The sequence below is a fragment of the Pseudomonas sp. Xaverov 83 genome (genome assembly GCF_019352905.1).
In the GTDB taxonomy this organism is placed as follows: domain Bacteria; phylum Pseudomonadota; class Gammaproteobacteria; order Pseudomonadales; family Pseudomonadaceae; genus Aquipseudomonas; species Aquipseudomonas yamanorum.
In genome coordinates this window covers 109,753-166,393 of sequence record NZ_JAAAFU010000081.1, presented here as the reverse complement: position 1 = coordinate 166,393, position 56,641 = coordinate 109,753, and the positions used below count along the sequence as shown (strand labels likewise).

Below are 56,641 nucleotides of genomic sequence, written 5' to 3'. Positions count from 1 at the left end.
CGGTACCCGCGTCCTATGCCAGCAACCTGTTGCTGGAAAGCGAGAGCGTGAATACCCAGCCTGGGCGGTTTTTCCAGACCTATACCCTGCACTCGTCCGGCAGCCTGCCCAACCACGCCATCCTGATGAATGGCGTGGCCTACCATGTGCGCTTTGAGACCGCGATAAACGGGCCAGGTCACCTGGCGATTGTCGACCCGCTCAACCCCGACGGTTTCAACACCTCGCTGCAAGTGCGCTTGAACGCCCGCAACGAATGGGAACTCGTCGACAGCCCCGGCCTCAAGGGCGGTGGGGAAAACCAGAGCAAGCCGGCGGTCTCGATCGCCCCTCCTGCGGCAACCGCTGGGTCGTCCTCCTCCGTGCGCCCACAGCCATTCAGCGCGTACGGCATCTCGCCGGAAGTCCTGGCGGACCACCGGGTCTAGTTGTCGGAGAACGGGCGGGCGGCGTCGGCAGCAAGACGCCGCCAGTGATGTACGCCTGCAATTGGAAACGCCCTGGCTGCATCCCGGCGAAAAAACCCTCGGCGAACAGTTGCCTGACGGATAAAACAAAACCCCGGCACCAGGCCGGGGTTTTGTTATTCAGCGCTCACCTGCTACCGCAGGATCATTCCCACTCAATGGTCGCCGGCGGCTTACTCGACACGTCATACGTAACGCGCGAAATACCTTCGATCTCATTGATGATACGACCGCTGACAGTCTCCAGCAGTTCGTACGGCAGGTGTGCCCAACGGGCGGTCATGAAGTCGATGGTTTCCACCGCACGCAGGGCAACAACCCATGCGTAACGACGGCCATCGCCGACCACGCCAACCGATTTCACCGGCTGGAACACCACGAATGCCTGGCTGACCTTGTGGTACCAGTCGGCCTTGCGCAGTTCTTCGATGAAGATGTGGTCGGCGCGACGCAGCAGGTCGGCGTATTCCTTCTTCACTTCACCGAGGATCCGCACGCCCAGGCCCGGGCCCGGGAATGGGTGGCGGTAGACCATGTCGTACGGCAGGCCCAGCTCCAGGCCCAGACGGCGGACTTCGTCCTTGAACAGTTCGCGCAGTGGCTCTACCAGCTTGAGGTTCATTTCCTCAGGCAGGCCGCCCACGTTGTGGTGGGACTTGATCACGTGGGCCTTGCCGCTCTTGGCGCCTGCCGACTCGATCACGTCCGGGTAGATGGTGCCTTGGGCGAGGTACTTGATGTTGTCCAGTTTGTTGGACTGGGCATCGAATACGTCGATGAAGGTACGGCCGATGATCTTGCGCTTCTTCTCCGGGTCGGACTCGCCGGCCAGGTTGTTCAGGAACTGATCTTCAGCGTTGGCGCGGATCACCTTGACGCCCATGTTCTCGGCGAACATGGCCATCACTTGCTCGCCTTCGTGCAGGCGCAGCAGGCCGTTGTCGACGAAGACGCAGGTCAGTTGGTCGCCGATGGCCTTGTGCAGCAATGCCGCAACCACGGAGGAGTCAACGCCGCCGGACAGGCCCAGCAGGACGTTGTCGGTGCCGACCTGGGCACGCACGTTGGCGATGGCGTCTTCAGCGATCTTCGACGGGGTCCACAGGGCTTCGCACTGGCAGATGTCGAGGATGAAGCGCGACAGGATGCGACCGCCTTGCTTGGTGTGGGTCACTTCCGGGTGGAACTGCACGCCGTAGTAGCCGCGCTCGTCGTTGAACATGCCGGCGATCGGGCAGCTCGGGGTGCTGGCCAGGATGTGGAAGTCTTCCGGCATCCTGGTGACCTTGTCACCGTGGCTCATCCATACGTCGAGGCCGAACAGGCCGTCGGCGTCGATGTGGTCTTCGATACCGTCCAGCAGGCGGCTCTTGCCGACCACGTCGACACGGGCGTAACCGAATTCACGCAGCTCGGAACCTTCAACCTTGCCGCCCAGTTGCTCGGCCATGGTCTGCATGCCGTAGCAGATACCGAAGACCGGCACGCCTAGGTCAAACACCGCCTGCGGGCAACGCGGGCTGTTGGCTTCGTGCACGGACTCGGGGCCGCCGGCGAGAATGACGCCTTTTGGAGCGAATTCGCGAATCGCTTCGTCGTCCATGTCGAACGGATGCAGTTCGCAGTACACGCCGATTTCACGCACGCGGCGGGCGATCAGCTGGGTGTACTGGGAACCGAAGTCGAGGATCAGGATGCGGTGGGCGTGAATGTCGAGGGCCATGAGATCAGTCTCGTCTAATGAATCAGAAACAACTCGGGGCTGAATAAGACAGCCCCGGTTACTTAACTATTTGCTGGAAGCATCAACCTACGCGGTAGTTTGGCGCTTCCTTGGTGATCTGTACGTCGTGGACGTGGGACTCGGCCATGCCGGCACCGGTGATCCGCACGAACTCAGGCTTGGTGCGCATTTCTTCGATGTCGGCGCTGCCGGTGTAGCCCATCGAGGAACGCAGGCCACCCATCAGTTGATGGATGATGGCGCTCAGGGTGCCCTTGTACGGAACACGCCCTTCAATGCCTTCCGGTACCAGCTTCTCGGCGCCCGCGGAGGAGTCCTGGAAGTAACGGTCGGAAGAACCTTGAGCCTGGGACATGGCGCCCAGGGAACCCATGCCACGGTAAGCCTTGTACGAACGACCCTGGAACAGTTCGATCTCGCCCGGCGCTTCTTCAGTACCGGCAAACATCGAGCCCATCATCACGCAGGAAGCACCGGCTACGATGGCCTTGGACAGGTCACCGGAGAAACGGATGCCGCCGTCGGCGATCAACGGTACGCCGGTGCCTTCAAGGGCCGCGGCGACGTTGGCGATGGCGCTGATTTGCGGCACGCCTACACCGGCCACGATACGGGTGGTGCAGATCGAGCCAGGGCCGATACCGACCTTGACCGCATCAGCACCGGCTTCGGCGAGGGCCTTGGCGGCAGCGCCGGTGGCAATGTTGCCGCCGATCACTTGCACTTCAGGGAAATTCTGTTTGACCCAGCGAACGCGGTCGATCACGCCTTTGGAGTGGCCGTGGGCAGTGTCGACCACCACCACGTCAACACCGGCAGCCACCAGGGCCGCTACACGGTCACCGGTGTCTTTACCGGTACCGACCGCAGCACCTACGCGCAGACGACCTTGATCGTCCTTGCTGGCCAGCGGGTAAGCCTTGGCTTTTTCGATGTCGTTGACGGTCATCATGCCCTTGAGGGCGAATTTGTCGTCGACGATCAGTACGCGTTCAATGCGGTGCTTGTGCAGCAGTTCGCGCACATCGTTCTTGTCGGCGCCTTCCTTGACAGTAACGAGGCGCTCTTTAGGCGTCATCACTTCGCGGACGGTGACTTCAAGACGGTTCTCGAAACGCACGTCACGCGAAGTGACGATGCCGACCAGGTCGCCATCGTGCAGTACCGGAACGCCGGAGATGTTGTGCAGGCGGGTCAGGTCGAACAGGTCACGAACGGTGGCATCGGCCTCGATGGTGATCGGGTCCTTGACCACACCGGCTTCGTAACGCTTGACCTTGCGAACTTCGGCAGCTTGCTGCTCGATGGTCATGTTCTTGTGGATGATGCCGATGCCGCCTTCCTGAGCCATGGCGATTGCCAAACGGGCTTCAGTGACGGTGTCCATGGCAGCGGAAACCAGAGGAATATTCAGCTCGATGCCACGGGTTAGGCGGGTCTTGAGACTGACTTCGTTAGGAAGCACCTCGGAATAACCGGGCACTAGGAGAATGTCGTCGAATGTCAGAGCTTCTTGGCTGATACGCAGCATCGCGGGGGCTCCCGAGCGGGAAAATGGAAGCGCGCCATTATAGTCAGACACCCCCTCGGGTTCAATGTAAAACTCTGACAAACTTGGTAATACTGATAGATGGATGATTTTTGCAGCACTGATCGTTCCCACGCTCTGCGTGGGAATGCCGCTTTGGACGCTCCGCGTTCTGCAGGCGCTGCATGCCAGGGCGACGCGGAGCGTCACGGGAAGCGCTCCCACGCGGGAGCGTGGGAACGATCACATCGGGTCAAAGCTCGACTTTGACCCAACTCATCTTCTGGTCCAGCCAGTCGGCAAATTCGTCGATAAAACTCTGCTTGAACCCCGCCTCCGCCCAGTTATTGAAGATGAATCCCAGGTTGGAAAAGCCGCATTCCTGCAGGAACAGGAAGCCATTGATGTCGTCTTCATGCCCACACAACGGGCAGGTGAAGTTATCGGTGTGGCCGGGCATCCAGTCTTCCAGGCTTTCGAACAGGGCTTCGCCGACTTCCTTCAGGCATTCCGGGCAGCCGGCCTCTTCGAGAAAACCCTTGGCCGGGGTGTAGATGCAGCGCTTGTAGATAATTTCCAGGCCGTTGATCGGCTCGTTGAACGGCAGCGCGTCGGGGTGCAGCACCACGGCGCGGGCCCCGTCGGCCAGGGCGTAGCCCATGCGGTTGCCGGTGCGCCCGCAGGTGGTGAGTTCTTCCTTGACGATGTTCTTGCGCACCAGCCAGCGCACAATCGCCCGGGCGCGGGGTTCGTGGACGGGCAAGGTGGAGATCTTGGGGACAAGGATACTTTGGGAGTTCATGGTGCCTGGGTGTCCTGCGGTGTGGCTTCTGGCCTCATCGCGGGCAAGCCCGGCTCCCACATTGGAATGCGATCAACTGTGGGAGCCGGGCTTGCCCGCGAGGGGGCCCCAGAGCCCGGCAGCTTAATCCCTGACACCCACAGGTCAAGTACTCAAGTAACGGGCAATCAAGGCAATGCCGCTGGCCAGCACCAGCCAGGTGACCAACCGCACGAACGCCTCGCGGGACATGCGCAGGGTCAACCGCCGCCCCGCCCACAGCCCGAGCGCCATGGCCGGCAACAGGCACACCGCCAACATCAACAAGGGTAGCTCGGCATACACGCCCGCGATCAGAAACAGGCTCAGGCGCACCACCGTGCTGCAACTGATCAACGCACTCTGGGTCGCCCGCGCGCCATCCTTGGGCAATCGGCTGTTGAGGTAGATCGCATACAGAAAGCCGCCACTGCCGAACAACGCGCCAAACAGCCCGCCGACAACCCCCATGGGAATCGCCCAGCCGGCTGCCATCTGCGTGGGCTTGGCCTTCACCGCCAGGCTGTAGATCGCATAGGCGCTGATAAACAGCCCCATCAGCAGCAGCAATAAATCGGAGTGCAGGTTAAGCAGGAAGATCACCCCAAGGGTGCAGCCAATCGCCATGCACGGCAGCAGCCTGAACAACTCCGGCTTCACCACATCCCGGCGCGATTGCAGGAGGTTGCCGAAGGCCGCGACAAAATCCAGCAGCACCAGCAAGGGGATGATCTTCGACAGCGGCATGAACAGAATCAGGATCGGCCCCGCCACCAATGCGGTACCAAAGCCTGCAATGCCGAACACGATATACGCCAGGGCAATCGCCACGCCGATCACCAGCCAGTCCACACCGCCAAATGACCAATGACTCAACAGCTCGACCGGACTCATGAGGTATTCCTTATTAGAGATGGCCATCACTTTAGCCATTGGCAAGCCTTGCGACTAATATCTTCAAAGCCCATCACTCATCTCGAAAAGGCATGACTGTGATTTCCACCCGGCAATTGCGTTACTTCGTCGAAATCGCCGAGAGCGGCAGCTTCAGCGCAGCGGCCGAGCGGCTGTTTGTGGCGCAATCGGCACTGAGCCGGCAGATCAAGGAGCTGGAAAACCTGCTGCAAACGCCGCTGTTTGAACGCACTGCGCGCCAACCGCGGCTGACGGCTGCGGGCGAGGCGTTTTATCCAAGGGCACGCAACCTGCTGGGCGAACTGCTCAAGGCCAGTGAGATGGCGACGCAAGTGGGCAATGGCCAACTCGGTACCCTGCGCATGAGCCATTCGAGCACGGTGCCGATGAGTGGCCGCCTGCTACGCGGCATCGGTGCCTGGCTGGAGCAATGCCCCGGCGTGTCGATGGACATCGCCAAACTGTCCTCCGAAGTCCAGTTGGAAGAAATCGCCGACGGTCGGCTGGAGGTCGGGCTGTTGCGCTTGCCGGTGTTGCGCCAGCGCGAAGGCGTGCACATCGTGCCTTTATATAGCGAGCGGCTGTTGCTGGCCGTGCCGCCGAGTCACCGGTTGGCCGGGCACACATCCGGTATCGATTTGGCGCAATTGAAGAACGAAGCGTTTATCTCGATCCCTCACCCCCAGCGCGGAGGGCTGAGTTACCTGTCAGCCGAGTTGTGCATGCGTGCAGGATTTTTCCCCAAGGCCGCCCGGGTGATGTCGCGCAAGACCACGCAGTTGCAGCTGATCCAGGCCGGATTCGGGATCGCCCTGCTGCCGGAGTCGATGCAGGACATTGCGCCGGCCAACATTCATTTTCTGCCCTTGGCCGATCCCGATTGCCAAAGCACCGTCGCCCTCGCCTGCCAGCAAACGCCGAGCGCGCTGGTGGAGCAGTTCTGTCAAACCCTGCACGAATGCCTATAAACTGCCGCCCATGATTAAAGATCCCTTTGCCCGTCTGGGCCTGGACCGCGAAGTCCTGACTGTCAGCCAGCTCAACGGCCGTGCGCGGGTGTTGCTGGAAGACGTGTTCACCAATATCTGGGTCGAAGGCGAGATCTCCAACCTCGCCCGCCCGGCCTCCGGCCACGTGTACTTCACCCTCAAGGACAGCGGCGCCCAGGTGCGTTGTGCGCTGTTCCGGCAGAACGCCGCACGGGTGCGCCAGGCGTTGAAAGACGGCCTGGCGGTGAAGGTACGGGGCAAGGTCTCGCTGTTTGAAGGCCGTGGCGACTATCAGTTGATTCTCGACACGGTGGAGCCCGCCGGTGACGGCGCATTGCGCCTGGCCTTCGACGCGCTGAAGGAAAAACTCAGCGCCGAAGGTTTGTTCAGTGCCGAACGCAAGGTGCCGCTGCCCGCCCACCCAAGGCGCATCGGGATTATCAGCTCGCCCACCGGCGCGGTGATTCGCGACATCATCAGCGTGTTCCGCCGCCGGGCACCGAACGTAGAACTGACGTTGATCCCGACGGCCGTGCAAGGCCGTGAAGCGGTCGCGCAAATCGTCCGCGCACTGAAACTGGCCGATGCGCGAGGCTTCGACGCGTTGATCCTGGCCCGTGGCGGCGGCTCGCTGGAAGACCTCTGGTGCTTCAACGAAGAAGCCGTGGCCCGCGCGGTGGACGCCTGCGTGACCCCCATCGTCAGCGCCGTTGGCCATGAGACCGATGTGTCGATCAGCGACTTCGTCGCCGACGTACGAGCGCCTACCCCTTCCGCCGCTGCCGAGCTGTTGGCGCCGGATTCCAGCCACCTGACTCGCCAGGTAGAGAATCTGCACCGCCGCCTGGTGATGCTGATGCGCAACCGCCTGACCCACGACCGCCTGCGCCTGGAAGGCATGGCCCGTCGCCTGCGTCACCCGGGCGAACGCCTGCGCCAGCAAGCCCAGCGCCTCGACGACCTGGACATGCGCCTGCGCCGCGCCTTCGAGCGCAACCTGAATACCCGTCGTGAACGGCTGATCCGCCTGGAAACCCGCCTCGCCGGCCAACATCCAGGCCGTCAACTGGCCCTGCTGCGCCAACGCCTGGACAGCCTCGCCGAACGCCTGCCCCGCGCCATGCGCGAAGGCCTCAAGGCCCGTCGCCTGCAACTGCAAAGCCAGGTGCAGACGCTGCACGTGGTCAGCCCGCTGGCTACTCTCGGACGCGGCTACAGCATCCTGCTCGACGAACGCGGCCAGGCGATTCGCAATGCCGCGCAAACCCACACCGGCCAGCGTCTCACCGCGCGCCTCGGTGAAGGCCAATTGCAAGTGCGGGTGGAAGACAACCACCTGACGCCCGTCACCCTCTCGTTACTGGATTGATTGATGCCACGCTTTTTAAGTTTGTTGATGCTGCTGTGCCTGACCTTTAACGCCCATGCCGACAGCTACATCACCCGGCTGCTGAACAAGCCGGTGCCCGGTGGCGTCGCGGTGGTCGACCTCGGTACCTCGGCGACAGCCCCCAAAGCTACCTACCTGAACCGGCCGGTGCTGGTGGTGAAGGAACAGAACAACTGGCTGGCGATTGTCGGTATCCCGCTGACGGTCAAGCCCGGTACCCAACGCATCACCAGCGGCAGCCAGAACCTGCCGTTTGTCGTGGGGTTCAAGAAGTACCCCGAGCAGCACATCACCCTGAAGAACAAAAGCCAGGTGAACCCGGACCCGGCGCAACTCAAGCGCATCGAAGGCGAGCTGGCGGTCCAGCTCAAGGCCTACCGCAGCTTCAGCCCGAACACGCCAAGCAACCTGCTGCTGGACAAACCGGTGAACGGGCCGCTGTCGAGCAAGTTCGGCGTGCGACGCTTCTTCAATGGCGAGGAGCGTAATCCGCATTCCGGCCTGGACTTTGCCGTAGGCGCCGGCACGCCGATCAAGACCCCGGCGGCGGGCAAGGTGATTCTGACCGGCAACTACTTCTTTAACGGCAACACCGTGTTTGTGGACCATGGCCAGGGCTTCATCAGCATGTTCTGCCATATGTCGAAGATTGACGTGAGCGTAGGCCAGCAACTGGCCCGTGGTGCGGTGGTGGGCAAGGTCGGTTCCACCGGCCGGGCGACCGGGCCGCATATGCATTGGAACATCAGCCTGAACGACGCACGGGTGGACCCGGCGATCTTTATCGGCGCATTTCAGCCCTGAACACTGCGCTGCACCCTCACCGGTGCGGCGTTCTTTGCTTACATTTCCCGCAGGAACCAACTCACTGTGAACCCTCACCCATCTGACGACTTACAAGGAGCGTAACGACGACATTCAAATACTGTGAGGTTTCCCTTATGTTTGATCGTGTCACAACGCCCACGCTGCCCCCCTCGCCCCAGCCCTCCGTTTTACTTACCGCCACCTCAACATCCGCCTTCACTCCTCCACTGCCGATCCCGCCCCCCACCGCGTCTCACTCGAACTCAGCGTCAAATGACCTGCCGTTGCCCAACTCGACCGGAATACCGCCGGCCCGACGCTCAGCGCTCGCAATACATTTCAAAGTCAGCGCTCAGCAAGCCTTCATCACTGATCACGACAACCTCACGACCGCCATGCAACGGCTGCATAGCCAGCAACCGAACTTCAAGAGTTTCCAGCTGCAGCAACTGGCCACAATGTTTACCGGTCAGCCCCAACTCAATCCACCCGAGTTGACCTTCAAGCGCTGGATTCAACAGAGTGATGGCAGTATCAAGACACTCTCTGAGCAACCACTCCTGGATGCGCTGGATAAAAAGATTGCAGGGCTGGCGAGCAATACCGACGAAGACGCCAACGTACTGTCGGGCGTATTCACCCGAGGCAGCACCAGTGAACCGCCCACTTACATCAACACAACGCACTCGTTAAGCACCATCGCCCAGCGCATCACCGAGCAATACCCCGAGACGGTACGGAAATTCTGGACGACACCACGTCTATCAATCACAGACCCGCGTGTACCAAAGGCGCCACAGGACGAATTGCTGCACCTGCACAAGCAACAACTATCGACACTGGCTGCGCTGCGTGCAAGCGATAGCACCCTGAGCCCGACCAGCAAAAAACTGATCGATACGGCACTGCAATACCCCACCTTGGCCGAACGCGAGCAGGTCTTTGCCAATGGCGCTCGCCCTGGTGTGTACCCGCTTACCCTGGATGACGGCACCGAACACGGTGCGTTACTCGCGGGCTGCTTTCTGATCACTCAAACGGATGGATCCTTTGCCAACCCACCGGCCTGGCCCAATGGCAGATCTCTGGCGCTCAACGATGCCAATGGCCCAGTCGTGCTGTACACACCCGGCGAAGGATTCGAGGAGTTCGCCACACCTGCCCAAGCACGCGAGGCGGTGGCGCAACGTCTGGATCAAGGCGGATCAAGTAAGGATTTGCTGTTGCAGACCCTGCCACTGTCTCTGCAAAACCGGCCTGATCCTCCCACCGGGGACGACCTGATGCTCAGCGCCCAGCCGCTGCGAGGAGACGTGCTGGCCGCAGGAGTACCCGAGATGCTCAAGCGCCAGCAGGCCGAGATCAACGCGAGTCTGGCCAAAACACCCGCCCAATCCACCCTCCCATTGCACAAGGCCATTGATGAGGCTGCCGACTGGTCCTATTTGCTTGACGGCAGCAATGCCGTGCTGGCCCGCAACCAGAAACTGGCCGAGAGCCTGCAACCCGAGTGGATGAAAAACCTGACTCCGGGTCAGGAAGCGTTCTATGCCTATCTGGAACAAGGCGAGGAAAAAAGCGCGAACGCACTGAATTCCCTGCTTGAGACGATTCCCTCACTGGCTACCTTCGCCCGAGACCGGATGAACGCAGCGATAACACAGCTATACCCGACGGCAGAGGTGGATGCCGATCAGTTGATGGTCCAAGCGCAAACCAGAACCCGGATTCATACGGGCCGGCCAGGTCCCGCTCAAGAGCCATCAGTCGCACACACACGCCTGTCGCTGGCCGATCTTGCCCTGAAAAACCCAACCGGGTTCCCCACGGGCGAACCTTCCGGATTTACGCAGATCACGTTCAAACTGCCGCTGGTCGACAGGCAGGGCAACCCGATACTGGGCACTGACGGCAATCGGGTAGTCCTGGACACCCATCAGCTCAAAGCATTGGTCAATACGGCCGATGTAGGCGGCGAATACACCCGCCTGCTGAAGAAGGAACTGGCGACGGACGCGACGTCGGGGCCCGCCGCGGAAAGACGCAAGGCCTGGAAAACCAGCCAGACGAACCAGATGTATAAAGAGTTGCTTCTCTCGGAGTTCAACCCTGCTGCCTATAAGACTGAGGCGAAAGAAGACAAAAACACCAAACGCGCAGAGCAATGGGTCGCGGCCGTGGTGTACCACCCAGACCCGGCCAACCGCCCATCCGTCGACGGCCAGCCCATCGTCGCCCATACCCTCCTCCAAAGGGGCTTGCCCGTACAGGGCGTCATGGTGATTGCCAACGGCACAGACCCAGAGCGGGTGTTGTACACGCCGGATGCGCCCGACGGTTTGAGCTTCCGCGAACTGGCAGACCAAAACGCACTCAACACCCTGCTGGATAAAAACGAATGGAAGCTCTACACCGCGAACCGGAAGTCGCCAGTCAATAAGGATGACGTCGCCAAGGCAAGGGACGCGCTCAAACAGCAAGCCAGCGCTCTGGGCACCAATCCGGCCGCCACCATCGAAGCATTCGTCAAGACTCTCAAGCTTACGGGCGCCTCCAATACCCTCACACCCATAACCGGCAACGTTCAGGATGCGTTGTACAAACAAAAGGTACAGCTACTGGTCGATAAAGCCGACCACCAGTCAGTCAGCAGCGCTGAAGTGGCGGCGCAATCGACAGCAAACAAGATCCAGTTCGGCATTGAAGTCGCTACGATATTCCTCGACCTGCTACCGGTATTGGGCAAAGGCGTGTCCACAGCTGCCCGGCTAGGAAAGGCCGGGGTAACAGCGCTGCGTGCCAACGCAAGGGTACTGCCCAAACTGATCAAGCATCCGGCGCTGGCGCGCGCGATCTATGCTGATTTTGCGACCTCGGCGACGGGCATCCCGGTGATTCGCACCTCGCAACTACGACCGGAGGTAAAGCTCCCCATGCTCAAAGCACCGCCGCCGTTGGTGATCCCGCCACCGGCGCCAAGCTCGAGCCGCTCGCACGTCGTCACGACGAGCACTCCACCAGCAGCACCACTCTCAAGTACAGGCCGTGACCTGAGCCACTATGCCGTGCCGGATACGCTGATCCAGGGGCGCCCGCTGCGGCCGGACGGCACTTACAACGTCGGCGACCATTGGTATGTGCGCTTTACCGACAACACCGGGGTGAACAAGGTGTACCAGATCGATTCGGCATTTCACGCACGCAGCGGACGGGTCAATATCGTCGACCCGAATGCCGCGTCAACGGCGCCCAAAAGCAGCAAAATCGTGGCCTCCGTGCAATCCGGAGGAGAAGGCGAATGGCGGCTCAACGAACTACCGGGAGGAGTAAAGCAATTACCCGAAACCGAGTATGTCAACCGCAGCAAAGGGCGGCTGATCGAGGCCGATTTCACTGAAAAAGGTCTGCCCGTCGCCAGGCTTTGGTTCAGGCGGGATGCCCAGCGCTTCTATCAGAACATGGTCGCAGGCGGACAAATGCCGCCACGTCCGCCTCGTCTTGCGCTTGAGCCCGGCGCATCGCCCGCCGATCTCTTTCGTGAAGGTTTTAAAACCAATGACGTGGTCGTACTCGGTGAGCTTCACAACGAAATCGCCAGCTTCCAACTGATCAAAGAGAATATGCAGACCCTCAAAGAAGCCGGCGTCACTACCCTCGCCCTTGAAAATGTCGAGTACAACGCTGCGGGCGCAGTCGTCGATGTGGGCATGGGCAATGGCCGACCAGCGGGAGCATCGCCAACACTTTCCGAGTTGTATGACCTTGCTCGTGAACACGGCATAAAGATTAAACCCCTCGACCATCATTATCTGACCCGACGCTCGGATATGGCAGATTTCTACAAAAACGTCGGAGACAACGATCGGGGCATTACTCGCCTGCAGGAGTTCAACTACTACGCCACGCGCATGCTGCAAAACCGCCAGCCAGGCGAAAAGGTGCTGGCCGTGGTCGGCAGGTCTCATATGAACACGGCCCGCAACGTTCCAGGAGTGGCCGAACTCACGGGCGGAATAGGAGTAGGCGTCTACCCGGCAACAACAACCGACAAAAGCATTGCCATCAGTGGCCCTTCAATCCGCCGAGACGCCGGAGCCAGCGTAGCGAATAGCCATACGGCCGGTGATTACCAGATTTTCCAGAAAGTCACTTGAGGCGATCCAGGGACGCATGGGCGAATTCATCACCATTGCGTCCCACCGCACAAGCACTCGATGCGGATACACCTCGCCCTTTTAAATTGCAAAGCCGTGTAAAGCGGCGCAACAAACAAAACCATTTCTCACAAAAACAACAATAAATATCCCTAAAACTGAATTTCTGAAGAAATCCTATCAATTTTTCCAGAACCCTTGCCATCTCCGCTGGCCACGATTAGGGTTGGACCTATGAAAACCTCTCACACCCTCATTCAGCTCCGCCAGCACCGCAGCCTGTGCCTAGTCAGCGCACGACTGCCAGGCTGAATCGATCTGCCTCGTCTTCTGCTTTTCCCCCAATAACAGTTTTACGGCAGGCCGCCTTTTTTCGGCCCTTAAACAAAGGATTTCCCGATGAGCATGCTCAAAGACCCGTCTTCGAAATACCGCGCGTTCCCGACCATTGATATCCCGGACCGCACTTGGCCGTCGAAGACCATCACCGCCGCGCCGATCTGGTGCAGTTCCGACCTGCGCGACGGCAACCAGTCGCTGATCGAACCGATGGACGCGGTGAAAAAGCTGCGCTTCTGGAAGACCCTGGTCGCCGTCGGTGTGAAGGAAATCGAAGCCTCCTTCCCTGCTGCATCGCAAACCGATTTCGACTTCGTGCGCACCCTGATCGAAGACAATCACATCCCCGAGGACACCACTATCCAGGTGCTGACCCAGGGCCGTGAAGACTTGATCGCACGCACCTTCGAATCCCTGCGCGGGGCGAAGAAAGCCATCGTTCACTTGTACAACGCCACGTCGCCGTCGTTCCGCCGCATCGTGTTCAACCAGGACAAGGACGGCATCAAGGCCATCGCGGTCAACGCGGCCAAGCTGTTCGTCAAATACGCCGCCCAGCAGCCGGAAACCCAGTGGACCTTCGAGTACTCGCCAGAGACGTTCAGCGCTACTGAGCTTGAGTTCGCCAAGGAAGTCTGTGACGCGGTGATCGAGGTCTGGAACCCGACGCCTGAGCACAAGGTGATCCTCAACCTGCCGGCTACCGTCGAGTGCGCCACCCCGAACATCTATGCCGACCAGATCGAGTGGTTCGGTCGCCATATCAACCGTCGTGACAGCGTGATCATCAGCCTGCACACCCACAACGACCGTGGCACCGGCGTGGCCGCTACCGAATTGGGCCTGATGGCCGGCGCCGACCGTGTCGAAGGCTGCCTGTTCGGCAACGGCGAGCGTACCGGTAACGTCGACCTGGTGACCGTGGCGTTGAACATGTACACCCAGGGCCTCGACCCTCAGTTGGACTTCTCCGACATCGACGGCATCCGCAAAGTCGTCGAAGAGTGCAACCAGATCCCGGTTCACCCGCGTCACCCGTACGTCGGCGACCTGGTTCACACCGCCTTCTCCGGCTCCCACCAGGACGCCATCCGCAAGGGCTTCACCCAGCAGAAAGACGACGCCCTGTGGGAAGTGCCGTACTTGCCGATCGACCCGGCGGACATCGGCCGCAGCTACGAGGCAGTGATTCGCGTCAACAGCCAGTCGGGCAAAGGCGGCATCGCCTACCTGCTGGAGCAGGAATACGGCATCAGCTTGCCGCGTCGCATGCAGATCGAGTTCAGCCAGGTGGTACAGGCCGAAACCGACCGTGTAGGCCTGGAGATGACCGCCTCGCAGATCTACAGCTTGTTGCAGCGTGAATACCTGCAAGCCAACATTCCTTACGCGCTGGTCAGCCATCGCTTGCAGGAAGAGAACGGCAACAGCTCGGTGGAAGTTGAAGTCTCCGGCAAGGGCCAGGGCGAAACCAACCTGCGCTGGCACGGCAAAGGCAACGGCGCCCTGGAAGCGCTGGTGGCCGGCCTGCCGATTGGTGTGGAGATCATGGACTACAACGAACACGCGATTGGTGCCGGCACCAATGCCAAGGCCGCTGCTTACATCGAGCTGCGGGTGAACGGTGAACGTCCGGTGCACGGCGTGGGCATTGATGAGAACATCACCACGGCGAGCTTCAAGGCAGTGTTCAGCGCGCTGAACCGTTCGTTGAGCCAGCTGGAAGCGAAAGCGGCGTAAACACTGACCGCTGAAATGCAAAAGGCCCCGGGATGAGAATCCAGGGGCCTTTTTATTGGAGTTCGAAATTTGTGGTGACTGTCAGGGCCTCATCGCGGGCAAGCCCGGCTCCCACAGGGGAATGCATTCCTCCAGACGATTCAGATCAAATGTGGGAGCCGGGCTTGCCCGCGATAGCGATCTCCCAGGCGATGGAGGTCCTTTAGACAAACTCAAAGCTGTCCGCATCCAGGTTCGCCGGGAAGCGTGTGCGATACTCCGCCAATTCCGCTGCATCCAGGCACACCTGGAACACCCCGTCCGCCTCCCCTGCGCTCAGCAGGCTTTCGCCCTGGAAGTCCACGACCTGGCTGTCGCCGGTGTAGGCAAAACCCTTCCCGTCCGTGCCCACCCGATTTACCGCCGCCACGTAGCACAGGTTTTCAATGGCCCGTGCCGGCAACAAGCGGTTCCAGTGCTGACGCCGAGCGCCCGGCCAATTGGCGGTGTACAGCAGCAAGTCAGTGTCCTGGGCGTCACGGCTCCACACCGGGAAGCGCAGGTCGTAGCAAATCAACGGACGAATCCGCCAGCCCTTGAGTTCGAACTGCACCTGGCGTTCGCCGGGGGTGTAGTGGTCGTGCTCACCGGCCATGCGGAACAGGTGACGCTTGTCGTAGTGCAGCACCTCGCCATCCGGGCGCGCCCACAGCAAGCGATTGCGGTGGCTGCCGTCGGCGGCCTGGATGATCACGCTGCCGGTGATCACCGCGTTGTACTTCTTCGCCTGGGCCTGCAGCCATTGATGAGTGGGGCCGTTTTCAGGCTCGGCGAGGGTTTCCGATTCCATCGAGAAACCGGTGGTGAACATCTCCGGCAACACGATCAGGTCGGCGCCCTGGGCCTGGTCCAGCAGCAGTTCGAAATGCTCCAGGTTGGCCTGGCGGTCGTGCCAGGCCAGGGTGGTTTGCACCAGGGCAATGTTCAGGTTGGGCAGTGCACTCAGATCACGCATAGTTTCTCGGCTGCTTGACGCAGCGTCTCCTCGCGTTTGGCAAAGCACAGTCGCACCAGGCGCTGGCCTTGCGGTGGGTTCTGGTAGAACACCGAGACCGGGATAGTCGCCACGCCATGTTCGCGGGTCATCCACAGCGACATGGCGACGTCATCCAGGTCCGGGCGAATCTGTGAGTAATCCACCAGTTGGAAGTAAGTTCCGGCCACCCGGGTAAAGCTGAAACGCGATGGTTCCAGCAGATCGCAGAACAGGTCGCGCTTGGCTTGATAGAAAGCCGGCAATTCCTCTACGTGCTCCGGGTGTTCGGCCATGAAGTCTGCCAAAGCGTACTGCAATGGGGTCACGCCGCAAAAGTTGACATATTGATGCACCTTGCGCAGCTCGGCACTGAGGGCCGGTGGCGCGACCACATAGCCGGTTTTCCAGCCGGTGACGTGGTAGGTCTTGCCGAAGGAGCTGACCACGAAGGCGCGTTGGTACAGCTCCTCGTGGGCCAGCACGCTGACGTGGGGCACGCCGTCGAAGACCAAGTGCTCGTAGACCTCGTCGCTGACCAGGTAGATATCGCGGTCGCGGATCAACTCGGCCAACTGGTCCAGCTCGGCGCGGCTGATCAGGGCACCGGTGGGGTTGTGCGGGCTGTTGAGGATGATCATGCGGGTGCGCGGGGATAGCGCCGCCTTGATCTGTTCGAAGTCGAGGGAGAAGTCATTCAGGCCCAGCTGCACATGTATGCAGCGACCACCCGCCAGCTCAACCGAGGGCTCATAGCTGTCGTAGGCCGGATCGAACACGATCACCTCATCACCGCTGCGGATCACCGCCTGGATCGCGCAGAAGATCGCTTCAGTCGCGCCAGGGGTGATGGTCACTTCGCTGTCGGCATTCACCGTGGCGCCATAGCTGCGGGCGATCTTGGCCGCTACTTGCTGACGCAGTACCGGCAGACCGGTCATGGGCGCGTATTGGTTATGGCCAAGGGCAATGTGCTTGCCCACCGCATCGAGCAAACCCTGAGGCCCATTGAAGTCGGGAAAGCCTTGGGACAGGTTGAGCGCACCGGTTTCGGCGGCGAGTTGCGACATGGTGGTGAAGATGGTGGTGCCGACATTCGGCAGCTTACTGGTGATCATCGGTGCGCCCCTTGCGGTGAGCCCCAAGTTTTAAGCTGCATGCCACGAAGGGTCAACCGCCAGGCACAAAAAAGGGCTCTTAAAGAGCCCTTTTTCAACCGATCAGGATCAGCGCTTGTCGCGGCGCTTTTTGTCGGCTTTCTTGTGGTGCGTCATCATCCGGCGCTTTTTGTTGACCTGGCGGTCGGTGAGGCTGTTCTTGTTACCTTCGTACGGGTTCTCGCCGCCTTTGAACTCGATACGGATCGGCGTGCCGACCAGTTTCAAGACACGGCGATAGGTGTTTTCCAGGTAACGCACGTAGGACTTCGGCACCTTCTCCAGCTGGTTACCGTGAATCACGATAATCGGCGGGTTGGCACCACCCAAGTGAGCGTAACGCAGCTTGATCCGACGGTTGTTGACCATCGGCGGCGCGTGCTCGCTGACCGCATCTTCCAGAATCTGGGTCAGGCGGTTGGTCGGCCAGCGGGTAACCGCGGACTTGAACGAGTTCTGCACCGAGGCGTAGAGGTTACCCACGCCGGTACCGTGCAGTGCCGAGATAAAGTGGATATCGGCAAACTCAACGAAGAACAGACGACGCTGCAGCTCGACCTTGACGTAGTCGCGCTCGCTCGGCGTCATGCCGTCCCACTTGTTGATCGCAATCACCAGGGCGCGACCGGCTTCCAGGGCAAAGCCCAGCAAGTTCAGGTCGTGGTCTACCACGCCTTCGCGGGCATCCATGACGAAGATCACCACGTTGGCGTCTTTGATCGCCTGCAGGGTTTTCACCACGGAAAACTTTTCAACTTCCTCGTGGATCTTGCCGCGCTTGCGCACACCGGCGGTGTCGATCAGCGTGTACTTCTCGTCGTTACGCTCGAACGGGATGTAGATACTGTCGCGCGTGGTGCCGGGCTCGTCGTAGACGATTACCCGATCTTCACCGAGCATACGGTTGACCAGCGTCGACTTGCCGACGTTCGGACGGCCGATGATCGCGATCTTGATACCGTCTTTTTCGCTTGGGCCAGGAATGCGCTTGGCTTCCTCGCCTTCGGCAACGATTTCTTCTTCGCCTTCGACTTCATCCACGTCATCACGCGGGAAGTCGCGCAGGGCGATTTCTAGCATCTGGGTGATGCCGCGACCGTGGGCACCGGCGATCGGGATTGCGTCGCCCAGGCCCATCGGGCTGAACTCGGCACGGGCCATTTCAGGATCGATGTTGTCGATCTTGTTGGCCACCACATAGGAACGCTTGTTGCGCTTGCGCAGGTGCTCGCCAATCATCTGGTCAGCAGCGGTGTAGCCCGCGCGGGCGTCCACCAGGAACAACACGACATCAGCTTCTTCAATGGCCAGCAGCGACTGCTCGGCCATCTTTTCGTCCATGCCATGCTCGTCACCGGAGATACCACCGGTGTCGACAATAATGTAGGAGCGCCCTTGCCACTTTGCCTCACCGTATTGGCGATCACGGGTCAGACCGGACAAGTCGCCGACAATGGCGTCGCGAGTCCTGGTCAGGCGGTTGAACAAGGTGGACTTGCCGACGTTCGGTCGGCCCACCAGGGCGATTACGGGAACCATGCGGCTCTCCACTTCGTTATTTCAGAAAATACAAAAGCCGCTGCAAGGCAGCGGCTGGTGCTCGGGGCAGCATATTCAAATGCCGCATGCCCCGCCGAAGCGGGGCCGCCTGGGTGTTACCCCAAGCATAGTCAAACCATTACTTGATGGTCAGCGCTTCCAGTTTGCCGCTGTTGCCATACACGTAAAGCATGTTACCCACTACCAGCGGACGGGCACGCAGGCCGTCGCTGTCGATGCGTTCGCGACCGACGAAGCGACCGTCCACCTGGCTCAGCAGGTGCAGGTAGCCTTCAAAGTCGCCTACAGCTACGTAGCTGGAGAACACTTCCGGTGCCGACAACTGACGGCGAGCCAGGGAGTCGTTGCTCCACAATGCAGTGGTGGAACGCTCGTCGACACTTTCAACGGTGCCAGACGCCAGGCTTACGTAGACGCTGCCAAACCCTTGGGCGACACCGGCGTAGCTGGAAGCATCACGCTGCCAGTTGATCCGGCCGCTTTGCACGTCCAGCGCCGCGACGCGGCCCTGGTAAGTGGCGACGTAAAGGGTATCACCCGACAGCAGCAAGCCACCGTCGATGTCCACTACGCGATCCAGTTCCGAACGACCCTGAGGAATAGCAACCCGGGTTTCCCAGGCCGGCACGCCGTTCTGGGTGTCCAGGGCGACCACTTTACCGGTCGACAGGCCTGCCAGTGCGAGGTTGCTGGTCACAACCGGACCGCTGGTACCGCGCAAGGTCAGGACCGCCGGCGTGCTGTCGTACAACCAGCGCTGGTTACCGGTGGCCGCGTCGAGGCCGATCACACGGTCATCCTGGGTTTGCACGACAACGATGTCACCGTTGGTAGCCGGTGGCGAGAGCACTTCACTGGTCACGCGAGCGCGCCATTTCTCTTCACCGGTGCTCTCGTCCAGCGCCACCACGTCGCCTTTCAGCGTGCCGAGCAGCACCATGCCGGAACCCACGCCTACGGCGCCAGACACAGGCAGTTCGAGATCTTTCTTCCATTTGACGTCGCCGTTCATGCGATCCATGGAGACCACAACGCCGGTGGAGTCAGCAGCGAAAATGGTGTCGCCGTCGATAGCCGGAACCATCAGGTTGTAGAGATCGCCCTGACCGTCACCAATGGAGCGGCTCCACTGCTTTTGCAGGACCACTTCTTCCTTGAAGCTGGTCAGCTCGGCCGGAGGCAGTTCTTTTTTGCTGTTGCTGCTGCAACCCGCGGCCAAAACGGCCAGAGCCAGCAATGCTGCATGTTTCCAACGGATCACGTCACGCATCCCCTTTGGCCAAGTCGTCGAGCTTGATTTGTAAGCCACCGACCGCCGCTTCATCAGACAGCGCCGCCTTGGCTTTTTGGTACGCAGCATTGGCTTCGTCGGTACGACCCAATTGGACCAGGAGGTCGCCCTTGAGCTCTTCACGAGTGGCCAGGAATGCCTTGTCAGCATCGCCGTCGAGCAGTTTCAGTGCGTCGTCGGCCTTGTTCTGTGCCGCGAGTACCTGAGCCAGACGCTGACGTGCGATTTCACCCAGTGTCGGGTTGGCCGGCTTGTCGGTGATGGCTTTCAGCTCGGAGGCTGCGTCATCCAGCTTGCCATTGTCGACCGCAACTTTTGCGACGAACAGGCTGCCGTATTGCGCGTAGGTGCTACCGCCGAACTCGCTCTTCAGCTTGCCGGCCAGGTCTGCAACCTGGGCAAGGTCAGGCTTGCCGTTTGGCGTCAGCGTGGTTTCCAGCAATTGCTGATAGATAATCGAGGCGCCTTGCGACTGGTTAGCCTGATACTTGTGCCAGGCTTGCCAGCCGAACACCACTACTAAAGCCAGCAGGCCGCCAGTGACCAGGGGCTTGCCGTTGCGCTGCCACCAGTCTTTGAACTCGGCCAGCTGGTCATCATCAGTACTCGACACCCCAATACTCCTTAATCGCTAAATCGGCTGTTTGACAGCTTCAACCCTGCACGATGCAGGTGGCCAGGTGCGCTGCAAGCGCATCAAAGGCAATGCTTTGTTGTTCACCCTGACCACGCAGGGGTTTGAAACTTACCACTTGCTGGGCCAATTCATCATCACCCAGGATCAGTGCATACAACGCACCGCTCTTGTCGGCTTTCTTGAACTGGCTTTTGAAGCTGCCGGCGCCGGCATTGACTTGCAGGCGCAGGTTCGGCAGTTGATCGCGCAGCTTCTCGCTCAGGGCCAGGGCAGCCAGTTCGGCCGCCTCGCCAAAGGCACAGAAGTACACGTCCACCTGACGGGAAATTTCTTCGGGGACCTGCTCCAGGGTTTCCAGCAGCAGGATCAGCCGTTCGATGCCCATGGCGAAGCCAACACCGGTGGTCGGCTTGCCGCCCATCTGCTCGACCAGGCCGTCGTAACGGCCACCGGCACACACGGTGCCCTGGGCGCCGAGCTTGTCAGTGACCCACTCGAACACGGTCTTGCTGTAGTAATCGAGGCCACGCACCAGTTTCGGGTTGATGACGTATGGAATACCGGCTGCATCCAGACGAGCCTTGAGGCCCTCGAAGTGGATGCGGGACTCGTCGTCCAGGTAGTCGGCCATTTTCGGCGCGTCCACCAGTACGGCCTGGGTCTCGGCGTTCTTGGTGTCCAGTACCCGCAGCGGGTTGGTTTTCAGGCGGCGCTGGCTGTCTTCGTCCAGCTTGTCCAGGTGGGCCGACAGGAATTCCACCAGGGCTTCGCGGTAGCGGCCCCGGGATTCGCTGGTGCCCAGGCTGTTGAGTTCAAGCTTGACCGCATCGCGGATGCCCAGCATGCCCCACAGGCGCCAGGTCAGCACGATCAGCTCGGCGTCGATGTCCGGACCGTCGAGGTTGAACACCTCCAGGCCGATCTGGTGGAACTGGCGGTAACGGCCTTTTTGCGGACGCTCGTGGCGGAACATCGGGCCGATGTACCAGAGCTTCTGCGGCTGGCCACCGCCGGTAAGGCCATGCTCGAGCACTGCACGCACGCATGCGGCAGTACCTTCCGGACGCAGGGTCAGGGAGTCACCGTTGCGGTCTTCGAAGGTGTACATCTCTTTTTCGACGATGTCGGTCACTTCACCGATGGAGCGCTTGAACAGCTCGGTGAACTCGACGATCGGCATACGGATCTGCTTGTAACCGTAGTTATCCAGCAGGCGCGCGACAGTGCCCTCGAAGTAGCGCCACAGGGGCGTCTGCTCAGGCAGGATGTCGTTCATGCCACGAATGGCTTGCAGAGACTTGCTCACATCTAATCCTTAAATTCGTTCTTAGCCGCGCGCGATCAGCGCTGCGTCAGCCGCGACCTTTTCGGCCGCTTTCTGGCGGATCAGCCGTTCCAGCTCATCCACCAGATTGTCATTCGTCAGTTTCTGCGACGGCTTGCCGTCGATGTAAATCAGGTTTGGCGTACCGCCGGTCAGGCCCACATGGGCTTCTTTGGCCTCACCCGGCCCGTTGACCACACAGCCAATCACCGCAACATCCAGCGGCACCAGCAGGTCTTCGAGGCGTACTTCCAGTTCGTTCATGGTTTTCACCACGTCGAAGTTCTGCCGCGAGCAGCTCGGGCAGGCAATGAAGTTGATGCCGCGGGAACGCAAATGCAGGGATTTGAGAATGTCGTAACCGACTTTCACTTCCTCTACCGGGTCTGCCGCGAGGGAGATGCGAATAGTATCGCCAATCCCGTCGGCCAGCAGCATACCGAGACCCACCGCAGATTTCACTGTGCCTGAACGCAAACCGCCGGCTTCGGTGATACCCAGGTGCAATGGCTGGACGATTTCCTTGGCCAGCAGGCGGTACGCTTCTACCGCCATGAACACATCGGAAGCCTTTACGCTGACCTTGAAGTCCTGGAAATTCAGGCGCTCAAGGTGTTCAACGTGGCGCAACGCGGACTCCACCAGTGCTGCCGGAGTCGGCTCGCCGTATTTCTTTTGCAGGTCTTTTTCCAGGGAACCGGCGTTGACGCCGATGCGGATGGGAATCCCGCGATCACGGGCGGCATCCACCACGGCGCGAACCCGGTCTTCACGACCGATGTTGCCCGGGTTGATCCGCAGGCAGTCGACACCCAGTTCGGCCACGCGCAACGCGATCTTGTAGTCGAAGTGGATATCGGCGACCAGCGGCACCTTGACCAGTTGCTTGATGCGGCCAAAGGCTTCGGCAGCGTCCATGTCCGGTACGGAAACCCGCACGATGTCGACGCCCGCCGCTTCCAGGCGATTGATCTGGGCGACAGTGGCCGCCACGTCATTGGTGTCGCTGTTGGTCATGCTTTGTACTGCGATGGGGGCATCGCCGCCCACCGGCACCGAGCCGACCCAGATCTTGCGCGATACGCGACGTTTGATTGGAGATTCGCCGTGCATGACTTTATTGTCCCAACTTCAGGCGAGCAGTCTCGCCACTGGTGAACGGCGCTACGTCCACAGGCTGGCCGTTGTAGGCCACTTGCGCGCCACGGGCAAAGCCCAGACGCAGCGTCAAAGGAGGCTTGCCGCCCTGGTCAAGTGTATCTCCCTTACGCTTCAGACCACTGAACAGCACTTTGCCGTTGCCATCGGAGACTTGCGTCCAGCAGTCAGCGACGTAGGTAATTTGTACTCGGCCATCACCGGCGATAAGCGCTGGGGTGGTTGGCGCGGAAATCGCCGGGGCGGCCGGAGCGGCTGGAGCCGGAGCCTGCGCCGGGGCGGCTGGCGTATGAGCCGGAGCAACTGGCGTCGCGGCGACCACTGGAGCGGGAGCGACAGGAGTCGTGGCAGGTGCAGTAACCGCTTCAGTAGCAGGCTGCTCGGCGCTCGGCTCTGCCTCAGGCGCCGCCTGGCCCTGGGCCACGGCCTGGTCTTCCGGCTCGTCCAACGGATGAATCTGGGTGGTGCCGTCGGCGCTTTCGACTTCGACGTGCTCCATGGCGTTGGTGGACAGATCCTTGCCACGCTGGGAGGTCTGATCCTGCCACCATACAAAACCACCACCGATCACGGCGATCAGCAGCAACAGGCTGACAATTCGCAATATCGTGTGGGAAACGCGCACAGGCTCTTCAATGCGCCCCAGGCCATGGACATTGCTGCCCTGGGAATCGGTACCGGTGATCTGGTCGAATTCCTGGACCAATGCGGCCTGGTCGATACCAAGCAACTTGGCATAGGCGCGGATATAGCCGCGGGCAAAGGTATGCCCTGGCAGCTTGTCGAACGCGCCAGCTTCAAGGTTGCCCAATGAAGTCGTGGTCAAATTGAGCTTGAGGGCCACTTCTGCCAGCGACCAACCATTGCTTTCGCGGGCCTGACGCAAGGTCTCGCCTGGGTTTCCACGATTAGCTGCTACAACTTCCGGGTGCGCCGCTTTCATCATTGCTCCGACAGGTATTGCTGATATTCCGGCGTACCGGGATAGAGTCGTTCGAGTTGCTGGCCAAAACGTGCGGCCTTGTCGCGTTCTTCATGAACCGTCGCCAGGCGCACACCGAGCAATAGACTACGTGCATTTTGCCCGCTCAGCAGGCTAAAACGCTCGTAATAGTCACGTGCCGGCACATAATGCCTGTCTTCGAAGGACAACTCAGCCATTTCGAGCAAGGCTCGAGGCTGGCGCTGGTTCAGGTGCAGGGCCTTTTCCAGTTGCTGGCGGGCGGTGTCGCGCTGGCCGAGAAGCATTGAGGTCACCCCAAGATTCTCGAAAACCCGCGAGCGCTCAGGATAGAGGGTATCGGCCGCAGCCTGCTGGAAATATTCGGACGCCTGTTGATAACGCTTCTGCGCAAACAAAAAACTGCCGTAATTATTCAGCAGTCTTGGGTCGCCAGGACGTATGGCCAGGGCCTTTTGGAAATATTGATCGGCCAATTCAGGCTCGGCCTGGGCCTGGAACACCAAGGCCAACGCAGCATTGGCGTCTGCGTCGCTGCCATCCAGTCCAAGGGCCTTCTTCAGCGGCACCTTGGCCCGTTCGGCCATCCCTTGCTGCAAGTACCCCAAGCCCAACTGCACATAGGCAGCACGCGCCTCGTCACGGCCCTTGCCGGTTTGCAACGGGCTGTCATGGCCCGATGAAACACAGCCAGCCGCAAGGCTGGCAACAAGCAAAAGCAGCGCAAGGCGCAAGGGCATAGAGATCCTCTCTCAGGTTCGAGTCGCGGCGCTTTGCGGCATATCGTCGGCGGCACTCAGTTCACGCACGGCGATATAACGTTCGCTGCGACGGGTGCGATCCAGCACCTGTCCTACCAATTGGCCACATGCCGCATCGATGTCTTCGCCGCGGGTGGTGCGCACGGTGACATTGAAGCCTGCATGGTGCAGTTGATCCTGGAAACGGCGGATTGCGTTGTTGCTCGGCCGCTCGTAGCCAGAATGGGGAAACGGGTTAAACGGAATCAGGTTGATCTTGCACGGTACGTTCTTGAGCAACTCGATCATCTCGACCGCATGCTCGACCTTGTCGTTGATGTCCTTGAGCATGGTGTACTCAATGGTCAACACACGTTTCTCACCCAAGGTCGCCATATAACGCTGGCAAGATTCGAGCAGCATCTTAAGCGGATACTTCTTGTTGATCGGCACCAATTGGTTACGCAATGCGTCATTCGGTGCGTGCAGCGACAACGCCAGGGAGACGTCGATGTGCTTGGCCAGCTCATCGATCATCGGTACCACGCCGGAGGTCGACAGGGTCACGCGGCGCTTGGAGATACCGTAGCCCAGGTCGTCCATCATCAAATGCATGGCCGCAACAACGTTGTCGAAGTTCAGCAGCGGCTCACCCATGCCCATCATCACCACGTTGGTGATGGCACGGTCGGCGGTCGCCGGGATGCTGCCGAACGATTTATTGGCAATCCACACCTGGCCGATGACTTCGGCTGCGGTGAGGTTGCTGTTGAAACCTTGCTTGCCAGTGGAGCAGAAACTGCAGTCCAGGGCACAGCCTGCCTGGGACGAAACGCACAGAGTGCCGCGCTTGCCCTGGGGAATGTAAACGGTCTCGACGCAACTGCCGGACGCCACGCGCACCACCCACTTACGGGTGCCATCGGTGGAGATGTCCTCGCTGACTACTTCGGGGCCGCGAACTTCGGCAATGGCCTTGAGCTTGTCGCGCAGGGCCTTGCTGACGTTCGTCATGGCGTCGAAATCATCGACGCCAAGATGGTGAATCCACTTCATTACCTGAGCGGCACGAAAACGCTTCTCCCCGATTGAGTCGAAGAATTTTTCCATTTCCTGTTGAGTCAGACCCAGCAGGTTGGTTTTTGCAGTCAATGTAGTCATGGATTCACCTTCGCTCTTTTAAGCCAATGCTTAGCGAGCGGTTACTTCAGTAGCAGCGAAAAAGTACGAGATTTCGCGGGCAGCAGCGGCTTCGGAGTCCGAACCGTGAACGGCGTTGGCGTCGATCGATTCAGCGAAGTCAGCACGGATGGTGCCGGCAGCAGCTTCTTTAGGGTTGGTAGCGCCCATCAGCTCACGGTTCAGAGCGATAGCGTTTTCGCCTTCCAGAACCTGAACAACAACAGGGCCGGAGATCATGAAGGCAACCAGGTCGCCGAAGAAACCACGAGCGCTGTGCTCAGCGTAGAAGCCTTCAGCTTCAGCTTTGGACAGTTGCTTGAGTTTCGAAGCTACAACCTTCAGGCCGGCTTTTTCGAAACGAGTGGTGATCTCGCCGATGACGTTTTTTGCAACAGCGTCAGGCTTGATGATGGAGAAAGTACGTTGAACAGCCATGGTGTAACTCCAGAAACGGTAATTTGCGAAAAATTAAACCCGCGAATTATACGCGGGTTCTTGGGTATTGCCTAACCTGCGGGGATGATCAGTCTATTTCTTCGATCCAGAGGGCCTGGACCGCTTCCAATACCTTCTCGCCGCAGCGGCCAGAGGTATTGTCGAAATCCGGAAGCTCCATGATCCATCGCTGCAGGTCGACGAAGTTGACAGTGAGCGGGCTCACATCGGGCTTGGATTCAGCCAGTTCTTCAGCAATGCGTTGTACATCATTCCAACCGTAACTCATGACAGTTCTACCAGTCAGTGCGGCGCTTCGGCGGCATGGTTAAGCGAATATTTCGGAATTTCAACAGTGAGGTCTTCTGTTCCCACTTTTGCCTGGCAGCTCAAGCGTGATGTCGGCTCCAGACCCCACGCCCTATCAAGATAGTCCTCTTCCAGCTCATCAGCCTCTTCGAGGCTATTGAAACCTTCGCGAATGATGCAATGGCACGTGGTACAGGCGTTGACGCCGCCGCAGGCGCTTTCGATCTCGATGTGGTTGTCGTGAGCGACTTCGAGAATGGACTTGCCGGTCTCAGCCTCCACGACCATACCGTCCGGGCAATGCTCGGCGTGTGGCAGAAAAATGATCTGCGGCATCAGTTAATCCTCAAGTTCGTTCAAGTTGCGGCCCGCCAGGGCGGCTTTCACCGACTGGTCCATACGACGGGCGGCAAAGGCATCCGTCACTTGCGACAGACGCTTGGTCTGCTGCTCGATGGCGTAACCATCGGTGCCTTTCATCAATTCAGCCAGCTCCTGCATCTGCAGGTCGATAACCATGCGCTCTTCGGCATCCAGCAGGCGCTCGCCGTCAGCCTCAAGGGCGCCCTGCACCGCTTCGAGCAGGCGCTGGGCGTCGACTTGCTGCTCTCGCAACACGCGGGCGACCTTGTCGTCACCGGCGTACTGGAACGAATCCTTGAGCATCTTGGCGATTTCGCCGTCGGTCAGGCCGTAGGACGGTTTGACCTGGATGCTGGCTTCAACGCCGGAGGCCAGTTCGCGGGCGGCGACGCTGAGCAAGCCGTCGGCGTCGACCTGGAAGGTCACGCGAATCTTCGCCGCACCGGCCACCATCGCCGGAATCCCGCGCAATTCGAAGCGCGCCAGGGAACGGCAGTCGCTGATCAGTTCACGCTCACCTTGCAGCACATGAATCATCATGGCCGTCTGGCCATCTTTGTAAGTCGTGAAGTCCTGGGCGCGGGCAACGGGGATGGTGGTGTTGCGTGGAATCACCTTCTCCATCAGGCCGCCCATGGTTTCCAGCCCCAAGGACAACGGAATCACGTCGAGCAGAAGCAGTTCGCCACCATCGCGCTTGTTACCGGCGAGGGTGTCGGCCTGGATCGCGGCACCAATGGCCACCACTTGATCCGGGTCGATTTCAGTCAGCGGCTGGCGACCGAAGGCTTCAGCTACCGCCTCACGAACACGTGGCACGCGGGTCGAACCGCCCACCATGACCACGGCAGCCACGTCTTCCAACTCGACACCGGAGTCACGTACGGCGCGGCGGCAGGCTTTCAGGCTGCGGGCGACCATCGGCTCGATCAAGGAATCGAACGCTTCGCGGGTCAGTTGAGCCGACCAGCTACCGTAGGAAACTTCCACCGACGCAGCATCAGTCAGCGCTTCTTTGGCGGCGCAGGCGGTTTGCAGCAGATTACGTTGCGCGCCCGGATCCAGGTCGGCAGACAAGCCGGCGCTGGTGATGATCCAGCCCGCGATGGCGTGATCGAAGTCATCGCCGCCCAGGGCCGTGTCGCCACCGGTAGCCAGCACTTCGAAGACACCGCCCGTCAGGCGCAGGATCGAAATATCAAAGGTACCGCCGCCCAGGTCGTAAATAGCTACCAGGCCTTCGGCGTGCTGGTCCAGGCCGTAAGCCACAGCGGCCGCAGTCGGCTCGTTGAGCAGGCGCAACACGTTCAGGCCGGCGAGCTTCGCCGCATCCTTGGTGGCCTGGCGCTGAGCGTCATCGAAATATGCAGGAACAGTAATCACCGCACCCACCAGTTCGCCACCCAAGGTGGTTTCTGCACGCTGGCGCAGCACCTTGAGGATATCGGCCGACACTTCCACCGGACTTTTCGGGCCCTGGATGGTGTCGATGAACGGCATATGGGATTCACCGCCAACGAAGCGGTAAGGCAGTTGGTCGCCCAGCTGCTTGACGTCGGACAGACCACGACCCATCAAGCGCTTGACCGACAGCACGGTGTTCAAAGGATCGGTAGACGCCGCGAGCTTGGCCGACTCGCCCACTTCGGTGCGGTCAGCGTGATAGCGCACGGCAGACGGCAGGATGACCTGACCATCCGCATCAGGCAGCGGCTCGGAAAGACCGCTGCGCAATGCAGCGACCAGCGAATTGGTAGTGCCCAAGTCAATCCCGACCGCCAGACGACGCTGGTGCGGTTGAGGACTTTGACCGGGTTCGGCGATCTGCAGTAGGGCCATGGTAATCAGGACTTATCTGTATATCAGGCGTGCAACCTGGGCGGCACTGGGTTAATCGTCGAGGCGCTCTTCTAACTGGCGCACTTCGTAGGTGAGCTTGTCGAGGAACTGCATGCGCCGCATCAGGCGTTCGGCCTGCTCACGTTGCGCTGCGTCATCCCAACAGGCTGCGAAGCTTTCGTTGAGTTCATCCTGGGCCACTTTCAGACGGCGCTTGAAGACCGCGACTCCGGCCAGATCGGCCTCGTCCTGCAGTTCTTCGAGCTCCTCGCGCCATTGCATCTGCTGCATCAGGAAATCAGGGTCCTGGACCGTGACTTCAAGCGGCAGCTCGCGACCGCCCATGGCGAGCAGGTAGCGCGCGCGTTTGGGAGGGTTCTTGAGCGTCTGATAGGCTTCGTTGAGGCTGGCTGATTGCTCCAGCGCCAAGCGTTGCTCACGCTCGGAAGCGTCAGCAAAGCGGTCCGGATGCACCCCACGCGCCAGTTCACGGTAGCGCGTGGCAAGCTGTTCAAGGTCCAGTCGAAAACTCGGCTGCAGCTCGAATAAAGCGAAATGACAAGGAGTACCCACAATCAGCCTCAGATGTTGAAGCTTTCGCCGCAGCCACATTCACCGCGTACGTTGGGGTTGTTGAACTTGAAGCCTTCGTTCAACCCTTCCTTGACGAAATCGAGCTCGGTGCCGTCCAGGTAGGTCAGGCTTTTCGGGTCGATGATCACTTTTTCGCCGTGACTCTCGAACACCTGATCTTCCTCGACCACCTCGTCGACGAACTCCAGCACGTAGGCAAGGCCGGAACAGCCCGTGGTGCGAACACCCAGACGAATCCCCTCACCTTTGCCGCGCCCGTCAAGGGAGCGTCGCACGTGTTTAGCCGCCGCTTCTGTCATGCTGATAGCCATCGTGACTCCTTACTCGTCGCCAAATGCTTAGATCAAGCCTTTCTTCTGCTTGTAGTCGCGAACAGCCGCCTTGATGGCGTCTTCTGCGAGTACGGAGCAGTGGATTTTCACTGGCGGCAAGGCCAGTTCTTCGGCCAGTTGGGTGTTGCTGATAGTCACAGCCTCATCCAGGGTCTTGCCTTTCATCCATTCGGTCGCCAGGGAGCTGGAGGCGATGGCCGAACCGCAACCGTAAGTCTTGAACTTGGCGTCTTCGATAACGCCAGCTTCGTTGACCTTGATCTGCAGGCGCATAACGTCGCCGCACGCCGGAGCGCCGACCATGCCGGTGCCGACATCAGGGTCTTCCGCGTTCATCTTGCCGACGTTGCGCGGGTTTTCGTAGTGGTCGATGACCTTTTCGCTGTAAGCCATGGTACTGAATCCTCACTCATCAGGGCCGCTCTGGAACCCTGTAAACACGCCTGCGTTTTCCGCCACGTCTTTACAGAGCCTTTTGGGTGGCGGCTTCTATAGTTAGTGTGCCGCCCACTCGATCTTGGAAATGTCGACACCGTCCTTGTACATGTCCCACAGCGGGGACAAGGTACGCAGCTTGGTGACGGCCTCGCAGACTTTCTGCGCGGCGTAGTCGACTTCTTCTTCGGTGGTGAAACGGCCGAACGTAAAGCGGATCGAGCTATGAGCCAGTTCGTCGTTGCGGCCCAGGGCGCGCAGGACGTAGGACGGCTCAAGAGAAGCCGAGGTGCAGGCCGAACCGGACGAAACCGCCAGGTCCTTGAGCGCCATGATCAGCGACTCGCCTTCGACGTAGTTGAAGCTCAAATTCAGGTTGTGCGGTACGCGGGCGGTCATGCTGCCGTTGATGTACAGCTCTTCAAGGTGCTCGACCTGCTTGTAGAAGCGATCGCTCAGGGCCTTGATGCGCACGTTTTCAGCAGCCATGTCTTCCTTGGCCACACGGAACGCTTCGCCGATGCCGACGATCTGGTGGGTCGCCAGGGTGCCGGAACGCATGCCGCGTTCGTGACCGCCGCCGTGCATGGTGGCTTCGATACGTACGCGAGGCTTGCGGCTTACGTACAGCGCGCCAATGCCTTTAGGGCCGTAGGTCTTGTGGGCAGAGAACGACATCAGGTCGACTTTCAGTTTCGACAGGTCGATATCGACCTTGCCGGTGGACTGAGCAGCGTCGACGTGCAGCAACACGCCCTTGGAGCGGGTCAGCTCGCCGATGGCGGCGATGTCGTTGATGGTGCCGATTTCGTTGTTCACGTGAATCACGGAAACCAGGATGGTGTCTTCACGCATCGCGGCTTCGATCATCGCAGGGGTCACGATACCGTCGGTGGTTGGCTCGAGGTAGGTAACCTCAAAACCTTCACGCTCCAGTTGGCGCATGGTGTCGAGGACAGCCTTGTGCTCAATCTTGGTGGTGATCAGGTGCTTGCCTTTGGTCGCGTAGAAATGCGCCGCACCCTTGATTGCCAGGTTGTCGGACTCGGTGGCACCGGAGGTCCAGACGATTTCACGTGGGTCGGCATTCACCAGGTCAGCGACCTGGCGACGAGCGTTTTCCACGGCTTCTTCAGCTTTCCAGCCAAAAACGTGGGAACGGGACGCCGGGTTACCGAAGTTTCCGTCAACCAGCAGGCATTCGCTCATCTTTTGCGCGACACGCGGATCAACCGGGGTGGTCGCTGAGTAATCAAGGTAAATCGGCAATTTCATGGACTTTCTCCTAAATCAGGCTGGCTGGCGTGCCGTTAGCTCTTCGGCTGTCACTCGACGGCGGACGCTTCAATCTTGTCCAGACGCGGCGCCTTGGTGTTGCAACGGCGCTGGTCCTGACGCTGGGCTACTTCTTGCACCTCACGGCGAGTCACAAGATCAGCCAAGCTGATACCACTCAAAAACTCATGGATCTGCAGGCTCAGGTCACACCACAAGTGGTGCGTGAGGCAGGTGTCACCGGCATGGCAGTCACCCAGGCCCTGGCATTTGGTGGCATCGACGGATTCATTCACCGCGTCGATCACCTGGGCAACCTGGATGCCCTGCATGTCGCGGGACAGTTGATAGCCGCCGCCTGGACCACGAACGCTGGAAACCAGATTGCTGCGGCGCAACTTGGCGAACAACTGCTCGAGGTAGGACAGGGAAATGCCTTGGCGCTCGGAGATATCGGCCAGGGACACCGGCCCATTTTGCGCGTGCAAGGCCAGGTCAAGCATGGCGGTCACCGCGTATCGGCCTTTTGTAGTCAGTCTCATGGACAAGTACCAAGGTGTTTCAGAATGGGAGCAAGTATGCGATTCCCGAGTATTCAAGTCAACTATAAGACCTAGTACTTTAGTCAGGAATACCCGTAAAAAGGGCGCGCGAATAATAGCAGGGTGGGGCGGGATGGACCAGCGGGAACAGGGCCAAGCCGGGAATGCTGGACCAATGGAGGTCAAAATGTGGGAGCAGGCTTGCTCGCGAATGCGGTGGATCAGTCAATATATTCGGCGACTGACACGCAGCTTTCGCGAGCAAGCCCGCTCCCACATGGGTTTTGCAGTGATTGCGAGACTTCAGCCCGCCTTGGTGGCGGTACCTTCGTCCTTGATCTCGGCAAAGTCTTCGGTGCGCAGCTCAGGCAAGTCCTTGGCGCAGTAGTTGCTGCCAAGGTCTTTCAGGGCACCGCACATACCGTCCAGCTTGCCATCCACCGCTTGCAGGTGATCCAGCAATTGGCCAATGGCGCGCGCCACCGGGTCGGGCATGTCTTCGCTGACGCCATAGGCATCGAAACCGATTTTCTCGGCCATGGCCTTGCGCTTGGCTTCCTGCTCATCACCGACTTCCGGCTTGACGATAATCCGCCCCGGAATGCCGACAACCGTTGCACCAGGCGGTACGGCCTTGGTCACCACGGCGTTGGAACCGACCTTGGCGCCTGCACCGACGGTAAACGGGCCGAGGACTTTGGCGCCCGCCCCTACTACAACGCCATCTTCCAGCGTCGGGTGACGCTTGCCTTTGTTCCAGGTGGTGCCGCCCAGGGTCACGCCCTGATACAGGGTTACGTCATCACCAATCTCGGCAGTTTCACCAATAACGATGCCCATGCCGTGGTCGATAAAGAAGCGGCGACCAACCTTGGCGCCCGGATGAATCTCGATCCCGGTCAACCAGCGACCAAAGTTGGAGACCAGCCGCGCCAGCCATTTCCACCCCATATTCCACAAGGCACCAGACAGGCGGTGGATCCAGATCGCGTGCATGCCCGGGTAGCAGGTCAGCACTTCAAAGGCGTTGCGCGCCGCCGGGTCACGGTGGAAAACACTCTGGATATCTTCTCGCAAACGCTCGAACATTTTTAATCCTTCCGCTTAAGAAGCTCGCCACGGGCCGCTTTCTGGGTTTCCGTGAGGATGCCACGCAATATATTCATTTCCGCCCGGCTGACCGAGCTGCGTCCGTACAACCGACGCAGGCGCGCCATCAAGTGCCGTGGCTTTTCCGGATCGAGGAATTCGATGGCCACCAGGGTTTGCTCCAGGTGCTCATAGAACCGCTCCAGCTCGTCCATGGTGGCCAACTCGCCACTCTTGGTCGATGCAACCTCGTCCTTCTCTACCTTGCTTGGCTGGCCTTCAGCGGCCAGCCAGGCCATGCGCACTTCATAACTCAACACCTGCACCGCTGCCCCGAGGTTCAGCGAACTGAACTCAGGGTCTGATGGGATGTGCACGTGATAATGACATCGCTGCAGCTCTTCATTGGTCAGGCCGGAGTCTTCACGGCCAAATACCAAGGCGATTTCAGCGCCGCCGGCGGCCTCTTCCACGACTTTGGTCCCGCATTCGCGAGGATCCAGCAGCGGCCAGGGGATGCGACGGTCGCGAGCGCTGGTGCCGAGCACCAGGTTGCAGCCGACCAGAGCATCTTCCAGCGTGGCGACGACCTGGGCTTTTTCGAGGATGTCATTGGCACCGGACGCGCGAGCATCGGCCTCGTGGTGCGGGAACACACGCGGCTCCACCAGCACCAGGCGCGTCAGCCCCATGTTCTTCATGGCTCGCGCCACGCCGCCGATATTGCCGGGATGACTGGTATTGACGAGGACGACACGGATGTTTTGCAGCAAGGGAGGCGCTCTCGGACACGGGAAAGGGGAGCAAATCTTACAGAACAGCCTAAGGTTATGCCATGAAAGGTAACGTCGTCCTTCACCTGAAGAAAGTTTCTGCTAGAATGCTCGGCTTTCTTTAACAACCTTAGGTGACACATCCATGCAGCCCATGCTGAATATCGCGCTGCGCGCCGCCCGCAGCGCCAGTGAATTGATCTTCCGCTCCATCGAGCGCCTGGATACCATCAAGGTCGACGAAAAAGACGCCAAGGATTACGTATCCGAGGTGGATCGCGCCGCCGAGCAGAAAATCATCGACGCGCTGCGCAAGGCCTACCCTACCCACGGCATCCTCGGTGAAGAAACCGGTTTGCACAAAGGTAGCGGCGAAGGCGAAGACTACCTGTGGATCATCGACCCACTGGATGGCACCACCAACTTCCTGCGCGGCATCCCGCACTTTGCCGTGAGCATTGCCTGCAAATACCGTGGCCGCCTGGAGCACGCCGTTGTTCTGGACCCGGTTCGCCAGGAAGAATTCACCGCCAGCCGTGGCCGTGGCGCCCAGTTGAACGGTCGTCGCCTGCGTGTCAGCGGTCGCACCAGCCTGGACGGCGCCCTGCTGGGTACCGGCTTCCCGTTCCGTGATGACCAGATGGACAACCTGGAAAACTACTTGGGCATGTTCCGCGCCCTGGTTGGCCAGACCGCCGGCATCCGTCGCGCCGGTGCAGCCAGCCTGGACCTGGCTTATGTCGCTGCCGGTCGTTTTGATGCGTTCTGGGAGTCGGGCCTGTCCGAGTGGGACATGGCTGCAGGTGCTCTGCTGATTCAAGAAGCGGGCGGTTTGGTGAGCGACTTCACCGGCGGTCACGACTTCCTGGAGAAGGGCCACGTGGTTGCCGGCAACACCAAATGCTTCAAGGCAGTACTGACGGCGATCCAGCCGCACCTGCCGGCTTCGCTGAAGCGCTAAGCGAGCGAGCACAAAAAAGCACCCCTCGGGGTGCTTTTTTTATATCTGGAATTACTGCTGCGGCTGGTTCTGACCGATAACCAGGCGCCCTTCCTTGTCGACCGGGATCTGATTGCCTGGATCACGATCCATGCGCACAGAGCCTTCCTTGCCGTCCAGGGTGTAACGCACGTCGTACCCGACAACCTTGTCGCTGATGTCGTTAACAGTGTTACAACGGGTTTGCGTAGTGGTGTAGGTATCGCGGTTCTGCATGCCTTCCTGAACCTTGTTACCGGCATAACCGCCACCAACCGCACCGGCCACCGTGGCCAGCTTCTTGCCATTGCCGCCGCCGACCTGATTACCCAACAGGCCGCCCGCCAGCGCACCAACCACCGTACCGACGATCTGGTGCTGATCCTGCACAGGCTTCTGCCGGGTTACGGCAACGTCCTTGCAGACTTCACGCGGGGTTTTAATCTGGGTTTTCACCGGCTGCACCGCCAGCACTTGCGCATACTCAGGGCCGCTTTTTACCAGGCTGTAGGTGGCAACAGCACCCCCGGCAGTCACACCGACAGCACCCAATACCGCACCAACCAGTAACGACTTGTTCACGTGAACCTCCTGACCATCACAAACGGACCGAACGATCCGCGCTATACCCAGCCTTGGAGCAAAAAAAAAGGCGCGAGTTCAATACTCGCGCCTTATTTGTAACAGCAGATCAACAAACACCCATCAAGGGCGGTCGTCGACCTCCTTGCCGGTGCTGGCGGGAGGGATCAGGTCTTCGCTGTTGAGGTTCAGCCAGATCAGTACCACGTTGGCGATGTAGATCGACGAGTAGGTACCCGCCAGTACGCCGATGAACAGCGACAGCGAGAAGCCCCACAGGTTATCGCCACCGAACACCATCAGCGCGGCAATTGCCAGCAAGGTGGAGATCGAGGTTGCCATGGTTCGCAGCAGGGTCTGAGTGGTGGAGATGTTGATGTTCTCGATCAACGTCGCCTTGCGCAGTACCCGGAAGTTCTCACGAACCCGGTCGAATACCACGATGGTGTCGTTGAGGGAGTAACCAATGATCGCCAGCACCGCCGCCAATACAGTCAGGTCGAAGGTGATCTGGAAGTAGGCCAGGATGCCCACGGTCACGATCACGTCGTGGATCAGCGACACAATGGCGCCGACACCGAACTTCCACTGAAAGCGGAAAGCCAGGTAGATCATGATGCCGACCAGCGCCATCAGCATGCCGAGGCCGCCCTGATCGCGCAACTCTTCACCCACTTGCGGGCCCACGAACTCGACGCGCTTGACCGAGGCCGGGTTGTCGCCGCCGACCTTCTGCAAGGCCTCGGCTACCTGGTGACCCAGTTGCGGGTCTTCCCCCGGCATACGCACCAGCAGGTCAGTGGTTGCACCAAAGCTCTGGACGATGGCTTCGTGATAGCCGGCCTTGACCAGCTCGTTGCGCACCAGGCTAACGTCGGCCGGCTTCTCGTAGGTCAGCTCGATGAGCGTACCGCCGGTGAAGTCCAGACCGTAGTTCAGGCCCTTATGGAACCAGCTGAACAACGCCAGAACGGTAAGGAGCATGGTGAAGCCGAACGCAACGTTGCGAACGCCCATGAAGTTGATTGTACGTAACATGGCAGCCCCTTAAATCCACAACTTCTTGAAGTCACGTCCGCCAAAGATCAGGTTGACCATTGCGCGGGTCACCATGATGGCCGTGAACATCGAGGTAAAGATACCGAGGGACATGGTCACCGCAAAACCTTTGACCGGGCCGGTGCCCATGGCAAAGAGAATCCCGCCGACCAACAGAGTGGTCAGGTTGGAGTCGAGAATTGCAGTAAATGCCCGGCCGAAGCCTTCGTTGATTGCCCGCTGTACGGTCATGCCCGCAGCAATCTCTTCACGAATCCGCGAGAAGATCAGTACGTTGGCATCTACCGCCATACCCATGGTGAGTACGATACCGGCGATACCTGGCAGGGTCAGCGTTGCACCCAGCAGCGACATCAGGGCCAGCAGCATCACCATGTTACCCGCCAGTGCGACGGTAGCGATGACGCCGAAGAAGCGGTAGATGGCGATGATGAACAGGGAGACGAACAGCATGCCCCACAGTGCAGCGTCGATACCCTTGGTGATGTTGTCAGCACCCAGGCTCGGGCCGATGGTACGTTCTTCAGCGAAGTACATCGGGGCCGCCAGGCCACCGGCACGCAGCAGCAGCGCCAGTTCGGACGACTCACCCTGGCCGTTCAGGCCAGTGATGCGGAATTGAGCACCCAGCGGCGACTGAATGGTCGCCAGGCTGATGATCTTCTTCTCTTCTTTAAAGGTCTGTACCGGTACGTCTTTCTCTACGCCGTCGACTACTTGCTTGGTGTAGGTGGTGACAGGACGCTGCTCGATGAAGATCACCGCCATGCTGCGACCGACGTTGCTGCGGGTTGCGCGGCTCATCAGTTCGCCACCGTGGCCATCCAGGCGGATGTTCACTTCAGGCGTGCCGTGTTCGCCGAAACCGGCCTTGGCGTCGGTAACTTGGTCACCGGTGATGATCAAGCCACGCTCGATCAGTGCAGGTGGACGATTGCCTTCACGGAACTCGAACTCTTCAGCAGTCGTGCGGGTAGCACCCGGCTCAGCCGCCAGACGGAACTCCAGGTTGGCTGTCTTGCCCAGGATACGCTTGGCTTCAGCAGTGTCCTGCACGCCCGGCAGTTCAACCACGATGCGGTTGGCACCCTGGCGCTGAACGATAGGCTCGGCCACACCCAGCTCGTTGACGCGGTTACGTACCGTGGTCAAGTTCTGCTTGATGGAGTATTCACGGATTTCCGCCAGCTTGGCCGGGGTCATCGCCAGACGCAGTACCGCCTGACCATTGAGGTCGGCCGGAACAATGTCGAAATCGTTGAAGTTCTTGCGAATCAGTGCACGGGCCTGTTCGCGGGTTGCTTCGTCAGCAAAGCCCAGCTGGATGGCGCCGTTGAGCTGCGGCAGGCTGCGATAACGCAGGCGCTCTTTACGCAGCAGGCTCTTCACATCGCCTTCATAGACTTTCAGGCGAGCGTCGAGGGCCTTGTCCATGTCCACTTCCAGCAGGAAGTGCACACCACCGGACAAGTCCAGACCCAGCTTCATCGGGTGCGCGCCAATCGCGCGCAGCCATTTTGGTGTGGTCTGTGCCAGGTTCAGTGCGACGACGTAGTCATCACCCATGATCTTGCGCACAACGTCTTTGGCCGGCAATTGGTCTTCTTGCTTGGTCAGGCGCAACAAACCGCCCTTGCCGTCAGCTGCCAAGGTTGCCGCTTTAACCTGGATGCCCGCGTCGGTGAGCGCTTTGCTCGTGCGGTCCAGATCAGCCTGATTGACCTGCAACGCAGTGCTGGCACCCGTGATCTGGATCGCCGGGTCATCAGGATAGAGATTGGGAGCGGAATAAATAAAACCGATCGCCAGCACCGCCAGGATCAGTACGTATTTCCACAGAGGGTATTTGTTCAGCATCACGCCGCCCGCTTATAACGCGGGGCGCCTTGCGCGCCCCGTCGATTGGTAAAGGTTGTTACTTAGATCGCTTTGAGCGTGCCTTTTGGCAGCGTGGCGGCGATGGCGCCCTTCTGGAACTTCATTTCTACGGTGTCGGAGACTTCCAGAACCACGAAAGCGTCGGACACTTTAGTGATCTTGCCGGCGATGCCGCCAGTGGTCACGACTTCGTCGCCTTTCTGCAAGCTGCCCAGCAGGTTCTTCTGCTCTTTGGCGCGCTTGGCCTGTGGACGCCAGATCATCAGGTAGAAGATGACCAGGAAGCCGACCAGGAAAATCCACTCAAAACCACCGCCCATAGGACCGGCAGCGGCCGGTGCAGCGGCATCAGCCATGGCATTAGAGATAAAAAAGCTCATTTAGCACTCCAGTTGCAAATAGTGAATCTTAGGGTCGGAAAACTCAGTCCAAGGGCGGCACAGGCAGCCCGCGCTTGGCATAGAAGGCATCGACGAAGGCGGCCAATGTACCCTGTTGAATAGCCTCGCGCAAACCAGCCATCAGGACTTGGTAGTGACGCAAATTGTGGATGGTATTCAACATGCTACCCAGCATTTCCCCACACTTGTCCAGATGGTGCAGATAAGCGCGCGAGAAGTTCTGGCAGGTGTAGCAGTCACAGGTAGGATCCAGCGGCGATTCATCATGGCGATGGAACGCGTTACGGATCTTCAGCACGCCTGTATCGATGAACAGATGCCCATTGCGGGCATTACGGGTTGGCATCACGCAATCGAACATGTCCACACCGCGGCGCACACCCTCTACGAGATCTTCTGGTTTGCCAACGCCCATAAGGTAACGAGGTTTGTCAGCCGGCATCAGGCCCGGCAGGTAGTCCAGCACCTTGATCATCTCGTGCTTGGGCTCGCCCACCGACAGACCGCCGATGGCCAAGCCGTCGAAACCGATCTTGTCCAGGCCTTCCAGCGAGCGCTTGCGCAAGCTTTCATGCATGCCGCCCTGCACGATACCGAACAGGGCAGCGGTGTTATCGCCATGGGCACTTTTCGAGCGCTGGGCCCAACGCAGCGACAGCTCCATGGAGATCCGTGCGACGTCTTCATCGGCCGGGTACGGCGTGCACTCGTCGAAAATCATCACGATGTCGGAGCCCAGGTCTCGCTGGACCTGCATCGACTCTTCCGGCCCCATGAACACTTTGGCGCCGTCCACCGGGGAGGCGAAGGTCACGCCCTCCTCCTTGATCTTGCGCATCGCGCCCAGGCTGAACACCTGGAAACCACCCGAGTCAGTAAGGATCGGGCCTTGCCACTTCATGAAGTCATGCAGGTCGCCATGCTTCTTGATCACTTCCGTGCCCGGGCGCAGCCACAGGTGGAAGGTGTTGCCCAGGATGATCTCGGCGCCGGTGGCGACGATGTCACGCGGCAGCATGCCTTTTACCGTGCCGTAGGTACCGACCGGCATAAAGGCCGGGGTCTCGACGGTACCGCGAGGGAAAGTCAAACGGCCGCGGCGAGCTTTACCATCCGTGGCCAGCAATTCAAACGACATACGACTCATGATTGTTCCTCTGGGCCGCGCGGCGCCGGATTACGGGTGATAAACATCGCATCACCGTAGCTGAAAAAACGGTATCCGTTATCGATGGCGGCTTGATAAGCGGCCATGGTTTCGGGATAACCGGCAAATGCCGACACCAGCATCAACAGCGTGGATTCCGGCAAATGGAAATTGGTCACCAGGGCATCGACCACATGAAACGGCCGGCCCGGGTAGATAAAGATATCGGTGTCGCCACTGAACGGTTTGAGCACGCCATCACGTGCCGCACTTTCCAGCGAGCGCACGCTGGTCGTACCGACCGCCACCACCCGCCCGCCACGCGCCTTGCACGCGTCAACCGCATCCACGACTTCCTGGCTGACTTCCAGCCACTCGCTGTGCATATGGTGGTCTTCGATGTTATCCACACGCACCGGCTGAAACGTGCCGGCCCCCACGTGCAGGGTCACATAGGCCGTTTCAACGCCTTTGGCAGCGATCGCATCCAGCAGCGGCTGGTCGAAATGCAGCCCCGCAGTCGGTGCAGCCACTGCGCCCAGGCGCTGGGAGTACACCGTCTGATAACGCTCGCGGTCCGAGTCTTCGTCGGGGCGGTCTATATAAGGAGGCAGCGGCATGTGGCCGACACGCTCCAACAGCGGCAACACTTCCTCGGCAAAACCCAGCTCGAACAACGCATCGTGACGGGCCAGCATTTCTGCTTCGCCACCGCCATCGATAAGGATCTTCGAACCCGGTTTCGGCGACTTGCTGGAGCGCACATGGGCCAGCACGCGATGGCTGTCCAGCACCCGCTCCACCAGAATTTCCAGCTTGCCACCGGACGCTTTCTGGCCAAACAGCCGTGCCGGAATCACCCGGGTATTGTTGAAAACCATCAAGTCGCCCGGGCGTAAATGCTCAAGCAAATCAGTGAATTGACGGTGTGCGAGGGCACCGCTGACCCCGTCCAGGGTCAGCAGTCGACTGGCGCGACGCTCGGCCAAAGGGTGGCGAGCGATCAGCGAATCAGGGAGCTCAAAAGTAAAGTCAGCAACGCGCATGATGGGGTTCGTCTAGCAGGGCCGGGAAGTCTAGCGGAAATAGTGAAAATTGACCATGAAACGTGATTGACCAACGGTAATCTCATCTCTATACTTCGCCGCCATTGAGCCCTGATGGCGGAATTGGTAGACGCGGCGGATTCAAAATCCGTTTTCGAAAGGAGTGGGAGTTCGAGTCTCCCTCGGGGCACCATCTTAAAAAAAGACCTTGAAATTCAAGGTCTTTTTTTTCGCCTGCAGGAAAGTGATGATGGGCGGGCGAACGCGAGAGAAGAGAAACCTTGACCATGGAACTGACGCTGGAAGCTGTTGCGCTTTTTGCGCTCAAGCTGGTGCACGAGACCGAAGGCGCGAGCCCGATTCTGCGGGATGACCCGGTCATGGACGGCTATGAGCGGGAAGTGTTTGGCTTGCTGGTTCGCAAGGGCGACCTCAACGCCATCCTGCAAAAGATCGACGAGTGCCTGGCGCTGTCCCTCGAATCCCTGGGCGGTGCAAACACCGTGATGGGCCGCGAGCTGCAACGGCTCGCGGTGGATGTGCGCCAAGCGACGACACTCGAAGAACTCAATGCCCCGCTCAACGCACTCAAGGATTATCTGAAAGCCATCCTGTAACGCCTGAGTTACCGCCGCCCCTCTACCGCCATGCGCACAGCCAGGCCCATCAGCACCGAGCCCATCAACCAACGCTGCACGGTTTGCCAGACGGGCTTGCGGATGAAAAACCCTGCGATCGAGCCCGCCATGAGGGCAATCAACGCGTTGACGCTCACACTGATCATGATCTGCGTAAAGCCGAGCACCAAGGACTGCGACAGCACACTGGCATGCCCGTCAGGGTCGATGAATTGGGGCAATAACGACAGATACATCACCGCCACTTTGGGATTCAACAGGTTGGTGACGAAGCCCATCATGAACAGCTTGCGCGGGCTGTCCTTGGGCAAGTCCCGCACCTGAAACGGCGATCGGCCACCCGGTTTGACCGCTTGCCAAGCCAGGTACACCAGATACAACGCCCCGCCGAGTCGCAGCGCGTCGTAAGCATAGGGAACCGCCATCACCAATGCCGTGATGCCCAATGCCGCGCAGAACATATAAACGACAAACCCCAATGCAACGCCGCCCAGGGAAATCAGCCCGGCCATTCGGCCCTGGCAGATCGACCGCGAAATGAGGTAAATCATGTTCGGGCCGGGCGTCAGCACCATGCCGAGAGAGATCAGGCCGTAGGCAAGCAGGCTGGAGAGTTCGGGCATGGTGTGGCTCCTTGATGACGTAAAACTTTGTAGTGATCGGCGAATTGTTGGGCGTCATGGTAGGGCGATAAAAAGGAGCCCGTTAGATACAGATCCGCGAGCAAAACGTCATACACCGGCGCGTGCGTTTACCGCACCGCTCACCCAAGGAAAGGCACATGATCGACTTCAACAACAAAGGCTTCTTCAAACTCAAACAAAACGACGAATACGCCGAACGCGTTTCGTCCCTGCTGCTGGATGATGAACAGGTGATCGACTCCTACAAGGCCATGCGCGATGGGGTGGTGTTCACCACCAAGCGCATCATCGCGGTGAACGTGCAAGGCATTACCGGCAGCAAGAAGGACTTCACTTCACTGCCGTACAAAAATATCGTCGCGTATTCAGTGGAAACGTCCGGGACGTTTGATCTGGATTCGGAGCTGGAGATTTACTTTTCAGCGGTAGGGAAAGTGAAGTTTGAGTTTACGGGGAAGACGTCGATTGTTGAGATATCGAGGGTGATTTCCAGGCATGTGCTTTGACCCGTTACGAAACCTCCGTTTTTAAGGATTTCCCACTATGGGTCCGAAAACCGCAGAGCTAATTGATGTTCTTGAGGAACTTGCCATCCTGCTGGAAAGCGACGGGGACAACCACTGGAGCCGATGGATGCGTAAGGCCAAAACCTTGTTGCAGGCATCCGATTACTCCGGAATCACCTATCTACGCTCCGCATACGGTGGGATGGGCTCGTTCAATGACCTCATTCTTGGCCAAAGCAGCGTAGACGGCGTCTTTTCCTGGAAGCCAGGATACAAAGAGTTGAACGACCGGTTGGAGGAGTTACGTAATAAAGCCTCGCAGTTGGGCGCGGAGATACAGCGCGATCAGGGAGAGTAAGCGCGCTTGGCTCAATGTAGCGATTGATAAAGTGACTTTTCCCACGCATACCATCGAACAACGAGAATTTCAGGTTCTTCTCCGCTCTCATAGGCTCGCTTCCTTGCACAAGGAAGTGAGTCGTCATGACAGAGCGCGCGTATCCAATTACCGAAGAAGAGCAGCTGAAACGGCGAATTCTGACGCCGCAGCCTAAGCAGATTCCGTATTCACCGTTCATTGATTTGTATGAGGCGCCTCCCGCGCCCACGCCTGAACCCACGAAGATTCCAGGCCATGTGTTCGCCAAGTCGTGCCATCTGCCCGACGGGATCATCAGCTACAACAACCCCACCGGTTATGTGCCGCTTGAGCTGATCAAGGACTACGGCCACTTCACGCTGTTAGGCGGACGGGAGGTGGATAGCCACGGCGGTGTATCCCTCCGAAAAATCAGCGGTAGCGCCCTGCCCATGGGGCTTGGCCAGCTTGTACTGCGCACAGCGGCATTGGAGTCAGCGGCTGCGGCGGTCGGTACCGCCGCTGGGGGTTTGCTTGCAGGGCTGGTGGCGCTGGCATGGCCGTCGGAGCTTGGCGACAGTGCGCTTTATAGCGAAGAGCAGCTTCGTCACCTGCAAAAAGCTCGCTCGCGGATGCGTTTGCACATCGAGCAACAAGCCGACGGGACGCTCAAGGGGTATGGGTTTTACACCGGTAACAATGCCGACTGGCAGATGATCGATGTGGTGCAGTTTCAGAGTCGTGACAGGCAGTTCGTGGCGGATCTCGGCGAGGGTGTAGAGCTGATTTGGACGCCAGCCATTGATCCTGGCGACACCCTTGGCATCCCGGCGTTGGAGGCCACGCCGCAAGCACCGGTGATGTGGATCTATCCGCCGACTGAGGCGGCCAAACAGATTTTGGTGAGCCCGATTTATCCGCCGGAGTATCGGGACTTCATTCTGGTGTTCCCGGTGGAGTCGGGGGTTCGGCCACTGTATGTGGTGGTTAACGAACCACGAAAGGGGCTTAAAAACCCGGACCATGATTATTTCCCGGCCCCCAACGCTGCAGACATAACAGGCTTTCCAGGTCTGATAGACCAAAGACCCGTGACACCGAGAAAAGGCGGTAGCGGCTTACGCGAGCGCTGGATAGATGCCAAAGGGAGGAAAATATTTGAGTGGGATTCCAAGAAAGGCGAATTAGAAGTCTATCGAAACAGTGACCTTGCCCACCTAGGCGCATTCGATCCCTACACCGGTGAGCGCCGAGGTCGAGCAAAACCCGAACGCCGCATATACAGATAAAGTGGAAAACACATCATGGTTATGAAAGTCAGATTGCGTTGGTACGACAAGCAAAGCAATTACGTGAAGGCAGATGAATACTCGGCAGATATTGATGACGCGGAGAGCTTTTTTGAAACACTAGGGTTGAGTCAAGAAACGGCGATATATGCGGACGTGTTCAACGTTCGCCCAAGCTGGATAGCGACTATCCAACCGCATTTCCAGCACGTAATTGAACCCGTGAACTTCGATTACCAAATCTCCTTCAGCTACCAAGGCACATGGCCGCCCCAATCCTCCAAGAAACCATAAAGGAATCCAATGAAAAAGCCCCCTCTCTACCGCTCAGTCAACACCCGCACGCACAACGTGCGTCACGGCAGTTGCCGCACCTACAGGCAACAACGCCATAGTAAAAGCGAAAAGAATTCCATGCTCAGCCGTGGATCAATGCATAGCCATCACCGGCACGGTCTCGATTACACGCCACTATTCCGGTTTCTTCTGTCCAAGGTCGGCCACCATTGGGATGGTGTATTCAGCGAAGCCAACGCCCGCCTGGACCGCCCGGAACCTGTATTCTGGATGGTTGCCCTGCATGAAAGCGACAAAAAAGAATACGTACGAACGGACGAGTCCACCTATTACAGCGGCTTGTACGTCGACGAGGCTGGCCTGCTGCAAAAGGTTAACGCGCAACTGACACCCGCGCTCATGAAGCCGTTTTGCAACTGCTGCACCCACACCTTCAACGGTGTGGTATTCCCACCGGCTCCACCCCACAGGAGCTAAAACTCAACCGCGCACACAACCCACCCACCTCCCGGTTATACAACTCCAACCGCCCTCCAATCTTCCCCACGATCATCTGCACAATCGCCAACCCCAACCCCGCCCCATTCGCATTCCCGCGACTATAAAACCGCTCAAACAACCGCTCAATCTCCCCTTCATCAATCCCCGGCCCTGCATCCTCCACACACAACTGCACCACTCCCGAATCCGAACCCCGTACCACCACCCGCACCTCACTCCCCGCCGGCGAGAAATTCAGTGCATTGGTCACCAGATTCTGCAGCGCAATCGCCAACGCCACCGGGTCCGTTTCAATCCAACATTCCTCATCCCCTTCCAGCACCAGTTCAACGCCCTTCTCCATCGCCAGGGGCGTCAGTTCCGCAAGCTCTTCGCGTACCAACTCCGTCAACGAAATACGCAGGCGAACGGTGTTGTTCAGCTGTGGCTCAATCCGCGCCATGGTCAGCAGTTGGCTGCCAATGCGCGTCGCCCGGTCCACGCCATTGACCAGAAAGTCCAACGCCTCTCGCCGCTCCTCCTCGGTACCCGCGCTCTGGGCGTTCTGCGCATGAATGCGCAATATCGCCAACGGCGTGCGCAACTCATGGGCCGCATCCGCAATAAACCGTCGCTCGCGCTCCAGCAACTCATCCACCTGCACCAGCAGGCGGTTCAGCGCGGTTTGCATCGGTTCCAGGTCTGCCGGCAACGGTTCAAGTTGCAGCGGTCGCAATGTCTCGCTATCCCGACCGCGAATTGCCTGGGCCATGGCGCGCAGGGGTTTGAGGCCCCAGCCGATGGTCAGCCAGATCAACACCGCCAGCAGCGGCACGCCAATCAGGATCGGCCAGAGGGTGTGGCGAATGATGCGCTGGATCACATCCTGGCGAATGTCGTCGCGCTCACCCACCCAGATCAACAGACCTTGTTGCATGTCGGCGAGCATGAACGCGCACCAGTCGTTGCCGTTTTCCATCAGGTCGTGCGGCCCGAGGGTGGTGGGCGGTGCGTTGAGGATCGGGGCGTCGGTGGAGCGCACCAGCAGTTGGCCGTCGGTGCGCCATACCTGGAAGGTCAGGCGGGTTTCATAAGGGTGCGCCGCGCCGTCTTCGCCGACGCGGCTCATGGCTTGATCGAAGGCCTGGTAGAGGCGTTCCCAGTCGGCATCGCCGGGGTCGCGCTGGCGCAGTACGCCTTGCAGCAAGCGGGCACTCTGGGCGAGTTGGGCGTCGTAGACTTCTTCGATTTCGTGGTGGCTGTCCCGCAGGACGAGCCAGCTGATCAGGCCATCGCCCAGCAGGATCAGCACCAGCACCGGGATGAGGATGCGCGCGCGGACCGAGTTCATGGCTTGAGTTCCACCACGTAGCCAACGCCGCGCACGGTGCGGATCAGCTCGGTGGAGAGTTTTTTGCGCAGGTTGTGGATAAGGACTTCGAGGGTGTTGCTTTCGACGCGGTCCTGCCAGCCATACAGCGCGCGGGACAGGCGTTCGCGGGTGACGACTTTGCCGGGGCGCACCATCAGTTGATGCAGCAGTTGGTATTCCATTGGCGTGACCACAACGTCCTCGCCTTGATAGCTGACCTGTTGGGTCGCCGGGTCCAGGCTGACGCCCGCATGCTCCAGCAACGGCTGCGCCCGGCCCAGGCTGCGGCGCAACAGGGCGCGCACGCGGGCCTTGAACTCTTCGACATCGAAGGGTTTGACCAGGTAGTCGTCAGCGCCGGCATCCAGGCCGGCAATGCGTTCGGCGGTGCCGTCGCGGGCGGTGAGGATCAGCACCGGCAGGTCGTATTGCTCGGCGCGCAGGGTTTGCAGGAGGGTCAGGCCGTCGAGGCGTGGCAGGCCAAGGTCGAGCAGCAGCAAGTCGAAGCTTTCGGTGCGCAGCGCGTGCAAGGCGCTGACGCCATCCTGCAGCCAGTCCAGGGTGTAGCCTTCGGCGCCCAGGGCTACACGGATCCCTTGGCCAAGGGCGCGATCATCTTCGACAAGGAGCAGGCGCATAGCTGATTCTCTGTAGGAAACGGCCGCATGATGCCGCGTAACGGCCGGCGCCATTTTGGGAAAGATGTTACGGGCCGTTGCCAACTAAGCTTTCGCTAAGGTTGGTTTTGCACAGTGAAATCTCCCACATCTGCTGAGAGCGTTTCCATGCGTAAAATTCTCTTGCTGTCGCTGATTATCGCCAGCCCCATGGCCATCGCCGGCCCGCAATGCACCACTGCCGAGCGCTCGCAATGGCAGGACCAGAAGGTTTTTCAGGAGCAACTGAAAGCCCAGGGCTACGAGATCAGCAAATTCAAGGTCACCGATGGCAACTGCTACGAGATCTACGGCTTTGACAAGGACAAGCGCAAGGTCGAGATCTACCACGATCCAGTCACCGGCAAGGCCGTGAAGACTGAGATCAAGGGCTGATGCCAGCAACCTCCCTGCGCCTCTGGGACCCGGTGGTGAGGGTGTTTCACCTCTCCATCGCCGGCGTCTTTGTAGCCAATTACTTCTTCAACGAAGCAGGCGACGACTGGCATGTATGGCTGGGTTATTACGCCATGGCCTGGTTGCTGGTGCGGTTGGTGTGGGGATTTTTCGGACCGCGCAGCGCGCGCTGGTCGGACTTCTGGCCAACGCTGGAACGGCTCAAGGGCCACGTACGTTCACTGCTCAACCGCCGACCACAGCATCGCCTGGGCCATTCGCCCATCGGCGCGCTGGTGATGATCCTGATGTTGCTGGCGCTGCTGACCCTCGGTGTCAGCGGCTTTTTGATGCAGGAAGTCGACGCCCTGTGGGGCGCCGATTGGCCGCTGCTGTTGCACGAAACCGCCGCCAATGTGCTGGCCGGCCTGGTGGGCGTACATGTACTGGCGGCGGTGTTTGAAAGTATCCAGGTGCGGGACAACCTGCCTTTATCCATGCTCACCGGCCGCAGGAGGCGCCTGCCGGATGACCGTGCGCAGTAATCCTTTTTTCCGACAGGTTCTCTATGCGCCCGCTTTTAATGATCTGCAGTCTGCTGGTGGTATTTTTCGCCGCCTGGCAAAGCCATCCGCCCCACGTGCTGGCACCGTTTGCCCAAGGCCCCAAGGACACCTCGCCAACAGCGGCCGCCCCGCAATACAGCAGTCGCTTTGTCTCTTCGCAGCTCAATGACTTTGTGCATTCCTCCTCGGTCACTGCGCTGCCCGGCGGCGACCTGATGGCCGTGTGGTTTGCCGGTTCTCGCGAAGGTGCCGCCGATGTGCAAGTGCGCACCGCGCGCTTTGACGCCAAAAGCGCCGAATGGGGCCCGGAGCAAGTACTCGCTACCCGGGAAAGCACCCGCGACGGCACTCACCGCTACATCCGCAAGCTGGGCAACCCGGTGATCGCCCTGGCGCCGGACAATCGCCTGTGGATGTTCTACGTCTCGGTGTCGGTAGGCGGCTGGGCCACCAGTGCGATCAACGTGATGGTCTCGGACGATCTCGGCACCCACTGGTCTGCACCTCGGCAATTGGTCACTTCACCGTTTTTCAACATCAGCACGCTGGTGCGCGCCGCGCCGGTATTCCACGCCGACGGTTCCATCGGCCTGCCGGTGTACCACGAGTTCATGGGCAAATTCGCCGAGTACCTGTACTTGAGCCCCGAGGGTGCGGTGGTCGACAAATTCCGGATCAGCCGAGGGAAGAATTCGCTGCAACCGACCATCGTGCCCCAGGACGGCCAGCGCGCCATCGCCATGCTGCGTTACGCCGGCGAGACCCATCACAAGGTCCTCGCCAGCCGCACCGAAGACGCGGGCCAAACCTGGAGCGAGCCCTACCCACTGGAGCCGTCCAACCCCAACTCCTCGTTGGCAGCCGTCAGCACTGAAGGCGACGGCTTGCTGGTGGCCCTCAACGACCTGCAGGACGGTCGCTTCAAGCTGAGCCTGTACGGCACCGATGCCAAGCTCAACCAGTGGCGCACCGTGGTGGAACTGGACCAATCCCCCGACCCATTGGGCCAACCGTTCTCCCCCGAAGCCTACAAGGAAATTATCGGTGAAGGCTTCCGCGCCTCCAGCGGTGCCCTGCGCCTGCCGCTGGAGCAACGTTTCCTCAGCAGCCTGGATTACCGGGTGTGCAAACCCCGTGGCTGCGATTTCGAATACGAGTACCCGTACTTCAGCCGTAGCCCGGACGGCATGTACCACCTGGTGTACTCGTGGAATAACACCTTTATCAAACATGTCAGCTTCAATGAAGCCTGGCTGTCGGAGCGCCTGTGATGGTTTCTGTATGGCAAGCCCATTTGAGCTTTGTGCTGTTGGGTTTTGTACTGCTCAGCCTGCTACGCGTAATGGCGCCCTGGCGGCCGTGGTTGCTGCCGGTGTTGGTGGTGGTGAGTTTTATCCCGGTCAACGAGCTGCCGCTGGCGGCGTATGTGCGCAGCTTCACCGACGACCTGGCCATCAGCACCCTGGTGTTGTTGGCATGGGTCAGCCTGTGCCATTTGGGTGTGGTGCAACCGCTCCAGCGCCCGCAGAAGGTCCAGGTGTTGCTGCTGTTTGGCGCCCTGAGCCTGGTGCTGTACCCCGCGACGATGGGCCTGACCTATTTCGATCCCTACCGCTGGGGTTTCAACCCTCGGCCGATGATTGTGCTGATCGGCGTGGCGGCGCTGTTGATGCTCTGGCTGCGTAATACGTTGGCGGTGTGGATGCTCGCGGCGGGCACCCTGGCGTTTGCGCTTCGGCTCAAGGCCTCGGAAAACTACTGGGACTATCTGATCGACCCACTGCTGACGGGCTACTGCCTGGTGGCCGGGTTGTGGATGCTGGCGATGGCTGCCTGGCGCCCTCTTTTAAAACTGCACAGAGGTCAATGATGGGATGGTTGTACTCGCGCCGCCTGCGCTACGGCGTGGGCGCGATCGGTTTGGTATTTGCGTTGCTGGCCGCACTGCGGCTGGTGTTTGTATTGGGATTTTCCGGAGTCGACCTCAGGGAACCTGCACTGCTGGAAACCTTCGGGATAGGCCTGCGTTTCGACCTGCGCCTGGCGGTGCTGATCCTGCTGCCCCTGGCCCTGCTCGCCTGGCTGCCACGCTGGAACCTGCTGACCGTCCCCGCCCTGCGCTGGTTGGCACGGGGTTATCTGCTGCTGGCGCTGGCCATCGTCGGGCTGGTGTACATCATCGACTTCGGCCACTACGCCTACCTCGGCGTGCGCATCAATGCCACGGTGCTGCGTTATCTGGAAGACGCGCAGATTTCCCAGCAGATGGTGTGGGAAACCTACCCGGTGCTGTGGATAACCTTGAGCTGGCTTACCGCAGTCGGCCTGTGGACCTATGCCCTGGTTCGTCTTGAACGCATCACCCTGAATGATGAACGCAAACCCATCGGCAAGTTGACCATTGCATCCGTGGCCACCGTTGGCGTGATCGCGGTGTTGCTGGCCCTGCTCGGCCGCGTCGCCAACCTCAACCTCGAAAACCCGGTGCCCCTGCGCTGGAGCGATGCGTTCTTTTCCGGCAACAACCAGATCGCTGCCGTAGGCCTCAATCCGGTGCTGTTTCTGTACGACACCCTCAAGGTCGGCCAGTCTCAATTCGATGAGGCGCGGGTGCGAGAGTATTACCCGGAAGTTGCGAATTATCTGGGGGTCAGCCAACCCGATCCCGAGCAATTGAGCTTCGCCCGCGAACAAGCCGTGCAACCTTATCGGCTCAAGGGCGAACGCCCGCCGAACGTGATTTTCGTGATGCTCGAATCCCTCGGCACCAGCGCTGTGGGCGCCTACGGTAACCCGCTGAACCCCACGCCGAACCTCGACAAACTGGCGAAGGAAAGCTGGTTCTTCAAACACTTCTACGTGCCCGTCACCGGCACCGCCAAAACCGTGTGGGCGAGCATCACCGGCGTACCCGACGTCACCCGCCAGGAGACCGCCACCCGCAATCCGCTGATCACCCGGCAACACACCTTGATCAACGCGTTCGAGGATTATCAGAAGCTCTACATGATCGGCGGCAATGCCGGCTGGGCGAATATCAACGCGCTGATCCGCCAGAGCATCGACGGCGTGAAGCTCTATGACGAAAGCCACTGGCGCTCGCCACGGGTGGATGTGTGGGGCGTTTCCGACCTGGACCTGTTCAAGGAAGGCGACGAACTGCTGCGCGCCATCCCCAAGGACCAACCGTTCTTCGCCTACCTGCAAACCTCCGGCAACCACCGCCCATTCACCATCCCCAAGGCCAACGATGGCTTCAAGGTGCACGACCTGACCGTGGAGCAAGTCCAGGCCGCGGGCAGTCGCAGCGTCGAGCAATACAACGCCGTACGCCTGCTGGACTTCAACATCGGCCGCCTGATGGAAATCGCCAAGGCCGGCGGTTACTACGACAACACCATCTTCGTGTTCTTCGGCGACCACAACACCCGCATCAGCCAGATTCCGCACATGGCGCCGGCATTCGAGCAGCTTGGCCTGGAAAGCAACAACGTGCCGATGATGATCCACGCCCCCGGCCTGCAACCCCGGGTGATCGAAGAAGCCGTCGGCCTGGCGGACCTGCTACCGACCGTCGCCGGCATGGCGGGCATTCCGTTCCGCAATGGCGCGATGGGGCGAGATATCCAGCAGCCTGCGCCGGAAGGCGAGCGCGTGGTGCCGCTGGTATTGCGCGAGGGCACGTTCCCGCTGATCGGTGGCGTGACTAAAGACTTCCTGCTGCAAATGGAACACGACGGCAGCTCGCCGACCCTGCATGACCTGGCGTCGCAAACACCGAGGGAAGATGTAGCCCAGGAATACCCGGAAGAGTTTCAGCGCCTGCAGGGACTGACTCGGGGGCTGCATGAGAGTGCGCGGTTGATGTTGTTCCGGAACGTTCGTTGAAGCCACCAGCAGCCAGGCCACTGTAAACCACACTCTTTGCAATACACCGGCTAAAGTGCCACGCTTTCAGGGTTCAGCAGGAGGTACTACTTTGTCGTGGTGTGCAGCCAGCGTTGCTTGGAAACCCATCGGGGCCATAGCATCACTCAATTTTCTTTTCGATTTCGCGATGCCTATATAGAGGTCCCGCACCCGCTATTCCTGTATTTACCCACAGTGTTCTGTATCATTCTCGCCCCCTGACATAGGGGGCAACCAGTAAGGAGGAGGTCGCTTATGCCAGTTCGCCAAGCCCAGGCTATCCTGGCTCGCTACTGGAATCGCCAGATCCCGGTGGACCCTTCAGCGTTAGCGATAAGTATGGGGGCCGACGTCTTTGCGGACCCTGACATGATCTGGAGCGACCTGAGCGGACGTTTCGATTATGAAAACGGAAGGCCCACGATCCGCTTCAACCCCGATGATGCGTGGGTGCGCCAACGGTTCACGATTGCCCATGAGTTGGGTCATATGGTGCTCAACCATGGTAGGTCGATGCGGGATAACTCCGCAAATTACTCGACTCATGCTGATCATTATAAAGAGCAGGAGGCCAACGCATTCGCTGCCGAACTGCTCATGCCAAAAGAAGTGGTCGACTGGATCATCCCGCGCTACAACCGGGATGTCGGGGCCATGTCGCGTGAGCTTGGGGTTTCTGAGGCCGCGATGAGATATAGATTGATCAACCTCGGTTACCTCTCAGACTACTAATCTAAACAACAGCCAAGGAGGCGCGATGAATCCAAGCAACGCCAGCAATGCGCAAAAGAAAGGCGAAGATATGGGCGGGTCAGAAGACAACCCTGACGAGGCCATGAAGCGCTCCCTTGTCCCGCCATCGGGCGACCCTGTTGAAAGAAACAAGGCGCAAGCCGACTGGAATGAAAAACTGCTCAAGGAAGGTGAAACCAGAATCCTTCATCGAAAACTGTTGTTTCGCTCAGTAGCCTTTGTTTCATGCCTGTTATTTATAGCGTTTCTTTACTACTTGTATTGGGCTAACAACCACCCTTACCGGCATGTAGACCATATGGTGTTATGGCTATTGGCAGTCATGCCAATGGGATCTATCTTCATACTCGTCAAATTATCGAATGAACCCGCTGAAACCAATAAACCTGCAGCGCTTATGTGGCCGGAAGAGGCAATCAAAATCGGCCACAAAGTAGTCGATGTCATAGCTGATGTAGTAAAGGATAAACTTTCCCCCAAGAGTGGCAACGGAGGTTAACTCCGCACTTCAGTCTCCGTTGAGCTTTTTTTTCATATCGGCCCAGCCAATCCATCCCCCCAATCTATCGATTTGAGGTCCACCTCACCCTCCCCGACTATGGCGGCACTTCCAATAACAAAAACCAGGAACCCGCCATGACTGCCCGCTTCCACAACCCGGTAGACACCCGCTTCGGCTGGGGCTGCCTGCAAGCACTCGCCACCCTCACCGAAGGCCAGAGCGTCGCCCTTGTCACCTTCCCCGAAGCCCGCGAGCTCGGTTTGGTAGACCGCATCCAGGCCCTGCTGGGTGACCGCCTGGTGTACGTGATCGAAGACGTGCAGCCCAACCCCGACGTGGCTCAACTACGCGACACCTACGAGCGCTTCTGGCAGCAGGCCGGTGACTGCCAGGTGGTGGTCGCCGTCGGCGGGGGCAGCGCCATTGATACGGCCAAGGCCTTGATCGTCGGCACCGAATCGGGGGATTTCGACGAGTTGCTGGCGTTACTGGCCGCCGGAAAACCTTTCGTGCCCGCCCGTCACAAGCAACTGATTGCCGCACCGACCACCGCCGGCACCGGCAGTGAAGTCACACCATGGGCGACGATCTGGGATTCCGCGAGCCTCAAGAAGTATTCGCTGCACCTGGACTGTACCTGGCCGAAAGTCGCGATCATTGACCCGCAGTTGATGTTGACGGTACCGGCCGGAGTCACGGTGTCCACCGGACTGGATGCCTTGTCCCATGCGCTGGAGTCGATCTGGAATATCAACGCCAATCCGATCTCGGACACCTTCGCCATCTCCGCCATCGAAGACATCCTGGAATGCCTGCCCCGCTTGCGGCGCGACCTCGGCAACCAGGAGCTGCGCTCACGGATGGCGCTGGCGGCATTGAAAGCCGGCCTGGCCTTTTCCAATACCAAGACCGCCCTCGCCCATTCCATCTCCTACGAAATGACCTTGCACCACGGCTTGCCCCACGGCATCGCCTGCTCCTTCACCTTGCCGCTGGTGCTGGGCCTGGCATGGGGGCATGACGCCGCGCGTGACCGCACCCTGCAACGCATATTCGGCACCGACCTGCACCAGGCCCAGACGCAGTTGCGCGACTTCCTCCATAGCCTGGACGTGAAGACCGAGTTTGCCGACTACGGCGTGAATGCCAGCGAGGCCGAGGCGATGATCCGCTTTGCCCTGCAAGGCGCACGCGGCAAGAATTTCATCGGCGCGCAAGCGGCCTAGACTCATCGTAATTCGGTCGTTTCCTGTTGCACCTATCAAGAGTGCCCCCCGGCGGCTGCGGTCGCCGGGGCGAATAACAATAAGGAAAACATCATGAATCGTGCACACGTGCTGCCTGTTCCTGCCGTCCGTACTTCATCGTTCCGCGTTGCCCAGTGGCGCATGCTGCTGGCAGCGATGTTTTGTTATCTGTTTTTCTACACCGGCCGCCAGACCTTTGGTTTTGCCATCCCCGGGATCCAGGCCGAGTTCGGCCTGACCAAGGAAACTCTCGGCTGGGCCTCGGCCGCGATGCTCTGGGCCTACGCGATTGGCCAGGCCATCAACGGCAACCTCGCCGACAAATTCGGCGGGCGCCGCATCATGACCCTTGGCGCGGTGCTGTCCTGCGGGGCCAACTGGGTCACCAGTTTCGCCAGCGGCTTTGCCGGGTTGATCCTGCCGTGGGGCATCAACGGTTACTTCCAGGCCCTCGGTTGGGCGCCCGGCAGCCGGCTGATTTCCAATTGGTGGAGCGCCGGCGAGCGCGGCAAGGTGTATGGCTTTTATGTGTTCGCCGCCGGGTGCGCCTCGGTCCTGTCGTACGTCACCTCCATCGTGGTGCTGGAAGTGTTCCAACTGGAATGGCGCTGGATCTTCCGCCTGCCGGTGCTGTTGATGTTGGCGGGCGGCATCATTTTCTACCTGGTGGCCCGCGAGCGGCCTCAAGACATGGGCTTCGAGCCCCTGGCCGATACCGGCGTGGCGAATGCCGAAGACAAGAATCATGAAGTGGCCCACGGCGAAGTCGAATCCTCGGCGCAGCGCTACAAAGCGGTGCTGAAGAATCCGCGGCTGATCATCGCCGCGATCTCCCTGGGTTTCCAGAACGCCGCCCGCTACGGCCTGATCGTCTGGGTGCCGGTGCACTTCCTCGGGGCCAACTGGAAAAGCGGCGACAGCATGATCGACCCCAAGTGGATCACCGTGGCCCTGCCGGTGGGCATGGCCATCGGCGCCCTGAGCAATGGCTGGGTCTCGGACAAGCTGTTCGGCTCCAAACGCTACTTGGCGATCATGCTCTACATGTTCCTCGGCGCCGCCACCAGCCTGTGGATGTGGAGCCTGCCGCCCCACAGCGCAATCGGCCTGGTGGCGTTGTTCCTCTGCGGGTTCTTTGTATACGGTCCGGCGTCGAGTTTCTGGGCGTTGTGCCCGGACCTGGTGGGTGCCAAGCGTGCGGGTACGGCCACGGGCGTGATGAACTTCTCATCCTATCTGTTCGCCGGCCTGGCGGAACCGCTGATCGGCAGTATGCTCGACAGTACCGGCAACACCTCACTGATCTTCATCGTCGTGACCTCGGCCTGCCTGTGCAGCGCGGCGGTAGCGTTGTTTATCCGACGTTGATGACCGGCCCGGCGGACCTCAGGAACAGGACTCTTTATGTACCAGTACCACAAGTGGCTGCGCTCGTTTCATGCGGTGGCGAAGACCGGCAGTTTCACCCTCGCCGCCGAGTACCTTAGCGTCGGCCAGCCGACCGTCAGCGAGCAGGTCAATGGGCTGGAGAGGCAGTTCTCGGTGGAGCTGTTCCACCGTCGCGGGCGGTTTATCGAGATGAGCGCGGCCGGGCACGCCCTCTATGGAATCACCCAGGGGCTGTTCGGCCAGGAGGATGAAGCCATGCAACTGTTGCAGAGTTTCAAGCAGCGCAAGACCGGGCTGCTGCGCTTGGGCGCGGTGTCGCCGCCGATCGCGATGAACCTGACCTACGAGCTGATGCAGCGCCACCCGGACATCGAACTGGAAACCTCGTTTTCCCCGGAAAAGGAAACCCTGGACCGGCTCTTCAACTTCGATATCGACGTGGCGATCCTGGCCCTTTCGGAGTTCGACCAGCGCTTCGATACCCAGCTTTACCGGCGCTATCCGATCATTGCAGTGGTACGCGATGACCATCCATGGGCCCAACAGAAAGAGGTGCACGTGGAACAGATCAGCCGCGAAAAGTGGGTGATGCGCGAGAAAAGCTCCCGCACCCGGCAACTGGTGGAAGAAAGCTGCAAGCGCCAGG

General features: G+C 59.7%; 57 protein-coding genes and 1 tRNA gene (2 of these 58 running past the window's edge). 24 read left to right on the top strand and 34 right to left on the bottom strand.

Annotation, left to right across the window (positions count from 1 at the left end; genetic code table 11):
* Window positions 1–428: the end of a membrane-targeted effector domain-containing toxin gene (locus tag K0H47_RS27075; RefSeq protein WP_219273906.1), read on the top strand. It extends 883 nt beyond the left edge of the window; the window shows 428 of its 1,311 coding nt (coding positions 884–1,311); its start codon lies beyond the left edge, outside the window; it ends in the stop codon at window positions 426–428.
* A gap of 184 nt (window positions 429–612) precedes the next feature.
* Here K0H47_RS27075 and guaA read toward each other — a convergent pair whose 3' ends face one another.
* The 4 genes from guaA to K0H47_RS27055 all read right to left on the bottom strand — a co-directional run bounded on the left by guaA (window position 613) and on the right by K0H47_RS27055 (window position 5,453).
* On the bottom strand, window positions 613–2,190 hold the full coding sequence (gene guaA / locus K0H47_RS27070) for a glutamine-hydrolyzing GMP synthase (RefSeq protein ID WP_003209644.1): 1,578 nt from the start codon (window positions 2,188–2,190) through the stop codon (window positions 613–615).
* Between the two features lie 82 nt (window positions 2,191–2,272).
* On the bottom strand, window positions 2,273–3,742 hold the full coding sequence (gene guaB, locus K0H47_RS27065; RefSeq protein ID WP_017478674.1) for an IMP dehydrogenase: 1,470 nt from the start codon (window positions 3,740–3,742) through the stop codon (window positions 2,273–2,275).
* Between the two features lie 250 nt (window positions 3,743–3,992).
* Window positions 3,993–4,541: a hypothetical protein gene (locus K0H47_RS27060; protein WP_003209647.1), complete on the bottom strand. Its 549-nt coding sequence runs from the start codon at window positions 4,539–4,541 to the stop codon at window positions 3,993–3,995.
* Between the two features lie 144 nt (window positions 4,542–4,685).
* A complete protein-coding gene (locus K0H47_RS27055) occupies window positions 4,686–5,453 on the bottom strand; it encodes a sulfite exporter TauE/SafE family protein (protein WP_003209649.1) in 768 nt (255 codons plus the stop codon).
* A gap of 98 nt (window positions 5,454–5,551) precedes the next feature.
* Between K0H47_RS27055 and K0H47_RS27050 the strand changes: the two genes are divergently transcribed.
* The 5 genes from K0H47_RS27050 to leuA all read left to right on the top strand — a co-directional run bounded on the left by K0H47_RS27050 (window position 5,552) and on the right by leuA (window position 14,893).
* Window positions 5,552–6,442, top strand: coding sequence for a LysR family transcriptional regulator (locus K0H47_RS27050; protein ID WP_219273926.1), 891 nt, complete (start codon window positions 5,552–5,554; stop codon window positions 6,440–6,442).
* Between the two features lie 10 nt (window positions 6,443–6,452).
* Window positions 6,453–7,832, top strand: coding sequence for an exodeoxyribonuclease VII large subunit (gene xseA, locus K0H47_RS27045; RefSeq protein WP_017478671.1), 1,380 nt, complete (start codon window positions 6,453–6,455; stop codon window positions 7,830–7,832).
* Window positions 7,833–7,835: 3 nt separating this feature from the next.
* Window positions 7,836–8,657, top strand: coding sequence for a peptidoglycan DD-metalloendopeptidase family protein (locus tag K0H47_RS27040; RefSeq protein WP_017478670.1), 822 nt, complete (start codon window positions 7,836–7,838; stop codon window positions 8,655–8,657).
* 398 nt (window positions 8,658–9,055) lie between these two features.
* Window positions 9,056–12,814, top strand: a complete 3,759-nt coding sequence (locus K0H47_RS27035) for a membrane-targeted effector domain-containing toxin (protein ID WP_219273905.1) — start codon at window positions 9,056–9,058, stop codon at window positions 12,812–12,814.
* A 399-nt stretch (window positions 12,815–13,213) separates the two neighbouring features.
* Window positions 13,214–14,893: a 2-isopropylmalate synthase gene (gene leuA, locus K0H47_RS27030; protein ID WP_063032988.1), complete on the top strand. Its 1,680-nt coding sequence runs from the start codon at window positions 13,214–13,216 to the stop codon at window positions 14,891–14,893.
* 202 nt (window positions 14,894–15,095) lie between these two features.
* On the opposite strand, the gene K0H47_RS27025 is transcribed toward leuA, so the two are convergent.
* The 21 genes from K0H47_RS27025 to trmJ form a co-directional block, all read right to left on the bottom strand.
* Window positions 15,096–15,887: an amidohydrolase gene (locus tag K0H47_RS27025; RefSeq protein ID WP_063032989.1), complete on the bottom strand. Its 792-nt coding sequence runs from the start codon at window positions 15,885–15,887 to the stop codon at window positions 15,096–15,098.
* A complete protein-coding gene (locus K0H47_RS27020) occupies window positions 15,875–17,023 on the bottom strand; it encodes a pyridoxal phosphate-dependent aminotransferase (protein WP_063032990.1) in 1,149 nt (382 codons plus the stop codon). Before K0H47_RS27020 ends, K0H47_RS27025 begins: the two co-directional genes overlap by 13 nt.
* A gap of 108 nt (window positions 17,024–17,131) precedes the next feature.
* On the bottom strand, window positions 17,132–18,601 hold the full coding sequence (gene der / locus K0H47_RS27015; protein WP_003209661.1) for a ribosome biogenesis GTPase Der: 1,470 nt from the start codon (window positions 18,599–18,601) through the stop codon (window positions 17,132–17,134).
* A gap of 139 nt (window positions 18,602–18,740) precedes the next feature.
* Window positions 18,741–19,892: an outer membrane protein assembly factor BamB gene (gene bamB, locus K0H47_RS27010; protein WP_063032991.1), complete on the bottom strand. Its 1,152-nt coding sequence runs from the start codon at window positions 19,890–19,892 to the stop codon at window positions 18,741–18,743.
* The gene (locus tag K0H47_RS27005) at window positions 19,885–20,526 is read right to left on the bottom strand and encodes a tetratricopeptide repeat protein (protein ID WP_010176862.1); all 642 of its coding nucleotides are present in this window, start codon (window positions 20,524–20,526) and stop codon (window positions 19,885–19,887) included. The genes bamB and K0H47_RS27005 overlap by 8 nt, the downstream gene beginning before the upstream one ends.
* 40 nt (window positions 20,527–20,566) lie before the next feature.
* Window positions 20,567–21,856 (bottom strand): histidine--tRNA ligase, encoded by a 1,290-nt coding sequence (gene hisS, locus K0H47_RS27000; RefSeq protein WP_003209664.1) that lies wholly within the window; start codon window positions 21,854–21,856, stop codon window positions 20,567–20,569.
* A 21-nt stretch (window positions 21,857–21,877) separates the two neighbouring features.
* Complete coding sequence (ispG, locus tag K0H47_RS26995; RefSeq protein ID WP_017478664.1) at window positions 21,878–22,987, bottom strand: flavodoxin-dependent (E)-4-hydroxy-3-methylbut-2-enyl-diphosphate synthase; 1,110 nt, start codon at window positions 22,985–22,987, stop codon at window positions 21,878–21,880.
* A gap of 4 nt (window positions 22,988–22,991) precedes the next feature.
* The gene (locus tag K0H47_RS26990) at window positions 22,992–23,975 is read right to left on the bottom strand and encodes a RodZ family helix-turn-helix domain-containing protein (RefSeq protein WP_093201374.1); all 984 of its coding nucleotides are present in this window, start codon (window positions 23,973–23,975) and stop codon (window positions 22,992–22,994) included.
* The gene (pilW, locus tag K0H47_RS26985) at window positions 23,975–24,733 is read right to left on the bottom strand and encodes a type IV pilus biogenesis/stability protein PilW (RefSeq protein ID WP_219273904.1); all 759 of its coding nucleotides are present in this window, start codon (window positions 24,731–24,733) and stop codon (window positions 23,975–23,977) included. Before pilW ends, K0H47_RS26990 begins: the two co-directional genes overlap by 1 nt.
* Before the next feature lie 12 nt (window positions 24,734–24,745).
* Window positions 24,746–25,894 carry a 23S rRNA (adenine(2503)-C(2))-methyltransferase RlmN gene (gene rlmN, locus K0H47_RS26980; protein WP_003209670.1) on the bottom strand — a complete coding sequence of 383 codons (1,149 nt, stop codon included), beginning with the start codon at window positions 25,892–25,894 and terminating at the stop codon, window positions 24,746–24,748.
* Between the two features lie 30 nt (window positions 25,895–25,924).
* Window positions 25,925–26,350: a nucleoside-diphosphate kinase gene (ndk, locus tag K0H47_RS26975; protein WP_003175956.1), complete on the bottom strand. Its 426-nt coding sequence runs from the start codon at window positions 26,348–26,350 to the stop codon at window positions 25,925–25,927.
* 88 nt (window positions 26,351–26,438) lie between these two features.
* Window positions 26,439–26,639, bottom strand: coding sequence for a Fe-S cluster assembly protein IscX (iscX, locus tag K0H47_RS26970; RefSeq protein WP_017478661.1), 201 nt, complete (start codon window positions 26,637–26,639; stop codon window positions 26,439–26,441).
* 14 nt (window positions 26,640–26,653) lie between these two features.
* Window positions 26,654–26,995, bottom strand: coding sequence for an ISC system 2Fe-2S type ferredoxin (fdx, locus tag K0H47_RS26965; protein ID WP_003209674.1), 342 nt, complete (start codon window positions 26,993–26,995; stop codon window positions 26,654–26,656).
* A gap of 3 nt (window positions 26,996–26,998) precedes the next feature.
* Window positions 26,999–28,861, bottom strand: coding sequence for a Fe-S protein assembly chaperone HscA (hscA, locus tag K0H47_RS26960; RefSeq protein WP_063032994.1), 1,863 nt, complete (start codon window positions 28,859–28,861; stop codon window positions 26,999–27,001).
* 51 nt (window positions 28,862–28,912) lie between these two features.
* On the bottom strand, window positions 28,913–29,434 hold the full coding sequence (gene hscB / locus K0H47_RS26955; RefSeq protein WP_008438289.1) for a co-chaperone HscB: 522 nt from the start codon (window positions 29,432–29,434) through the stop codon (window positions 28,913–28,915).
* Window positions 29,435–29,442: 8 nt separating this feature from the next.
* Window positions 29,443–29,766: an iron-sulfur cluster assembly protein IscA gene (iscA, locus tag K0H47_RS26950; protein ID WP_017478657.1), complete on the bottom strand. Its 324-nt coding sequence runs from the start codon at window positions 29,764–29,766 to the stop codon at window positions 29,443–29,445.
* Window positions 29,767–29,793: 27 nt separating this feature from the next.
* On the bottom strand, window positions 29,794–30,180 hold the full coding sequence (gene iscU / locus K0H47_RS26945; protein WP_003209682.1) for a Fe-S cluster assembly scaffold IscU: 387 nt from the start codon (window positions 30,178–30,180) through the stop codon (window positions 29,794–29,796).
* Between the two features lie 102 nt (window positions 30,181–30,282).
* Window positions 30,283–31,497, bottom strand: coding sequence for an IscS subfamily cysteine desulfurase (locus K0H47_RS26940; protein WP_008438290.1), 1,215 nt, complete (start codon window positions 31,495–31,497; stop codon window positions 30,283–30,285).
* Window positions 31,498–31,547: 50 nt separating this feature from the next.
* A complete protein-coding gene (gene iscR / locus K0H47_RS26935; RefSeq protein WP_003210305.1) occupies window positions 31,548–32,039 on the bottom strand; it encodes a Fe-S cluster assembly transcriptional regulator IscR in 492 nt (163 codons plus the stop codon).
* 303 nt (window positions 32,040–32,342) lie between these two features.
* Window positions 32,343–33,128: a serine O-acetyltransferase gene (cysE, locus tag K0H47_RS26930; RefSeq protein WP_219273903.1), complete on the bottom strand. Its 786-nt coding sequence runs from the start codon at window positions 33,126–33,128 to the stop codon at window positions 32,343–32,345.
* A 2-nt stretch (window positions 33,129–33,130) separates the two neighbouring features.
* Entirely contained in the window at window positions 33,131–33,901 is a 771-nt protein-coding gene (gene trmJ, locus K0H47_RS26925) for a tRNA (cytosine(32)/uridine(32)-2'-O)-methyltransferase TrmJ (RefSeq protein ID WP_003210307.1), read from the bottom strand.
* Window positions 33,902–34,046: 145 nt separating this feature from the next.
* On the opposite strand from trmJ, the gene suhB reads away from it, so the two are divergent.
* Complete coding sequence (suhB, locus tag K0H47_RS26920) at window positions 34,047–34,862, top strand: inositol-phosphate phosphatase (protein WP_003175971.1); 816 nt, start codon at window positions 34,047–34,049, stop codon at window positions 34,860–34,862.
* A gap of 51 nt (window positions 34,863–34,913) precedes the next feature.
* Here suhB and K0H47_RS26915 read toward each other — a convergent pair whose 3' ends face one another.
* The 6 genes from K0H47_RS26915 to queA all read right to left on the bottom strand — a co-directional run bounded on the left by K0H47_RS26915 (window position 34,914) and on the right by queA (window position 40,993).
* Window positions 34,914–35,462 (bottom strand): glycine zipper 2TM domain-containing protein, encoded by a 549-nt coding sequence (locus K0H47_RS26915; RefSeq protein ID WP_003210309.1) that lies wholly within the window; start codon window positions 35,460–35,462, stop codon window positions 34,914–34,916.
* Window positions 35,463–35,585: 123 nt separating this feature from the next.
* Window positions 35,586–36,500 (bottom strand): protein translocase subunit SecF, encoded by a 915-nt coding sequence (secF, locus tag K0H47_RS26910; protein WP_003210311.1) that lies wholly within the window; start codon window positions 36,498–36,500, stop codon window positions 35,586–35,588.
* Window positions 36,501–36,509: 9 nt separating this feature from the next.
* A complete protein-coding gene (gene secD, locus K0H47_RS26905) occupies window positions 36,510–38,378 on the bottom strand; it encodes a protein translocase subunit SecD (protein ID WP_219273902.1) in 1,869 nt (622 codons plus the stop codon).
* 62 nt (window positions 38,379–38,440) lie between these two features.
* Window positions 38,441–38,779, bottom strand: coding sequence for a preprotein translocase subunit YajC (gene yajC, locus K0H47_RS26900; RefSeq protein ID WP_003175975.1), 339 nt, complete (start codon window positions 38,777–38,779; stop codon window positions 38,441–38,443).
* Between the two features lie 43 nt (window positions 38,780–38,822).
* On the bottom strand, window positions 38,823–39,938 hold the full coding sequence (gene tgt, locus K0H47_RS26895; RefSeq protein WP_219273925.1) for a tRNA guanosine(34) transglycosylase Tgt: 1,116 nt from the start codon (window positions 39,936–39,938) through the stop codon (window positions 38,823–38,825).
* A 5-nt stretch (window positions 39,939–39,943) separates the two neighbouring features.
* Window positions 39,944–40,993: a tRNA preQ1(34) S-adenosylmethionine ribosyltransferase-isomerase QueA gene (queA, locus tag K0H47_RS26890; protein WP_093201386.1), complete on the bottom strand. Its 1,050-nt coding sequence runs from the start codon at window positions 40,991–40,993 to the stop codon at window positions 39,944–39,946.
* Between the two features lie 108 nt (window positions 40,994–41,101).
* Between queA and K0H47_RS26885 the strand changes: the two genes are divergently transcribed.
* A tRNA-Leu gene (locus K0H47_RS26885) sits at window positions 41,102–41,186 on the top strand.
* Window positions 41,187–41,280: 94 nt separating this feature from the next.
* On the top strand, window positions 41,281–41,610 hold the full coding sequence (locus K0H47_RS26880; RefSeq protein ID WP_219273901.1) for a hypothetical protein: 330 nt from the start codon (window positions 41,281–41,283) through the stop codon (window positions 41,608–41,610).
* Between the two features lie 8 nt (window positions 41,611–41,618).
* Here K0H47_RS26880 and K0H47_RS26875 read toward each other — a convergent pair whose 3' ends face one another.
* Entirely contained in the window at window positions 41,619–42,254 is a 636-nt protein-coding gene (locus K0H47_RS26875) for a LysE family translocator (protein ID WP_177070773.1), read from the bottom strand.
* 158 nt (window positions 42,255–42,412) lie between these two features.
* Here K0H47_RS26875 and K0H47_RS26870 point away from each other — a divergent pair, with 158 nt between their 5' ends.
* The 5 genes from K0H47_RS26870 to K0H47_RS26850 all read left to right on the top strand — a co-directional run bounded on the left by K0H47_RS26870 (window position 42,413) and on the right by K0H47_RS26850 (window position 45,202).
* On the top strand, window positions 42,413–42,781 hold the full coding sequence (locus K0H47_RS26870; protein WP_093201401.1) for a PH domain-containing protein: 369 nt from the start codon (window positions 42,413–42,415) through the stop codon (window positions 42,779–42,781).
* A 37-nt stretch (window positions 42,782–42,818) separates the two neighbouring features.
* Window positions 42,819–43,139, top strand: coding sequence for a hypothetical protein (locus tag K0H47_RS26865; protein WP_063033002.1), 321 nt, complete (start codon window positions 42,819–42,821; stop codon window positions 43,137–43,139).
* Between the two features lie 125 nt (window positions 43,140–43,264).
* Window positions 43,265–44,428, top strand: a complete 1,164-nt coding sequence (locus K0H47_RS26860) for an S-type pyocin domain-containing protein (protein WP_219273900.1) — start codon at window positions 43,265–43,267, stop codon at window positions 44,426–44,428.
* A 15-nt stretch (window positions 44,429–44,443) separates the two neighbouring features.
* Complete coding sequence (locus K0H47_RS26855) at window positions 44,444–44,722, top strand: colicin E3-like toxin immunity protein (protein ID WP_008438442.1); 279 nt, start codon at window positions 44,444–44,446, stop codon at window positions 44,720–44,722.
* A gap of 9 nt (window positions 44,723–44,731) precedes the next feature.
* The gene (locus K0H47_RS26850; RefSeq protein ID WP_219273899.1) at window positions 44,732–45,202 is read left to right on the top strand and encodes a hypothetical protein; all 471 of its coding nucleotides are present in this window, start codon (window positions 44,732–44,734) and stop codon (window positions 45,200–45,202) included.
* Here K0H47_RS26850 and K0H47_RS26845 read toward each other — a convergent pair.
* Window positions 45,159–46,556: a sensor histidine kinase gene (locus tag K0H47_RS26845; RefSeq protein ID WP_219273898.1), complete on the bottom strand. Its 1,398-nt coding sequence runs from the start codon at window positions 46,554–46,556 to the stop codon at window positions 45,159–45,161. The two genes, K0H47_RS26850 and K0H47_RS26845, sit on opposite strands and share 44 nt — an antisense overlap.
* A complete protein-coding gene (locus K0H47_RS26840) occupies window positions 46,553–47,215 on the bottom strand; it encodes a response regulator (protein WP_201141075.1) in 663 nt (220 codons plus the stop codon). Before K0H47_RS26840 ends, K0H47_RS26845 begins: the two co-directional genes overlap by 4 nt.
* A gap of 147 nt (window positions 47,216–47,362) precedes the next feature.
* On the opposite strand from K0H47_RS26840, the gene K0H47_RS26835 reads away from it, so the two are divergent.
* From K0H47_RS26835 to K0H47_RS26790, 10 genes are all read left to right on the top strand, one after another.
* Window positions 47,363–47,629, top strand: coding sequence for a PepSY domain-containing protein (locus K0H47_RS26835; protein WP_017476120.1), 267 nt, complete (start codon window positions 47,363–47,365; stop codon window positions 47,627–47,629).
* Window positions 47,629–48,174, top strand: a complete 546-nt coding sequence (locus tag K0H47_RS26830; protein ID WP_093201418.1) for a cytochrome b/b6 domain-containing protein — start codon at window positions 47,629–47,631, stop codon at window positions 48,172–48,174. Before K0H47_RS26835 ends, K0H47_RS26830 begins: the two co-directional genes overlap by 1 nt.
* A 23-nt stretch (window positions 48,175–48,197) precedes the next feature.
* On the top strand, window positions 48,198–49,466 hold the full coding sequence (locus tag K0H47_RS26825) for an exo-alpha-sialidase (RefSeq protein ID WP_257626750.1): 1,269 nt from the start codon (window positions 48,198–48,200) through the stop codon (window positions 49,464–49,466).
* Entirely contained in the window at window positions 49,466–50,065 is a 600-nt protein-coding gene (locus K0H47_RS26820; RefSeq protein ID WP_219273897.1) for a hypothetical protein, read from the top strand. The genes K0H47_RS26825 and K0H47_RS26820 overlap by 1 nt, the downstream gene beginning before the upstream one ends.
* Window positions 50,065–52,083, top strand: a complete 2,019-nt coding sequence (locus K0H47_RS26815) for an LTA synthase family protein (RefSeq protein WP_218263887.1) — start codon at window positions 50,065–50,067, stop codon at window positions 52,081–52,083. Before K0H47_RS26820 ends, K0H47_RS26815 begins: the two co-directional genes overlap by 1 nt.
* 276 nt (window positions 52,084–52,359) lie before the next feature.
* Window positions 52,360–52,836: an ImmA/IrrE family metallo-endopeptidase gene (locus K0H47_RS26810; protein WP_063033012.1), complete on the top strand. Its 477-nt coding sequence runs from the start codon at window positions 52,360–52,362 to the stop codon at window positions 52,834–52,836.
* Between the two features lie 25 nt (window positions 52,837–52,861).
* A complete protein-coding gene (locus tag K0H47_RS26805) occupies window positions 52,862–53,356 on the top strand; it encodes a hypothetical protein (protein ID WP_177025465.1) in 495 nt (164 codons plus the stop codon).
* 137 nt (window positions 53,357–53,493) lie between these two features.
* Window positions 53,494–54,585 carry an iron-containing alcohol dehydrogenase PsrA gene (gene psrA / locus K0H47_RS26800; protein ID WP_219273896.1) on the top strand — a complete coding sequence of 364 codons (1,092 nt, stop codon included), beginning with the start codon at window positions 53,494–53,496 and terminating at the stop codon, window positions 54,583–54,585.
* Between the two features lie 93 nt (window positions 54,586–54,678).
* Complete coding sequence (locus tag K0H47_RS26795; protein WP_063033015.1) at window positions 54,679–55,974, top strand: MFS transporter; 1,296 nt, start codon at window positions 54,679–54,681, stop codon at window positions 55,972–55,974.
* A gap of 36 nt (window positions 55,975–56,010) precedes the next feature.
* Window positions 56,011–56,641, top strand: partial view of a LysR substrate-binding domain-containing protein gene (locus K0H47_RS26790; RefSeq protein ID WP_219273895.1) — the 5' portion only. The gene runs 242 nt beyond the window's last position; only the first 631 of its 873 coding nucleotides appear in the window; the start codon lies at window positions 56,011–56,013; its stop codon lies off the right edge, out of view.

Bases quoted from the DNA above. Each gene is read 5' to 3' on its own strand.
- guaA (WP_003209644.1), bottom strand. From the start codon at position 2,190: ATGGCCCTCGACATTCACGCCCACCGCATCCTGATCCTCGACTTCGGT.
- guaB (WP_017478674.1), bottom strand. From the start codon at position 3,742: ATGCTGCGTATCAGCCAAGAAGCTCTGACATTCGACGACATTCTCCTA.
- K0H47_RS27060 (WP_003209647.1), bottom strand. From the start codon at position 4,541: ATGAACTCCCAAAGTATCCTTGTCCCCAAGATCTCCACCTTGCCCGTC.
- K0H47_RS27055 (WP_003209649.1), bottom strand. From the start codon at position 5,453: ATGAGTCCGGTCGAGCTGTTGAGTCATTGGTCATTTGGCGGTGTGGAC.
- xseA (WP_017478671.1), top strand. From the start codon at position 6,453: ATGATTAAAGATCCCTTTGCCCGTCTGGGCCTGGACCGCGAAGTCCTG.
- K0H47_RS27040 (WP_017478670.1), top strand. From the start codon at position 7,836: ATGCCACGCTTTTTAAGTTTGTTGATGCTGCTGTGCCTGACCTTTAAC.
- K0H47_RS27035 (WP_219273905.1), top strand. From the start codon at position 9,056: ATGCAACGGCTGCATAGCCAGCAACCGAACTTCAAGAGTTTCCAGCTG.
- leuA (WP_063032988.1), top strand. From the start codon at position 13,214: ATGAGCATGCTCAAAGACCCGTCTTCGAAATACCGCGCGTTCCCGACC.
- K0H47_RS27025 (WP_063032989.1), bottom strand. From the start codon at position 15,887: ATGCGTGATCTGAGTGCACTGCCCAACCTGAACATTGCCCTGGTGCAA.
- K0H47_RS27020 (WP_063032990.1), bottom strand. From the start codon at position 17,023: ATGATCACCAGTAAGCTGCCGAATGTCGGCACCACCATCTTCACCACC.
- der (WP_003209661.1), bottom strand. From the start codon at position 18,601: ATGGTTCCCGTAATCGCCCTGGTGGGCCGACCGAACGTCGGCAAGTCC.
- bamB (WP_063032991.1), bottom strand. From the start codon at position 19,892: ATGCGTGACGTGATCCGTTGGAAACATGCAGCATTGCTGGCTCTGGCC.
- ispG (WP_017478664.1), bottom strand. From the start codon at position 22,987: ATGCACGGCGAATCTCCAATCAAACGTCGCGTATCGCGCAAGATCTGG.
- K0H47_RS26990 (WP_093201374.1), bottom strand. From the start codon at position 23,975: ATGAAAGCGGCGCACCCGGAAGTTGTAGCAGCTAATCGTGGAAACCCA.
- pilW (WP_219273904.1), bottom strand. From the start codon at position 24,733: ATGCCCTTGCGCCTTGCGCTGCTTTTGCTTGTTGCCAGCCTTGCGGCT.
- rlmN (WP_003209670.1), bottom strand. From the start codon at position 25,894: ATGACTACATTGACTGCAAAAACCAACCTGCTGGGTCTGACTCAACAG.
- ndk (WP_003175956.1), bottom strand. From the start codon at position 26,350: ATGGCTGTTCAACGTACTTTCTCCATCATCAAGCCTGACGCTGTTGCA.
- iscX (WP_017478661.1), bottom strand. From the start codon at position 26,639: ATGAGTTACGGTTGGAATGATGTACAACGCATTGCTGAAGAACTGGCT.
- fdx (WP_003209674.1), bottom strand. From the start codon at position 26,995: ATGCCGCAGATCATTTTTCTGCCACACGCCGAGCATTGCCCGGACGGT.
- hscA (WP_063032994.1), bottom strand. From the start codon at position 28,861: ATGGCCCTACTGCAGATCGCCGAACCCGGTCAAAGTCCTCAACCGCAC.
- iscA (WP_017478657.1), bottom strand. From the start codon at position 29,766: ATGGCTATCAGCATGACAGAAGCGGCGGCTAAACACGTGCGACGCTCC.
- iscU (WP_003209682.1), bottom strand. From the start codon at position 30,180: ATGGCTTACAGCGAAAAGGTCATCGACCACTACGAAAACCCGCGCAAC.
- K0H47_RS26940 (WP_008438290.1), bottom strand. From the start codon at position 31,497: ATGAAATTGCCGATTTACCTTGATTACTCAGCGACCACCCCGGTTGAT.
- iscR (WP_003210305.1), bottom strand. From the start codon at position 32,039: ATGAGACTGACTACAAAAGGCCGATACGCGGTGACCGCCATGCTTGAC.
- cysE (WP_219273903.1), bottom strand. From the start codon at position 33,128: ATGTTCGAGCGTTTGCGAGAAGATATCCAGAGTGTTTTCCACCGTGAC.
- suhB (WP_003175971.1), top strand. From the start codon at position 34,047: ATGCAGCCCATGCTGAATATCGCGCTGCGCGCCGCCCGCAGCGCCAGT.
- secF (WP_003210311.1), bottom strand. From the start codon at position 36,500: ATGTTACGTACAATCAACTTCATGGGCGTTCGCAACGTTGCGTTCGGC.
- secD (WP_219273902.1), bottom strand. From the start codon at position 38,378: ATGCTGAACAAATACCCTCTGTGGAAATACGTACTGATCCTGGCGGTG.
- yajC (WP_003175975.1), bottom strand. From the start codon at position 38,779: ATGAGCTTTTTTATCTCTAATGCCATGGCTGATGCCGCTGCACCGGCC.
- tgt (WP_219273925.1), bottom strand. From the start codon at position 39,938: ATGTCGTTTGAATTGCTGGCCACGGATGGTAAAGCTCGCCGCGGCCGT.
- queA (WP_093201386.1), bottom strand. From the start codon at position 40,993: ATGCGCGTTGCTGACTTTACTTTTGAGCTCCCTGATTCGCTGATCGCT.
- K0H47_RS26880 (WP_219273901.1), top strand. From the start codon at position 41,281: ATGGAACTGACGCTGGAAGCTGTTGCGCTTTTTGCGCTCAAGCTGGTG.
- K0H47_RS26875 (WP_177070773.1), bottom strand. From the start codon at position 42,254: ATGCCCGAACTCTCCAGCCTGCTTGCCTACGGCCTGATCTCTCTCGGC.
- K0H47_RS26870 (WP_093201401.1), top strand. From the start codon at position 42,413: ATGATCGACTTCAACAACAAAGGCTTCTTCAAACTCAAACAAAACGAC.
- K0H47_RS26865 (WP_063033002.1), top strand. From the start codon at position 42,819: ATGGGTCCGAAAACCGCAGAGCTAATTGATGTTCTTGAGGAACTTGCC.
- K0H47_RS26860 (WP_219273900.1), top strand. From the start codon at position 43,265: ATGACAGAGCGCGCGTATCCAATTACCGAAGAAGAGCAGCTGAAACGG.
- K0H47_RS26855 (WP_008438442.1), top strand. From the start codon at position 44,444: ATGGTTATGAAAGTCAGATTGCGTTGGTACGACAAGCAAAGCAATTAC.
- K0H47_RS26850 (WP_219273899.1), top strand. From the start codon at position 44,732: ATGAAAAAGCCCCCTCTCTACCGCTCAGTCAACACCCGCACGCACAAC.
- K0H47_RS26845 (WP_219273898.1), bottom strand. From the start codon at position 46,556: ATGAACTCGGTCCGCGCGCGCATCCTCATCCCGGTGCTGGTGCTGATC.
- K0H47_RS26840 (WP_201141075.1), bottom strand. From the start codon at position 47,215: ATGCGCCTGCTCCTTGTCGAAGATGATCGCGCCCTTGGCCAAGGGATC.
- K0H47_RS26835 (WP_017476120.1), top strand. From the start codon at position 47,363: ATGCGTAAAATTCTCTTGCTGTCGCTGATTATCGCCAGCCCCATGGCC.
- K0H47_RS26830 (WP_093201418.1), top strand. From the start codon at position 47,629: ATGCCAGCAACCTCCCTGCGCCTCTGGGACCCGGTGGTGAGGGTGTTT.
- K0H47_RS26825 (WP_257626750.1), top strand. From the start codon at position 48,198: ATGCGCCCGCTTTTAATGATCTGCAGTCTGCTGGTGGTATTTTTCGCC.
- K0H47_RS26820 (WP_219273897.1), top strand. From the start codon at position 49,466: ATGGTTTCTGTATGGCAAGCCCATTTGAGCTTTGTGCTGTTGGGTTTT.
- K0H47_RS26815 (WP_218263887.1), top strand. From the start codon at position 50,065: ATGGGATGGTTGTACTCGCGCCGCCTGCGCTACGGCGTGGGCGCGATC.
- K0H47_RS26810 (WP_063033012.1), top strand. From the start codon at position 52,360: ATGCCAGTTCGCCAAGCCCAGGCTATCCTGGCTCGCTACTGGAATCGC.
- K0H47_RS26805 (WP_177025465.1), top strand. From the start codon at position 52,862: ATGAATCCAAGCAACGCCAGCAATGCGCAAAAGAAAGGCGAAGATATG.
- psrA (WP_219273896.1), top strand. From the start codon at position 53,494: ATGACTGCCCGCTTCCACAACCCGGTAGACACCCGCTTCGGCTGGGGC.
- K0H47_RS26795 (WP_063033015.1), top strand. From the start codon at position 54,679: ATGAATCGTGCACACGTGCTGCCTGTTCCTGCCGTCCGTACTTCATCG.